At 68.9% G+C, this 56,671-nt stretch carries 46 protein-coding genes, 1 tRNA gene, 1 rRNA gene, 5 pseudogenes and 2 CRISPR repeat arrays (1 of these 55 cut by a window edge); of the genes and pseudogenes, 22 read left to right on the top strand and 31 right to left on the bottom strand.

The genetic code is table 11. From position 1 onward, the window contains the following. The 7 genes from csb2 to cas2 form a co-directional block, all read left to right on the top strand. Window positions 1–1,416, top strand: the 3' portion of a protein-coding gene (gene csb2, locus ABB55_RS22670; RefSeq protein WP_054360848.1) for a type I-G CRISPR-associated protein Csb2. The gene continues 72 nt to the left of window position 1, outside the view; only the last 1,416 of its 1,488 coding nucleotides appear in the window; its start codon lies beyond the left edge, outside the window; the stop codon is at window positions 1,414–1,416. Continuing rightward, window positions 1,413–4,547: a type I-G CRISPR-associated helicase/endonuclease Cas3g gene (cas3g, locus tag ABB55_RS22665; protein WP_054360847.1), complete on the top strand. Its 3,135-nt coding sequence runs from the start codon at window positions 1,413–1,415 to the stop codon at window positions 4,545–4,547. Before csb2 ends, cas3g begins: the two co-directional genes overlap by 4 nt. After that, on the top strand, window positions 4,544–5,554 hold the full coding sequence (locus tag ABB55_RS22660) for a type I-G CRISPR-associated protein, Cas3-extension family (protein ID WP_054360846.1): 1,011 nt from the start codon (window positions 4,544–4,546) through the stop codon (window positions 5,552–5,554). Before cas3g ends, ABB55_RS22660 begins: the two co-directional genes overlap by 4 nt. 464 nt (window positions 5,555–6,018) lie before the next feature. Then, window positions 6,019–6,252: a type II toxin-antitoxin system Phd/YefM family antitoxin gene (locus ABB55_RS22655; protein ID WP_054360845.1), complete on the top strand. Its 234-nt coding sequence runs from the start codon at window positions 6,019–6,021 to the stop codon at window positions 6,250–6,252. Further along, entirely contained in the window at window positions 6,249–6,650 is a 402-nt protein-coding gene (locus ABB55_RS22650) for a type II toxin-antitoxin system VapC family toxin (protein WP_054360844.1), read from the top strand. Before ABB55_RS22655 ends, ABB55_RS22650 begins: the two co-directional genes overlap by 4 nt. A 42-nt stretch (window positions 6,651–6,692) precedes the next feature. Next, entirely contained in the window at window positions 6,693–8,456 is a 1,764-nt protein-coding gene (locus tag ABB55_RS22645; RefSeq protein WP_054360843.1) for a CRISPR-associated endonuclease Cas4/Cas1, read from the top strand. 24 nt (window positions 8,457–8,480) lie between these two features. Then, window positions 8,481–8,789 carry a CRISPR-associated endonuclease Cas2 gene (gene cas2 / locus ABB55_RS22640; protein ID WP_054360842.1) on the top strand — a complete coding sequence of 103 codons (309 nt, stop codon included), beginning with the start codon at window positions 8,481–8,483 and terminating at the stop codon, window positions 8,787–8,789. Between the two features lie 485 nt (window positions 8,790–9,274). Beyond that, window positions 9,275–10,873: a CRISPR direct-repeat array (repeat unit 37 nt; unit sequence ACGACTCCCGGGCCAACAGCCCGGGCCTCATTGAAGC). A gap of 95 nt (window positions 10,874–10,968) precedes the next feature. Beyond that, window positions 10,969–12,572: a CRISPR direct-repeat array (repeat unit 37 nt; unit sequence ACGACTCCCGGGCCAACAGCCCGGGCCTCATTGAAGC). Between the two features lie 30 nt (window positions 12,573–12,602). Here cas2 and ABB55_RS22630 read toward each other — a convergent pair. The 3 genes from ABB55_RS22630 to ABB55_RS22620 form a co-directional block, all read right to left on the bottom strand. Continuing rightward, window positions 12,603–13,922, bottom strand: a complete 1,320-nt coding sequence (locus ABB55_RS22630) for an MFS transporter (protein WP_054360840.1) — start codon at window positions 13,920–13,922, stop codon at window positions 12,603–12,605. Beyond that, window positions 13,919–14,377, bottom strand: coding sequence for a MarR family winged helix-turn-helix transcriptional regulator (locus ABB55_RS22625; RefSeq protein WP_054360839.1), 459 nt, complete (start codon window positions 14,375–14,377; stop codon window positions 13,919–13,921). The genes ABB55_RS22630 and ABB55_RS22625 overlap by 4 nt, the downstream gene beginning before the upstream one ends. 185 nt (window positions 14,378–14,562) lie before the next feature. Beyond that, window positions 14,563–15,111: a TetR/AcrR family transcriptional regulator gene (locus ABB55_RS22620; protein ID WP_054360838.1), complete on the bottom strand. Its 549-nt coding sequence runs from the start codon at window positions 15,109–15,111 to the stop codon at window positions 14,563–14,565. 113 nt (window positions 15,112–15,224) lie between these two features. Between ABB55_RS22620 and ABB55_RS22615 the strand changes: the two genes are divergently transcribed. Together ABB55_RS22615 and ABB55_RS22610 are read left to right on the top strand one after the other, a co-directional pair. After that, window positions 15,225–16,001 carry an SDR family NAD(P)-dependent oxidoreductase gene (locus ABB55_RS22615; protein WP_200912055.1) on the top strand — a complete coding sequence of 259 codons (777 nt, stop codon included), beginning with the start codon at window positions 15,225–15,227 and terminating at the stop codon, window positions 15,999–16,001. Window positions 16,002–16,137: 136 nt separating this feature from the next. Next, entirely contained in the window at window positions 16,138–17,148 is a 1,011-nt protein-coding gene (locus ABB55_RS22610; protein ID WP_054360837.1) for an NADP-dependent oxidoreductase, read from the top strand. A gap of 737 nt (window positions 17,149–17,885) precedes the next feature. Here ABB55_RS22610 and ABB55_RS22605 read toward each other — a convergent pair. From ABB55_RS22605 to ABB55_RS22530, 16 genes and pseudogenes are all read right to left on the bottom strand, one after another. Continuing rightward, a pseudogene (locus ABB55_RS22605) lies at window positions 17,886–18,829 on the bottom strand (sulfonate ABC transporter substrate-binding protein). 37 nt (window positions 18,830–18,866) lie between these two features. Then, entirely contained in the window at window positions 18,867–19,670 is an 804-nt protein-coding gene (locus tag ABB55_RS22600) for a MetQ/NlpA family ABC transporter substrate-binding protein (RefSeq protein ID WP_054360836.1), read from the bottom strand. A gap of 94 nt (window positions 19,671–19,764) precedes the next feature. After that, the gene (locus tag ABB55_RS22595; RefSeq protein ID WP_054360835.1) at window positions 19,765–20,430 is read right to left on the bottom strand and encodes a methionine ABC transporter permease; all 666 of its coding nucleotides are present in this window, start codon (window positions 20,428–20,430) and stop codon (window positions 19,765–19,767) included. Next, a complete protein-coding gene (locus ABB55_RS22590) occupies window positions 20,420–21,460 on the bottom strand; it encodes a methionine ABC transporter ATP-binding protein (protein ID WP_054360834.1) in 1,041 nt (346 codons plus the stop codon). Before ABB55_RS22590 ends, ABB55_RS22595 begins: the two co-directional genes overlap by 11 nt. 236 nt (window positions 21,461–21,696) lie before the next feature. Then, window positions 21,697–23,064 (bottom strand): LLM class flavin-dependent oxidoreductase, encoded by a 1,368-nt coding sequence (locus ABB55_RS22585; RefSeq protein WP_054360833.1) that lies wholly within the window; start codon window positions 23,062–23,064, stop codon window positions 21,697–21,699. A gap of 191 nt (window positions 23,065–23,255) precedes the next feature. After that, the gene (locus ABB55_RS22580) at window positions 23,256–23,861 is read right to left on the bottom strand and encodes an alkylhydroperoxidase domain protein (RefSeq protein ID WP_054360832.1); all 606 of its coding nucleotides are present in this window, start codon (window positions 23,859–23,861) and stop codon (window positions 23,256–23,258) included. Continuing rightward, window positions 23,861–24,568, bottom strand: coding sequence for a CMD domain protein (locus tag ABB55_RS22575; protein ID WP_083463859.1), 708 nt, complete (start codon window positions 24,566–24,568; stop codon window positions 23,861–23,863). The genes ABB55_RS22580 and ABB55_RS22575 overlap by 1 nt, the downstream gene beginning before the upstream one ends. 12 nt (window positions 24,569–24,580) lie before the next feature. Then, window positions 24,581–25,621, bottom strand: coding sequence for a putative FMN-dependent luciferase-like monooxygenase (locus ABB55_RS22570; RefSeq protein ID WP_054360831.1), 1,041 nt, complete (start codon window positions 25,619–25,621; stop codon window positions 24,581–24,583). 111 nt (window positions 25,622–25,732) lie between these two features. Then, window positions 25,733–26,584 (bottom strand): VOC family protein, encoded by an 852-nt coding sequence (locus tag ABB55_RS22565; protein ID WP_054360830.1) that lies wholly within the window; start codon window positions 26,582–26,584, stop codon window positions 25,733–25,735. A gap of 10 nt (window positions 26,585–26,594) precedes the next feature. Further along, a complete protein-coding gene (locus tag ABB55_RS22560) occupies window positions 26,595–27,323 on the bottom strand; it encodes an ABC transporter ATP-binding protein (protein ID WP_054360829.1) in 729 nt (242 codons plus the stop codon). Beyond that, a complete protein-coding gene (locus ABB55_RS22555) occupies window positions 27,320–28,201 on the bottom strand; it encodes an ABC transporter ATP-binding protein (RefSeq protein ID WP_054360828.1) in 882 nt (293 codons plus the stop codon). The genes ABB55_RS22560 and ABB55_RS22555 overlap by 4 nt, the downstream gene beginning before the upstream one ends. After that, window positions 28,185–28,649 carry an OsmC family protein gene (locus ABB55_RS22550; protein WP_244472100.1) on the bottom strand — a complete coding sequence of 155 codons (465 nt, stop codon included), beginning with the start codon at window positions 28,647–28,649 and terminating at the stop codon, window positions 28,185–28,187. Before ABB55_RS22550 ends, ABB55_RS22555 begins: the two co-directional genes overlap by 17 nt. 107 nt (window positions 28,650–28,756) lie before the next feature. Beyond that, window positions 28,757–30,580 (bottom strand): ABC transporter permease, encoded by a 1,824-nt coding sequence (locus ABB55_RS22545; protein ID WP_054360827.1) that lies wholly within the window; start codon window positions 30,578–30,580, stop codon window positions 28,757–28,759. 82 nt (window positions 30,581–30,662) lie between these two features. Continuing rightward, window positions 30,663–31,829 carry an ABC transporter substrate-binding protein gene (locus tag ABB55_RS22540; RefSeq protein WP_054360826.1) on the bottom strand — a complete coding sequence of 389 codons (1,167 nt, stop codon included), beginning with the start codon at window positions 31,827–31,829 and terminating at the stop codon, window positions 30,663–30,665. Window positions 31,830–31,929: 100 nt separating this feature from the next. Beyond that, on the bottom strand, window positions 31,930–32,310 hold the full coding sequence (locus ABB55_RS22535; protein WP_054360825.1) for a 4Fe-4S dicluster domain-containing protein: 381 nt from the start codon (window positions 32,308–32,310) through the stop codon (window positions 31,930–31,932). Then, window positions 32,307–33,890: an FAD-dependent oxidoreductase gene (locus tag ABB55_RS22530; RefSeq protein ID WP_054360824.1), complete on the bottom strand. Its 1,584-nt coding sequence runs from the start codon at window positions 33,888–33,890 to the stop codon at window positions 32,307–32,309. The genes ABB55_RS22535 and ABB55_RS22530 overlap by 4 nt, the downstream gene beginning before the upstream one ends. A gap of 411 nt (window positions 33,891–34,301) precedes the next feature. Here ABB55_RS22530 and ABB55_RS22525 point away from each other — a divergent pair, with 411 nt between their 5' ends. Next, window positions 34,302–35,291 carry an ABC transporter substrate-binding protein gene (locus ABB55_RS22525; protein WP_083463858.1) on the top strand — a complete coding sequence of 330 codons (990 nt, stop codon included), beginning with the start codon at window positions 34,302–34,304 and terminating at the stop codon, window positions 35,289–35,291. Between the two features lie 90 nt (window positions 35,292–35,381). Here ABB55_RS22525 and ABB55_RS22520 read toward each other — a convergent pair whose 3' ends face one another. The 8 genes from ABB55_RS22520 to ABB55_RS22485 form a co-directional block, all read right to left on the bottom strand. After that, window positions 35,382–36,971: a rhodanese-like domain-containing protein gene (locus ABB55_RS22520; protein WP_054360823.1), complete on the bottom strand. Its 1,590-nt coding sequence runs from the start codon at window positions 36,969–36,971 to the stop codon at window positions 35,382–35,384. Window positions 36,972–36,979: 8 nt separating this feature from the next. After that, on the bottom strand, window positions 36,980–37,594 hold the full coding sequence (locus ABB55_RS22515; RefSeq protein ID WP_054360822.1) for a cysteine dioxygenase family protein: 615 nt from the start codon (window positions 37,592–37,594) through the stop codon (window positions 36,980–36,982). 10 nt (window positions 37,595–37,604) lie between these two features. Continuing rightward, window positions 37,605–38,747: an acyl-CoA dehydrogenase family protein gene (locus ABB55_RS22510; protein ID WP_054360821.1), complete on the bottom strand. Its 1,143-nt coding sequence runs from the start codon at window positions 38,745–38,747 to the stop codon at window positions 37,605–37,607. 19 nt (window positions 38,748–38,766) lie between these two features. Beyond that, window positions 38,767–39,576, bottom strand: coding sequence for an ABC transporter ATP-binding protein (locus ABB55_RS22505; protein WP_083463857.1), 810 nt, complete (start codon window positions 39,574–39,576; stop codon window positions 38,767–38,769). Then, window positions 39,570–40,571, bottom strand: coding sequence for an ABC transporter permease (locus tag ABB55_RS22500; protein ID WP_054360820.1), 1,002 nt, complete (start codon window positions 40,569–40,571; stop codon window positions 39,570–39,572). Before ABB55_RS22500 ends, ABB55_RS22505 begins: the two co-directional genes overlap by 7 nt. A 13-nt stretch (window positions 40,572–40,584) precedes the next feature. Beyond that, window positions 40,585–41,691, bottom strand: coding sequence for an ABC transporter substrate-binding protein (locus tag ABB55_RS22495; protein ID WP_054362236.1), 1,107 nt, complete (start codon window positions 41,689–41,691; stop codon window positions 40,585–40,587). A 106-nt stretch (window positions 41,692–41,797) separates the two neighbouring features. After that, the gene (locus ABB55_RS22490; protein WP_054360819.1) at window positions 41,798–42,898 is read right to left on the bottom strand and encodes an LLM class flavin-dependent oxidoreductase; all 1,101 of its coding nucleotides are present in this window, start codon (window positions 42,896–42,898) and stop codon (window positions 41,798–41,800) included. Window positions 42,899–43,208: 310 nt separating this feature from the next. Further along, entirely contained in the window at window positions 43,209–44,639 is a 1,431-nt protein-coding gene (locus ABB55_RS22485) for an MFS transporter (RefSeq protein ID WP_054360818.1), read from the bottom strand. Between the two features lie 424 nt (window positions 44,640–45,063). Here ABB55_RS22485 and ABB55_RS22480 point away from each other — a divergent pair, with 424 nt between their 5' ends. From ABB55_RS22480 to ABB55_RS22445, 8 genes are all read left to right on the top strand, one after another. Next, window positions 45,064–45,651, top strand: a complete 588-nt coding sequence (locus ABB55_RS22480) for a thioredoxin family protein (protein ID WP_054360817.1) — start codon at window positions 45,064–45,066, stop codon at window positions 45,649–45,651. 76 nt (window positions 45,652–45,727) lie between these two features. Then, window positions 45,728–47,356, top strand: coding sequence for an FAD-dependent oxidoreductase (locus ABB55_RS22475; RefSeq protein WP_054360816.1), 1,629 nt, complete (start codon window positions 45,728–45,730; stop codon window positions 47,354–47,356). Next, window positions 47,353–47,682 (top strand): 4Fe-4S dicluster domain-containing protein, encoded by a 330-nt coding sequence (locus tag ABB55_RS22470; protein WP_054360815.1) that lies wholly within the window; start codon window positions 47,353–47,355, stop codon window positions 47,680–47,682. The genes ABB55_RS22475 and ABB55_RS22470 overlap by 4 nt, the downstream gene beginning before the upstream one ends. Before the next feature lie 17 nt (window positions 47,683–47,699). After that, complete coding sequence (locus ABB55_RS22465) at window positions 47,700–48,527, top strand: ABC transporter ATP-binding protein (RefSeq protein ID WP_054360814.1); 828 nt, start codon at window positions 47,700–47,702, stop codon at window positions 48,525–48,527. An 11-nt stretch (window positions 48,528–48,538) separates the two neighbouring features. Further along, window positions 48,539–49,396, top strand: a complete 858-nt coding sequence (locus tag ABB55_RS22460; RefSeq protein WP_054360813.1) for an ABC transporter permease — start codon at window positions 48,539–48,541, stop codon at window positions 49,394–49,396. Window positions 49,397–49,434: 38 nt separating this feature from the next. Beyond that, the gene (locus ABB55_RS22455; protein ID WP_054360812.1) at window positions 49,435–50,454 is read left to right on the top strand and encodes an aliphatic sulfonate ABC transporter substrate-binding protein; all 1,020 of its coding nucleotides are present in this window, start codon (window positions 49,435–49,437) and stop codon (window positions 50,452–50,454) included. Between the two features lie 274 nt (window positions 50,455–50,728). Continuing rightward, window positions 50,729–51,052 (top strand): 4Fe-4S dicluster domain-containing protein, encoded by a 324-nt coding sequence (locus ABB55_RS22450; RefSeq protein WP_054360811.1) that lies wholly within the window; start codon window positions 50,729–50,731, stop codon window positions 51,050–51,052. 11 nt (window positions 51,053–51,063) lie between these two features. Then, the gene (locus ABB55_RS22445) at window positions 51,064–52,716 is read left to right on the top strand and encodes an FAD-dependent oxidoreductase (RefSeq protein WP_054360810.1); all 1,653 of its coding nucleotides are present in this window, start codon (window positions 51,064–51,066) and stop codon (window positions 52,714–52,716) included. A gap of 220 nt (window positions 52,717–52,936) precedes the next feature. On the opposite strand, the pseudogene ABB55_RS29210 reads toward ABB55_RS22445, so the two are convergent. Then, window positions 52,937–53,284, bottom strand: a pseudogene (locus ABB55_RS29210) (transposase family protein); the annotation flags it as partial. A 102-nt stretch (window positions 53,285–53,386) separates the two neighbouring features. Beyond that, a pseudogene (locus tag ABB55_RS30995) lies at window positions 53,387–53,488 on the bottom strand (IS481 family transposase); the annotation flags it as partial. Window positions 53,489–53,693: 205 nt separating this feature from the next. Here ABB55_RS30995 and ABB55_RS30505 point away from each other — a divergent pair. The 4 genes and pseudogenes from ABB55_RS30505 to ABB55_RS31320 form a co-directional block, all read left to right on the top strand. Then, entirely contained in the window at window positions 53,694–54,419 is a 726-nt protein-coding gene (locus tag ABB55_RS30505; RefSeq protein WP_160321295.1) for a hypothetical protein, read from the top strand. A gap of 137 nt (window positions 54,420–54,556) precedes the next feature. After that, window positions 54,557–54,853 (top strand): annotated as a pseudogene (locus ABB55_RS31325) (helix-turn-helix domain-containing protein); the annotation flags it as partial. 188 nt (window positions 54,854–55,041) lie between these two features. Beyond that, window positions 55,042–55,680 carry a hypothetical protein gene (locus ABB55_RS30990; protein WP_054360808.1) on the top strand — a complete coding sequence of 213 codons (639 nt, stop codon included), beginning with the start codon at window positions 55,042–55,044 and terminating at the stop codon, window positions 55,678–55,680. Window positions 55,681–55,682: 2 nt separating this feature from the next. After that, window positions 55,683–55,730 (top strand): annotated as a pseudogene (locus tag ABB55_RS31320) (hypothetical protein); the annotation flags it as partial. 589 nt (window positions 55,731–56,319) lie between these two features. On the opposite strand, the gene ABB55_RS22430 reads toward ABB55_RS31320, so the two are convergent. Then, window positions 56,320–56,396 (bottom strand) — tRNA-Met (locus tag ABB55_RS22430). A gap of 89 nt (window positions 56,397–56,485) precedes the next feature. Then, window positions 56,486–56,600: ribosomal RNA gene (gene rrf, locus ABB55_RS22425) — 5S ribosomal RNA — on the bottom strand. Window positions 56,601–56,671: the final 71 nt, after the last annotated feature.

Here is a 56,671-nt window from a genome sequence, read left to right as displayed (position 1 = left end):
CCAGACTGGCCGCCGCAGCCGGACCGCGTGTTTTCGGCCCTGGTCGCATCCTGGGCCGCGCGCGGCCGGCGCGAAGACGAGCGCCGGGCGCTCGAATGGCTCGAGCGGCAGGATCCGCCGGAAATCGTGGCGTCAGACGCGGTTGCCAGGACCGCTCCAGTGAGCTTCGTTCCGCCCAACGATCCACAAACCCGCAAGTCCGCCGACCGCAGCGTGATGCCGGCCTATCGCCGCCGCCAGCCGCGCCGCTTCCCGGCAGCGCGGCCGACCGACGCCGTCGTCAGGCTCGTCTGGGGCTGCAGCGTGTCGGATGGGGAGCTGCTCTCAGCCCTCGATGCGCTGGCTGCGGCCACAGCCTATATCGGCCACTCCGCAAGTTTGACCCGCTGTCGATTCCGCGACGATGCCGGTTCAACGGATTGCGATCGGCGCACCTCCGCCGCGCGGCGTGTATATCCCGGACGATTGGGCGAACTCGAACGCGCCTTCGCGGACGGGCGACGCCCGAGCCCGGGCGCGCGGATCGGTGCCCGGCCGCAACCCGCCGAGCGCCCGCCGCAAGGGGTCTTCTCCCCCGACTGGCTGGTCCTCGAACATGTCGACGGTCCGATGCCGGACATCCGTGCCGCCGCCATGGTCGCCAAGGCGATCCGCGATGCGCTTCTCGACGGCTACGGCCGGCTCGGCGAACACGGCGATCGGATCCCGTCCGTCGTCAGCGGTCATGCCGCCGACGGCGCACCCAGCCGGGATCCGCATCTCGCGATCGTGCCGCTCGCCTTTGCCGGCTTTCCCCATGCCGACGGGCAGGTGCTCGGCTTCGCCCTGGTGCCGCCGCGTGGCAGCGGCATCCTCGACGATGCCACCTTCCGACGGGCCGTCGGCACGCTGTGCTACGACGACGAGGATTCCGGCCGCCTTGTGCTCGACATCGCCAGCCGCAGCGCCGATCCGGGTCCGTCGGCGACAGGCGCCCCGTTTCGCCTGCGCTTCTCGCCGACCTTCGAGCCCGATCGCCGATCACTGCAATCGTGGCGCTACCGCGGTCCGGCGCAAAACTACGCCAGCGTGACGCCCTTGGTGCTCGACCGGCACACCAAGCAACGTGGCGACGACCTCGTCGCGGAAGTGGCCGCATCGATCGCCGCAGCCTGCCGGAACATCGGACTGCCGGAACCCGTACTCGTGGTTCCCGACAAGCACTCCGCCGTCGACGGCGTCGTGTCGGCATGGCCGTCGGGCCGGGCGCCGTCCTGGACGCGATGGCGGTTGCCGCCGGCGCTGGCGAGCCGGCCGCTCACCCACGCGGTTCTGCATTTCGACGTCCCGGTCGAAGGGCCGTTGATCCTCGGCGCCGGGCGCTTCCTCGGCATGGGCCTGTGCCTGCCGATCGGCTCGAAGGAAATGGTCCGATGAGCGCGGATCTGTCGATCGAGGACTTCGCGGCCTTCTTCACCGAGGTACACGGCGTGACGTCGTTCCCCTGGCAGTCCCGACTCGCCGCCGAGATCGCCGACACGGGTCGCTGGCCGGAGGTCCTCGATCTGCCGACCGGCTCGGGCAAGACGGCCGCGATCGACGTCGCGGTGTTCAATCTGGCCCTGCAGGCGGATCGCGGTCCCGATCGTCGCGCTCCCGTGCGGGTCGCCTTCGTCGTCGACAGGCGTTTGGTGGTCGACGATGCCTTTGTGCGCGCACGGAAACTCGCGCAGACGCTGGCGACCGCGACCGGCGACGGCGCCGCGGCGCGGGTCGCGGCCCGGTTGCGGCGCCTGTCGGCGAGCGATCCCGGATCCGGCGAACGGCCGCCGCTGGTCGTCCGGCGCCTGCGCGGCGGCATCCCGCGCGAGGACGACTGGGCTCGGACGCCGTCGCAGCCGACGGTCCTCTGTTCGACCGTCGATCAGGTCGGCTCGCGTCTGATGTTCCGCGGCTATGGCCTGTCCGATCGCATGAAGCCGATCCATGCCGGCCTCATCGGCTCGGATTGCCTGATCCTGCTCGACGAGGCCCATCTGGCGGAACCGTTCAGGCAGACGCTCGATTGGGTCCGGCACTATCGCGGCGCGGCATGGCGCGACGTGACCTTCGGCGACGGTGGCCCCTGGGGCATGGCCACGCTGACGGCGACGCCGGCCGTTGGCGCCGCGTCCTTTTCTCTCGGCGCGGATGACCGGGCCGATCCCGTGCTCGCCGCCCGGCTGGGTGCGTCAAAGCCGGCACGGCTGGTCGGTCCCGCCAAGGCGCAGGCGACCAGGTCCGAGCTGGCCGAAGGCGAGGAAGAGGCGGACGCGGATGCGTCGACGCGCGACATGGGCGATGCCGACCTGCTGCGGCGGGTCGACGCGATCGTCGCCGAAGTCCATCGCGCTCTGGCCGAACTGCGCCGCCGCGGCATGACCGCGCCGGCCATCGGCGTCGTCGTCAACCGCGTGGCCCGCGCGCGGGCCGTGCACCAGCGCCTTGTCGCGGCGCTCGGCCCGGACGGCATCGCGCCGGTGCTGCTGATCGGCCCGGCCCGGCCGGTCGACCGCGACGCCTTGGCCGGCGCCGAACTTGCGCCGATCCGGACCGGGGCGAACCGTCCGACGGCTCCGTTGATCCTGGTCGCCACGCAGTGCGTCGAGGCCGGCGTCGACATCGATCTCGATGGCCTGGTGACCGAACTCGCGCCGCTCGATGCGCTGCGCCAGCGCTTCGGCCGCCTCAATCGGGCCGGCCGGCCGTTCCTGCCGATCGCCACCATTCTCGCCGCCAAATCCGACCTTTCGCCCAGGGCCGACGATCCGGTCTACGGCAAGACATTGCGGGCGGCCTGGGATCATCTGACGACGATGGCCGTTGGCGCGCCGGATCTGGTGGTCGACTTCGGCATCGATGCCTTCGAAGCCGCCATCGCCGCCGTGCCGATCCCGCCGGACGCCGTATCCCGCAAGGACGACGCACCAGTGCTGATGCCCGCCCATCTCGATCTTTTCGCGCAGACGTCGCCGATACCCTTTCCCGATCCCGAGATCGGCCTCTGGCTGCATGGTCCGAACCGCCAGCCGGCATCCGTCTCGGTGATCTGGCGCGCCGACATCGACCCCGCCATCGGCGACGTCAGGCCGTTGCTGCTCCTGGTTCCGCCGCGCTCGGGCGAGGCGATCGAACTGCCGGTCTGGGCGGTCCGCCGCTGGCTGGAAGGCCGCACGACCGGCGGCGGCGCGCTCGCCGACATCCCGACGCGCGCCCCCGAGGAGGACGGCCGGGAAACGAACAGCGCTTTCGGACGAAAGGTCTTTCGCTGGGCGGGCGACGACGACCGTTCGGACTGGATCGCCCCGGCCGAGATCCGCCCGGGCGACACCATCGTCGCGCCCGCAGGCTACGGCGGCGTCGACCGCTTCGGCTGGAACCCCGGGTCCAGGGACCCCGCGACCGACGTCGCTGACGCCGCCGCCGAACCCTTCGCCGGACGCCGCTTCGCCCTGCGGCTTGCGCCGGGGCTCGTCGACGTGACGACCGCGTCGGGCGACGGCACGGCAACGGTCGAACGCGACGAAACGGCAACCCGCGCCGTCGAGGCGGCACTGGCCGAGGCGCTGTCGGCCGTGCCGATCGCCCGGTGGCCCGCGCTCCGCGACGCTCTCGCCGCCGTGCCTCTGTCGAAAGGCCTCGTCGAGCGGCTCGCCCGGCTGGAGCATGCCCGCGGCGGGGTGGCCGGCCTCCAGGTGCATCTCGACCTCTACGGCTACGGCAACGGCCCGGACGCCGACCGCCCGCGCGGCGTGGTCGTCGTCGCCCCCTTCGGCATCCGGGGCGGCCCGACGGCGGACGAGGCGCACACCGGCGCCACCGAGGACGACCGTGTCGGCTCCATGCCCGGCTTCGCGCTCGGCCTCGGCGAGCACTGCCGCGATGTCGAGGCCTTCGCCCGCGGCTTCGCCCGCGACGCCGGGCTATCCGAAGCGCTGGTCGCGGATCTGGCGCTCGCCGGCTTCCTGCACGACGCGGGCAAGGCCGACCCGCGGTTCCAGTCGCTGCTCGCCTATGGCGCGCCGTTCGGAATGGGCCCGGGCATGCTGCTGGCCAAGTCGGCCCGGCGCGCGCCACCCGATGCCGGCACGCGCCTCGGGCTGACGAAGTCCTGGCGCCACGAGGCTCTGTCCGTCCGACTGGCGCCGCTGCATCCGCGCTTCGCCGAGGCGTCCGATCCCGAATTGGTGCTGTGGCTGATCGGCACCCACCACGGCTGCGGCCGGCCGCTCTATCCGCACGGCGACGCCGAAGCCGATGCATCCGTCAGGCCGCTGCCGCTCGTCGACGCCGCGGCGGTCGATCTTCCGCCCGGCGCCGGCCCCCAGTCGCTCGGCTACGACCGGGACGGGCTCGACTGGCCCGGCCTGTTCGAAAGACTGAAAGCCCGCTACGGCATCTGGGATCTCGCCCGCCTCGAAGCCGTCCTCCGCCTCGCCGACCACGGCGCCTCGGCGGCCGCCGAGGCGCGGGCGATGTCCGGCGAAGGCCGCCCGGCCGTCGCCACGCTCCGCGGAGATGTCGCATGACCGCCGCCCGCAGTCACCGTCTAGACGGTCTCGAACCCGACAACCTGCTGGCGTTCCAGGCACTCCTCGGTCTCCTGCGGGCCCTGGAAGCCGTCGACCGGGCGCGGGACGCCGGCGAAGCGAAGTTGATGCCGCGGGTTGCGTGGGATGTCGAAGGCGCGCCGCTGCGCCCGGTCGTGCATCTCGCCTCCGCACGGACCAGGGGGGCGCTCGCCGCGGAGGCAGCCGCAGGCGTGGAGATCCTGGCCGGCGACAATCGTGCGGCCGGCGATCGCCTCGATCTGAACCACCCGCGCCCGGATGCGCGCGACCGTCTCGCCGCGGCGACCAAGGCCGCATCGGCGCGCGATCGCGGCCGTGTCGACGTGCTCGCCGCGCTGATGACCGACGCGGCGGTCAAGGAGGACAAGGATCCGGCCAAGGCGCCGATCGATCCGACCCCGCTGTGCCTGCTGTTCGGCCAGGGCCACCAGCACTTCCTCGACCGCTTCGCCACCGTCCCGGCCACGCCGGCGCCGCCGACGCGCGGACGCGGCAAGTCCGCCGTCACCATCGATGCCGCGACCTGTCTCGCCGAGGCGCTGTTCGAGCCCTGGCATCGCGCCGATCCGACCTTCTCGTTCCGCTGGGATCCGGACGAGGACGTCCGCTATGCGATGATGGCCGGCGACCCGACCGACGCCGCCTACAAGGGCGGAACCCAGCACGGCGCCAACCGCCTCGCCGCGATCGGCATCGGCGCGCTCTCGGTGGTGCCGCAAGGCCGCCGCGGCCGGGTCAGGGCCGCCATCTTGGGCGGCGACGTCGATTCCGAAGGGACCTTCTCGCTGGCTTGGCCGGTGTGGCGCGCGCCGGCCAGGCTCGCCGCAATCCGCGCGCTGTTGAGCCATCCCCGGCTGCGCCACGCGGGCGAGTTGGATCACCTGGGCGTCGACCATGTCCTGGTCGCCAAGCGCATCTCGGTCGGCAAGTTCATGAACTTCACGCCGGCTCGACCGCTGACATGAGAAACGTCCCGGGAAGAACTTCCCGGGACGTGTGCTTCAGGCCCTCGTCACGCGACGCGTCCGCTCATCGCGATAGCCTTCGCATCCGGGAAGCGCTTGCCCGCGAGGATATCGGTATCCTGGACTCGGATGAGATTCGGGCCTCATTGAAGAATACAATGAAGCCATTAAGCTTCTGATGAAACTAATATTTCCCGGGTCTCATCCTCAATCGCCACACGGGTCAGGACTCAGTTCGGGGTCCGGTTTGCTTAAACTGGCCAACGGCGGGTGTTCGGCAGCGTCCGCAGCCGATCCTCGGCTACTTCGAGATGGTCAGGCAGCGGCCCGCAAGCCGGCCAATCGGTACGACCATCACCGACGCCAGTATCGAAAGCAGCAGGGCACATTTCGGAATCGGTGGCAATTGACATCGCTCTGGACTTGACTTAGCTAAGTCTGGCTAGAACATCCTAGGCGATCCCATGCAGGTATCTATCCACGCGGCCAAGACCAATCTGTCGAAGCTGATCGAGGCCGTCGCGGCCGGCGAAGAGGTTGTGATCGCGCGCGGCAAGACGCCGGTCGCGCGGCTGGTGCCGTTTCAGGAGCGAACTTTCAAGATCGGTCTTCGCGACGACACCCTTGCCCAGCCCCTGCCCGACTTTCTGGAGCCGTCGGGCGAGGACGACCTGACGGCCTGGGAGGGTGGCGCGTGAACCCGGTCCTCCTGGACACCCATGCCTGGGTCTGGGCGACGTTCGAAAGTCGCCGGCTCTCGCCTCTGGCGCGAGCGGCGCTCTCCACGGCGGAAAGCGTCTGTCTCAGTGCGATCAGTTTCTACGAGATCACGCGGAAGGCGGCCCTCGGACAGTGGCCGGAAATGGTCGATCGGCTCGGCGAGTTGCCGGCGCTGCTCGTCGAGCAGCAGGGTCGCGAAATCGCCCTCGATGGCGTGGCCTGCCGGCTGGCCGGGACGCTCGCCTGGGATCATCGCGATCCGTTCGATCGGATCATCGCCGCGGTCGCGCTGACGACGGCGATGCCCCTGGTCTCCGCCGATCCGGCCTTCGACGCGCTCAGGGGACCCTATCCGGCTTTCACGCGGCTCTGGTGAATCCGGCCTGCCTCCTGCACCATAGGGTGCAGGAGGTGCCCCATGTGTCCTTCTGATACGCCGTCTCCGCCCGCGCAGACCGTTCCGGCACAACCATTGCGAAACCGCCAGGGCGAGCTCGACCTTCGGGCGCCCTCGGCCGCCGTCGACGAACTGCTGGTTCCGGCGCGGATGATCAACGAATGGATCTATTGCCCGCGCCTGGCCGTGCTCGAATGGAGCCGCGGCGAATGGGCCGGCAATGCCGACACCGCCGCCGGCCGGCGCGCCCACGCGGCGACCGAGACCGGCCCCGCCCCGGCCCTGCCGCCGCCACAAGCGCTCGCCGACGACCGGACCCTGAAGACCCGACGCCTGCTGCTCGCCTCCGAACGGCTCGGCCTGACCGCCGAACTCGATGTGATCGAGGCGGACGAGGGGGCCGTCGTGCCGGTCGACATCAAGACCGGCAGGCGTCCCCATGTCGCCGAGGGCGCCCATCTGCCCGAGCGGGTGCAGGTCTGCGTCCAGGCCCTCCTGCTGCGCGAGGCCGGCTACCGCTGCGACGAGGGCGCCTTGTGGTTTGCCGACAGCCGCGAGCGCGTGCGCGTCGATCTGACCGACGAACTGATCGCCACGACCCTGCGGGCGGCCTCCGAACTGCGCCTCAGCGTCGCGGCCGGACGCCTGCCGCCGCCGCTCGACCATTCGCCGAAATGCGTGCGCTGCTCGCTGCTGCCGGTCTGCCTGCCCGACGAGGTCAACTGGTTCCGCAAGGGGGCGATCCCGCGCACGCCGCCGCCGGCCGCCTCCCCGGCCCTGCCGCTCTACGTCCAGGCGCCGGGCGCGCGCATCACCAAGAAGGACTTCACCCTCGTCGTCCAGGTCGACGGCGAGGCCGAGCGCAGCATCGCCTTCGACGAGGTTTCCGAACTCGTGATCGCCGGCCCGGTCTCGCTGACCACCCCGGCGATCCACGAATTGCTGCGCCGCGACGTGCCGGTCGCCTGGATGTCGTCCGGCTTCTGGTATCTCGGCTCGACCGGCGGCCAGGGGCCGCGCAGCGCCGCGGTGCGCACCGCGCAGTATGAAGCGGCCGGCGACCCGGCCCGCCGCCTCGCCTTCGCGCGCGAGCTGGTCGCCGCCAAGATCCGCAACGGCCGCACCATGCTGCGCCGCAACTGGCGCGGGTCCGAAGAGGCCCGCGGCCCCGCGCTCGACCGTCTCGCCCTGATCGCCGACCGCGTGCCGCGCGCCGAGACCGCCCCGGCCCTGCTCGGGCTCGAAGGCGAGGCCGCGGCCCTCTATTTCCGCGCCCTGCCGCATCTCTTCACCGAAGCCGTCGCCGCCCTGCCGGCCTTCGCCTTCGACCGCCGCAACCGGAGGCCGCCGGCCGATCCGGTCAATGCCTGCCTGTCGCTCGCCTATGCGCTCCTGACCCGCACCTTCTCGTCCGCGATCGCCATCGCCGGCCTCGATCCGTGGAAGGGCCTCTACCATGTCGAGCGGCCGGGCCGCCCCGCCCTGGCGCTCGATCTGATCGAGCCGTTCCGCCCGGTCCTAGCCGACTCGGCCGTGCTGATGGCGTTGAACAACGGCGAACTGGCCCCCGACGACTTCATCCACGCCGCCGGCGGCTGCAACCTCAAGCCTGCGGCGCGCCGCCGGCTGGTCGCCGCCTACGAGCGCCGCCTGGACCAGGAGACCACGCATCCGGTCTTCGGCTATCAGGTCTCCATGCGCCGGCTGATCCAGATCCAGGCCCGCCTGTTCGCCCGCTGGCTCGGCGGCGAGATCCCCCGCTATCCCCATTACATGCCGCGCTGACCGCGCCTTGCGGAGACCCCGGCCATGGCCGCACGCCGTTCCAATGCCGAACACGCCTATGTCGTCGCCTACGACATTTCCGACCCGAAGCGCTGGCGCGGCGTGTTCAAGACCATGAAGGGCTACGGGCGCTGGCTGCAGCTCTCCGTGTTCCATTGCCGCCTCGACGGCGGCCGGCGCATCGAGATGGCCGCCGCGCTGGACGCGCTGATCGACCGCGACACCGACCACGTCGTCATCCTCGATCTCGGCCCGGCCGAGGATGTCGAGCTCGCCGTGGAAAGCCTCGGCAAGCGCTTCGAGCCGATCGAGCGCCGCGCCGTCGTCATCTGACGGCCATCGCCGGCCGGACACGGCGCCGTCGGCCCCCCTGCCCCTGCCCCTGCCCCTGCGCCTGCCCCTGTTCCTGTTCCTGTTCCCGTCCCCGTTCCTGTCCCAGCGCCTGTTCCTGCCCCTGCCCCTGCCCCTGCCCCTGCCCCTGCTCCTGTTCCTGCTCCCGCGTCTGCCGCTGCTCCCGCGCGCCGCACGCACGCAGCAGGAGGCCCGCACGGCGCAGGAGGCCCGCAGGCTGCGAGCGTGCCGCCGGATGACGCGCCCGCGCGAAATGCGCTACCATCGCCGCCTCGGCGCGAGCGCTGCCGCGCGACAGATCTTCCGCCCAGCGCTCGCAGACCGGCCAACGCCTTGATTCCGGCGGGTTCTTTGTTATCGTGGATGAACCGGAACGTGGGCAAATCCATGCGCACCCGCATGCATCCGCGGACCCCTCGCAAACACCCCTGCAAGGCACTCGCCGGCCAGGGGAAATCCGGGGGGCCACGACTCCCGGGCCAACAGCCCGGGCCTCATTGAAGCTCCTCCCAATCCTCCCAATCCTCCCATAAGAAATAAAACGACTCCCGGGCCAACAGCCCGGGCCTCATTGAAGCGGAGCCTTGGCCGGTTTGGTGGTCGGCTGCATCGCCGCACGACTCCCGGGCCAACAGCCCGGGCCTCATTGAAGCCCTTCTTGGCGTCGCCGACGGTGCCCATCTTGATCTACGACTCCCGGGCCAACAGCCCGGGCCTCATTGAAGCATCCACTGGCGGACGCGGCTCGCCGTCTTGAGCGTGGTACGACTCCCGGGCCAACAGCCCGGGCCTCATTGAAGCATGCACTGCGCGCCGGCACGATCAGCGTCGCCGATGCGACACGACTCCCGGGCCAACAGCCCGGGCCTCATTGAAGCGAATTATTCAGGTTTGAAAAAGCTGCTGCTCTATTTCGTACGACTCCCGGGCCAACAGCCCGGGCCTCATTGAAGCGAACTGCTCTACGCCGTGCCGCAGGGCTACCGCTTGAAACGACTCCCGGGCCAACAGCCCGGGCCTCATTGAAGCGGCTCCTCGACGCGCTGGATCGCCTGATCGAGCACGACGACTCCCGGGCCAACAGCCCGGGCCTCATTGAAGCCGGTCCATACGGCGTGGGACCTTGGCGTCGGCGACGACGACTCCCGGGCCAACAGCCCGGGCCTCATTGAAGCCCCGACATCAGGCCCAGGCCGAAGCCAAGCAGGGCATACGACTCCCGGGCCAACAGCCCGGGCCTCATTGAAGCTACTCTCAGAACGACGGGTCTGTGTAGCGCTCGCGCTCACGACTCCCGGGCCAACAGCCCGGGCCTCATTGAAGCGTCGAAGACCTGCATTCCGCCGGCTCGCTGACGAACCAGACGACTCCCGGGCCAACAGCCCGGGCCTCATTGAAGCGTCAGTTCACGAAGCCGCGCCATGACTTCCGGCGCGAACGACTCCCGGGCCAACAGCCCGGGCCTCATTGAAGCTGAAACGGCGCGTTGCGCGCCCTGCCTGGAGCCCCTGAGAACGACTCCCGGGCCAACAGCCCGGGCCTCATTGAAGCAGTTCGTCGTGGGTCGCCTTGAAGGCCTCGAAGGCTTACGACTCCCGGGCCAACAGCCCGGGCCTCATTGAAGCATGGGTGGCCGGTTTCTCCCGGCGGTCGAAGCCTACACGACTCCCGGGCCAACAGCCCGGGCCTCATTGAAGCCCGTCCGCCCGAAACGCCGCCGCAAGGAAATCCGTGACGACTCCCGGGCCAACAGCCCGGGCCTCATTGAAGCATCGGCGGCAACTGCAATCATGGCGAGTTTGCGCTTGACGACTCCCGGGCCAACAGCCCGGGCCTCATTGAAGCTTTTCAGCTGCGAGCCAATACTGCAGATCACTGCTCACGACCCCCGGGCCAACAGCCCGGGCCTCATTGAAGCAGGCCGGCGATGCCACCGGAATGGTAGCGCGGCGCGCACGACCCCCGGGCCAACAGCCCGGGCCTCATTGAAGCATTCAAGAAATACCGCCCGCATAGTCCCCGGAACCACACGACCCCCGGGCCAACAGCCCGGGCCTCATTGAAGCCTGATATTCGGAATGAGACTTGACTTTTGCAGTCAAACGACTCCCGGGCCTCATTGAAGCTTCAGGTGCTCGATGCGCTTGAGGTGGTCCCGAGGCACGACTCCCGGGCCAACAGCCCGGGCCTCATTGAAGCAGGAGCCGCTTTGCGGTCGACCGAGAGCCCGCCCCGGACGACTCCCGGGCCAACAGCCCGGGCCTCATTGAAGCCCGCCATTAACCCCTTCATGACGGCGCGCTCGTGCTTACGACTCCCGGGCCAACAGCCCGGGCCTCATTGAAGCCGCCGCATCCCGCTCGGACTCGGCCTTCTCGGCGTGACGACTCCCGGGCCAACAGCCCGGGCCTCATTGAAGCTGGTCAGTCATGGGCGGGGTCCTCCGGGTTGGCGGTCACGACTCCCGGGCCAACAGCCCGGGCCTCATTGAAGCGCACGTCGGATCCGAGATTGTGCACCTTCTCGGGCATACGACTCCCCGGGCCAACAGCCCGGGCCTCATTGAAGCGGCTAGATTGAACCCTTCCATAGCGGCCTCACTGCACGGACGACTCCCGGGCCAACAGCCCGGGCCTCATTGAAGCCTGCCCGGCCAGCAGGCCGCCTGATCGCAAGCCTCGTGCGCACGACTCCCGGGCCAACAGCCCGGGCCTCATTGAAGCTCCGATCCCCAACAAGAATATCCTACCGGTTTCCAACTCAGACGACTCCCGGGCCAACAGCCCGGGCCTCATTGAAGCTCGGCATAGGTGCCGCCAACACAGCTTGCGATGTCGAGACGACTCCCGGGCCAACAGCCCGGGCCTCATTGAAGCGCGTCATCGGCGGCCGCACCATCTTTCGCACCACCGACACGACTCCCGGGCCAACAGCCCGGGCCTCATTGAAGCGTCTATGTCGGCGATGTCACCGTCGATGCCGACTGGACGACTCCCGGGCCAACAGCCCGGGCCTCATTGAAGCTCCTTGCTGCAGAGGTGGCAAAAAATGCAGATCGCTAAACGACTCCCGGGCCAACAGCCCGGGCCTCATTGAAGCCCGAAAAGCCATAATCCGGGCCGCGCGCACGACAAGGACGACTCCCGGGCCAACAGCCCGGGCCTCATTGAAGCCGAGCATGGGTAGCTCCGGGGTTCGGGGCGCGGAGTGAACGACTCCCGGGCCAACAGCCCGGGCCTCATTGAAGCTCGTAGAACGTCGCCGCGCGGGTGACCGTCGCAGCGGACGACTCCCGGGCCAACAGCCCGGGCCTCATTGAAGCGTCTTCAGTTCGTCGAACGACCCCAATGCCTCCTGGACGACTCCCGGGCCAACAGCCCGGGCCTCATTGAAGCGTCATTGTCGGGAGGCCAGAGTAGGTGACCGTCATACGACTCCCGGGCCAACAGCCCGGGCCTCATTGAAGCCGCTTGTCGCCGAACACCGCGACGATGTCGAGATCAGGACGACTCCCGGGCCAACAGCCCGGGCCTCATTGAAGCATGGTGACGCCGTGCTCGGCTTCGACATGCCTGCGCTCGACCCCCGGGCCAACAGCCCGGGCCTCATTGAAGCGCGGTAGTTCTGCAGCTGGCTCAGCCAGGCAGCCGGACGACTCCCGGGCCAACAGCCCGGGCCTCATTGAAGCTTGAATCGCATGTTCTCGGCGAGCGCGAGATAGAGCCGGAACGACTCCCAGCCCAACAGCCCGGGCCTCATTGCGACACCGTGCCGTTAGCCCCGTCACGCTCCGGTTCAGGCGGCTGCCCGCGCGCCGCCCGGCGTCGCTCGTCGGCGCAATCCGGACGACCCGATGAAGAGGGCGATGACCAGGGCCGCCGCGAGGCAGAGCAGGCCGGCGGTCAGGAAGGCCGGCAGATAGGTTTCGTAGGCGGTGCGGGTCGCCCCGGCGGACCAGGCGGCTGAGGCCGCGCCGAGCTGGTGGCCGGTGAAGACCCAGCCGAAGACGATGTTCGAGCGTTCGCCGAAATGCTCGGCCGTCAGCTTGACGGTCGGCGGCACGGTGGCCACCCAGTCCAGGCCGTAGAAGACGGCGAAGATCGAGAGCGCATAGAAGCTGAAGTCGCTGAACGGCAGCCAGACCAGCGAGAGGCCGCGCAGGCTGTAGTACCAGAACAGGAGCCAGCGACTGTCATAGCGGTCCGACAGCCAGCCGGAGCCGACGGTGCCGAAGAAGTCGAACACCCCGATCACCGCCAGCATGCCGGCCGCCGTCACCGCCGCCATGCCGTAGTCGCCGCACAATGCGATGAAATGCGTCTGAACGAGACCGTTGGTCGATGCGCCGCAGACGAAGAAGGTTCCGAACAGCAGCCAGAACATCGGCACGCGCACCGCGTCGCGCAGCGTGGTCAGCGGCGAGATCAGCATGGCGCCAAGGCTTTGCCGCGGCGGCTCGGGCACCGGCGTGGCGCTGCCGAACGGCGGCAGCCCCAGGTCGGACGGCCGGTTGCGCATCAGCGCCATGACCAGCGCGGCCGTCAGCATCAGCGTGACCAGCGACAAGGCGAGCGCAGACCGCCAGCCGACGGCTTCGGTCAAGGCCGCCAGCACGGGCAGGAACACCAGCTGGCCCGTCGCCGTGCTGGCGGTCAGAAGGCCGATGACCAGCCCGCGCCGGGCCGCAAACCAGCGCGAGACCACGGTCGCTCCGAGCACCATGGCGGTCAGCCCGGTGCCGATGCCGACGACGACGCCGAGGAGCAGGGTCAGCTGCCACAGCTGGGTCATCGCCATCGCCCCGAAGATCCCCGTCGCGATCAGCAGCTGCGAAGCCAGGATGACCGGCCGCAGGCCGAAGCGGTTCATCAGCGCCGCGGCGAAGGGACCCATCAGTCCGAACAGAACCAGGCGGATCGCGAAGGCTGCGGAAATCTGGCCGTTGGTCCAGCCGAATTCCGCCTCCAGCGGGGCGATCAGCACGCCCGGGATGCCGACCGCCCCGGCGGTGACCAGCATGGTCAGGAAGGTCACGGCCGCGACGACCCACGCATAGTGAATGTTCCGCCGGGCCAGGCGGGCGGCCAGCGGCCGCGACAGCGAAAGCGCGCTCATGGCACGGCCTCCCCGGTGTCGGACATGCCGTCGGAGATGGCGCGGGCCCGGTCCAGCATGCGCAGGAATGTCGGCCAATCCTCGCCGAAGGCCCCGACGAAGGCATCCTGCGTCACGGCCCAGGCCGCCTTCGCGCGGATGCGCAGCGCCTCGCCGGCCTCGGTCAGGGACAGGATCTGCTCGCGCCCCCGGCCGGCCTCGGTGCGGATCAAGCGCCGCCGCTCGAGCACGGCGAGCGCGCGGTAGAGGGCGGTCCGCTCGATCGACAGCCGGTCGGACAGGGCCATCGTGGGGATCCGCCCCGCCCGCGCGACATTGGCGAGGATCGCATACTGCATGGTGTTGAGATCGAACGGCGCCAGGGCGCGGTCATAGAGCCTGCCCGTCGCACGCGCGGCGATCTTGAGATTGGTGCACCCACAGAGGATGCGGGGGCTGTCCGTGTCGGGAGGCATGGAGCGACCTGTTGCCGGAGGAGAGAGGAACGTCAGAGATGCATATGCATCATGTCGGCCACGATGTATATACATCTTATCGCGCGCCGCCGAGGGCTCTAAGCGTTCGCGGTCCGGATTCCCGCGCCGGACGGGCACCCCGTGGGGCCCCCTCCGGCGCGATCGAACCGCGCGGCGATCCGGCGTCAGCCCTTCAGGGACGCCGCAATCCAGCCCCTGGTCCGGTCGAGAATTTCGTCCGACAGCGCCTCGTCCCCGACCGCGCGCGCCAGGATCAGCGCGCCGACCGCCGCAGACCAGCAGCCGATGGCGGCCCCCCGCGCGTCGCCCACACCCTGACTTTCCAGCGCTGCCGCGAGCCGGGCGATCTGCGCCGCAGTCCCGGCAGCCATGGCGGCGCGGGCCTCGGGCGTCTGGCGGCGCGCGTCGGAGGCGAAGGCGGCGGTCGGGCAGCCCGTCGCCGGAGCGTCGCGGTGGGCGGGCGACAGATAGGCCGCCAGGAAGGCCTCGGCGCCGCCCCCGACGTCCTGCCGCGTCAGGGCATGGGCGACCGTCTGCGCGATCAGATCATCCTTCGAGGCGAAATGGCCATAGAAGCCGCCATGGGTCAGTCCGGCCGCCTTCATCACCTCGGCCACCGACACCGCCTCGAACCCCTTGTCGCGGAACAGCCGTGCCGCCTCGGTCAGGATGCGGCTGCGGTTTTCGGCCATTTGCTCGCGCGAGACTTTCATGGACGCACCTCGTGCCCTGGGGGGCTTGACATAATGATGATGGCCATCATATTTGCCCAGCAATGATGATGTCCATCATGAATATATCCCGGACCCCCTCGGAGAACAAGATCATGTCCCCCAAAGTCCTGATCACCGGCGCCTCGTCCGGCATCGGCGCCACCTATGCCGACCGTTTTGCCCGCCGCGGACACGACCTGGTGCTCGTCGCCCGCGATGGCGCCCGCATGGAGGTGCTGGCCGCCAGACTGCGGGCGGAGACCGGCGTGGCGATCGACATCCTGCCGGCCGACCTGACCCATGAGGCGGATGTCGCCAGGGTCGCCGCCCGTCTCCGCGACGACAGCGGGATCGGCATCCTGGTGAACAATGCCGGCGCGGCCTTGAGCGGCGGCATCGCCGACCAGACCGGCGCCGCCATTGCCCGCCTGATCGCGCTGAACACCACCAGCCTGGCCTTGCTGGCCCAAGCCGCCGGCGCCCGCTTCGCGGCCGAAGGGCGGGGGTCGATCATCAACATCGCCTCGGTCGTCGGGCTCATTCCGGAATTCGCCGCGACGATCTACGGGTCGACCAAGGCCTTCGCGATCTTCCTGTCCCAGGGCCTCGCCTTCGAGCTCGGGCCGAAGGGCGTCTATGTGCAGGCCGTGCTGCCCGCCGCCACCCGGACGGAAATCTGGGAGCGGGCCGGCGCCGATCCCGCCACCCTGCCGCCGATGATGGATGTGAACGATCTGGTCGATGCCGCCCTGGCCGGCTTCGACGCGCGCGAGCCGATCACCATCCCGGCGCTGACCGATGCCGCCCTCTGGGATGCCTATCAAGCTGCCCGCCAGGCCATGCTGCCGTCCTTCGGCAACACCGAGCCCGCCGCCCGCTATCGCGGCTGATCCCTGCCGAGAGCATTTCCCGATCGGATGGAGCCATCCAGTCGATCAGGAAATGGCTCAGCGTCAATGGCTTGAGCCGGTCCGCTTCGGTCCTGCCGTTTCGATCGGACCCGGACAGGCTCTGGAGAAACCAGCCGTGAAAGCCTTCATCCTGGACGCCTATGGACGCGGGGCCGGACTGCGCCTCGCGGACCACCCCGATCCGCATCCCGGTCCGCGCGACGTGCTGGTGCGCATTCACGCGGCCGGACTGAACCCGTTGGACAGCAAGATTCGCGACGGCGCGTTCAAGCCGATCCTGCCCTACCGGCCGCCCCTGATCCTCGGCCACGATCTGGCCGGCGTGGTAGAGGCGGTCGGCGCCGACGTTTCGCGGTTCCGCCCGGGCGATGCCGTCTTCGGGCGGCCGAGGGATGGCCGCATCGGCACCCTCGCCGAGCGTCTCGCGGTGGACGAAGACGATCTCGCCCTCATGCCGTCCGGCCTCGCCATGACCGAGGCCGCCGGGCTGCCCCTCGTCGGCCTGACGGCGTGGCAGGCCCTGGTCGAGCGCGCCGATCTGCAGCCCGGGCAGAAGGTGCTGATCCATGCCGGTTCGGGGGGCTTCGGCAGCGTCGCGATCCAGCTGGCCAGGCATCTCGGCGCCACGGTCGCCACCACGGTCGGCGGCGCCCATGCCGACATGGCGCGCCGATTGGGCGCCGACAGGGTCGTCGACTATCGCACGCAGCGGTTCGAGACGGTCCTGTCGGACTATGATCTGGTCGTCTGCGGACAGGACGGCGACACGCTGTCCCGGTCCCTGAAGGTGCTGCGGCCCGGCGGGCTTCTGATCTCGCTCGCCGGTCCGCCGACCGCCGCGTTCGGCAAGGCCCACGGCCTGAACTGGGCGATGCAGCAGGTGCTGCGGCTCCTCAGCCTCGGCATCCGCCGCAAGGCCCGGGCGCGCGGGGTCCGCTATGAATTCCTGTTCATGCGCGCCGACGGCCGCCAGCTGACAAAGATCGCATCCCTGATCGCCGCCCATGCCATCCGCCCGGTGACGGACCGCATCTTTCCGTTCGAAGAGACCAACGAAGCCCTCGCCTATCTCGACTCCGGCCGCGCCAAAGGCAAGGTCGTGGTCGCCCTGCAGCCCGGACCATAGGTCCAAAGCAAGCCGCATGACCGCCCCACCCACTCCGCCCCTTCGGCCGACGCTTGGAACCGTCGATCGCCGCCCGCCGCCGCGATCAAGGATCTCTTCGCCAAACCCGACGGCTTCCCGCGCGACCAAGCCTCCCCGGCCCTGCCGGCCCAGATCGCCGACGCCTCGATGATCCAGCCCCGCACCGGCGCAACGCCGACGACCGCCCGCACACCGATCCGGGCGGCCGAACCCCGAAAACGTTCGCAGCCCGGCCCCGGAGGACCAGCAGCAGAACAGATTCCGGTGATGAGCGCGGGCAGATTGGGGGCAAGATCGAACGACAGCCGACGAGGTCACGTTGAGCCCGAAGCCCGAGGGCGGCTTGAGCGCCATTCCGACGGGCGCACTCGCGACGATCCCGGCGCTTTCGGCCGCGACCGCCCGGACAACGCAAAACGCCCCGTGCATGTATGCACGGGGCGTGGAACGTATTTGGTTGCCGGGGCTCGCAACCGCCATTGTTTGAAGATTTCGATACCTGTGTAGCATCAGATCGACCAAGAGTCTATTTCGGGCCAAACTGATATTTGTAACGCACTCCCTGAAGTGTTAAAGACTATCTGTATATCCTAATAAACGCTCCAACTCAGTCATTTTTGAATGCATGGTGAATTCAAGATGCTATTTTATTATTATAATTTATTTCCAGAATCTTGCGCTTCGGAGCCCTGAGATCTGGGATAGACTGTCGGGCTTCAGATGCTGGGCTTGCGGACGATATCGGCGATCACGACCGGCTTCAGCAGCGGGCCGAGCTTGAAGAAAGCGTCGGCGATCTTCTGCTGCTCAGCCACGACCTCCTCGGAGAGCGGCTTGATGCCGTAGGTCTGGCGCTTCACGGCGACCTTGATGCTGGGAGCCGGTATGCCGATCGAGGGGCCGAGCTGGTCGGCGGCGGCCTGCGGGTTGGCGGCGATCCACTGGTCGATCTCGGCGAGGGCGCCGATGACCGTGTCGACCGCCTTCGGATGGGCGGCCGAGATGGGCTGCGCCGTCAGATAGACTTGGTGATTCGGGACCAGGCCTTCGCCGTCGGTCAAGGTCTTGGCCTGGATAGCCACCTCGGCCGCGGCCTGGAACGGATCCCAGATCGCCCAGGCGTCGATGGCACCGCGCTCGAAGGCCGCACGCGCGTCCGCCGGTGCGAGGAACACCTTCTCGACATCCTCGTAGGCGACGCCGGCCTTCTCCAGGGCGCGGACGAGCAGGTAGTGCACGTTCGAGCCCTTGTTGAGCGCGACCTTCTTGCCCTTGAGATCGCTGACCGACTTCCGTTGGCTGTCCTTCGGCACAAGGATCGCCTCGCCCTTCGGGGCCGGCGGCTCACGGGCAACATATTGCAGCTTGGCGCCGGCGGCCGGCGCGAAGTCGGCGCGGCCTCGCCGGTCGAGCCGAAGTCGATGGCGCCGGCATTGAGCGCTTCGAGCTATTGCGGGCCGGCCGGGAATTCCGACCAGGTCACCGTATAGCCGAGCGGCTTCAGCTTTTCCTCCAGCGAGCCCTTGGCCTTCAGGAGGATCAGCGTGCCGTATTTCTTGAAGCCGATGCGGATCACCTAGTCCTCGGCGCGGGCCGAGGGCGCGGCGAACGGCAACGAGAGAAGCGCGGCGGCGGCGGCAGGGAACGTGCGACGAAACATGTGAACCGCCCCATTGACGTTGAAGTCGATGCCGCGCTCACCAGGCCGGCAACACGGCGCCCTTGAACTTTTCGAGCACGAAAGCCTTCACCTCTGGCGTCTGGTAGGCGGCGACCAATTCCTTGACCCAGGGCTTGTCCTTGTCGGCGGCGCGAACGGCGAGCAGGTTCACGTAGGGGCCCTTCGGATCCTCCTTGAGGATCGGGTCCTTGACCGGATCGAGCCCGGCTTGGGTGGCGTAGTTGGTGTTGATCGCGGCGGCCGCAACATCGTCGAGCGCGCGCGGCGTCTGCGCGGCGTCGATCTCGATGAATTGCAGGCGCTTCGGGTTATCGGCGATGTCGAGCACGGTCGGCTTGTAGCCGACGCCCGGCTTCAGCTTGATCACGCCCTTGTCCTGCAGGAGCAGGAGCGAGCGGCCGCCATTGGTCGGATCGTTCTGGATCGCGATCTTGGCGCCATCCGGCACCTCGGCCCAGCTCTTGTACTTCTTGGAATAGATGCCAAGCGGGAAATTCACGGTCAGGCCGACGGGCACGATCTTGTAGCCGCGATCCTTCACCTGGTTGTCGAGATAGGGCTGGTTCTGGAACGAGTTGGCCTCGATCTCCCCGGCGTCGAGCGCCTGGTTGGGCACGACATAGTCGGAGAACTCGATGATCTTGAGCTCGATCCCCTTCTTGGCGGCGATCGGCTTCACGGCCTCAAGGATCTGCGCATGCGGGCCAGGGGTGACGGCGATGCGGATCACCGTCTGGGCGGAGGCCGGCGCGACGCCGGCGAGGAGGGTGGCGCCGAAGAGGCCGAACGCAGCGCGGCGGGTGAGACGGATCAGGGACATCCGGTTTTCCTTATGTGAGGGGACATGGCGCTGTGGTTCGCGGACTGGGTCCGTCCGCGTCGGGCGAGAGCGTGAAGGGAATCGGCGCGGGGCGTCAGGCCCGGCGAATGCGCTTGTTGACCCGGCGGGCGAGGGCCTCGCCGGCGGATTGGACGACCTGGACGAGCACGATCAGCACCACCACGACGGCGGCCATGACCTCCGGCATGAAGCGCTGGTAGCCGTAGCGGATCCCCAGATCGCCGAGCCCGCCGCCGCCGACCGCGCCGACCATGGCCGAATTTGCGATCAGGCTGACGATTGTGAGCGTCAGCCCAAGGGCGATGCCGGGCAACGCCTCGGGAACGAGCACTTTGCGCACCACCTGCAGGGGCGTGGCCCCCATGGCGAGTGTCGCCTCGATCAGGCCGTGGTCGACCTCGCGGACCGCCGCCTCGACGATGCGGGCGATGAAGGGCGCCGCCGCGATGGTCAGCGGCACGATCGCTGCCGTCGTGCCGATCGAGGTGCCGACGATCAGCCGCGTCAGCGGGATGATTGCCACCAACAGGATGATAAAGGGAGTCGAGCGCGTCGCGTTGACGATCACCCCCAGGATCCGGTTGGCGACCGGGGCGGCAAAGAGTTCGCCCTTGCCGGATGTCGCCAGAAAGATGCCGAGCGGGGCGCCGAAGGCCGTGCCGAGGGCAAAGGCGATCGTCACCATGTAGAGCGTGTCGAGCGCCGAGCGGCCGATCAGGGCGAGGAGGTCAGGCGACATGGCCGAGTTTCTCCGTCTCGATGCCGGCCGAGCGGAGGAAGCCTTCGGCCGCCCCGCTCGCGCCATGCGCGTTGTCGATGGTCACGATCATGGTGCCAAAGGGCCGGCCGGCGATCTCCTCCACGCGCGCACTCAGGATGGCCACGTCGGTATCGAGGTGGCGGGCGAGGCGGGTGATGATCGGATCGTCGGCGAGCGGGCCGGAAAAGGTCAGCCGGAACACGGTCCGGCAGGTGCCGCAAGGGTCCTGCCGCAACCGCGCGACCAGAGAGGGCGACAAGGCGGCGCCGTTCAACTCGGCCAGGAAGCTGCGGGCCGTTTCGGTCCGGGGCCTGGTGGCCACGTCGAAGACCTTGCCCTGCTCGATGATCCGTCCGGCCTCGATCACGCCGACCCGGTCGCAGATCTCCCGCACCACCGCCATCTCGTGGGTGATGAGCACGATCGTGACCCCGAGATCGCGATTGACCTGCTTCAGGAGCGCCAGAATGGAGCGCGTCGTCTCCGGATCGAGCGCCGAGGTCGCCTCGTCAGAGAGCAGCACCTTGGGCCGGGTCGCCAGCGCACGGGCGATGCCGACGCGCTGCTTCTGGCCGCCCGACAATTCGACCGGGAAGCGGTCGCGCTTGTCGGCGAGACCGACGAGATCCAGCATGGGCTCGACGCGGGCGCGGATCTCGGCCGCCGACAGTCCCGCCAGTTCGAGCGGCAGCGCGACGTTCTGATAGGCCGTGCGCGAGGACAGCAGGTTGAAATGCTGGAAGATCATGCCGATGCCCCGGCGGGCCTCGCGCAGGGGACGCGCGGCCAGACGGGTGATCTCGACGCCATCGACAACAACCGATCCGCCGGTCGGGGTTTCAAGCCCGTTGATGGTCCGGATCAACGTCGACTTGCCCGCGCCCGAACGGCCGATGACGCCGAAAATTTCGCCCGTCCCGATGGTCAGATCGACCGCATCCAGCGCCGTCACGGACGCGCTCGTCCGCGTCGCCGGATAGACCTTGGAGACCCCCTTGAGGGCGATCATCGCCGATACCGGGGATACTGGGGTCCCAATCTCGAAGTTTTGCGGCACGAAGCTCATGGCAGTCCCGGTGGTCGCGTGGCCGGCGCCACGTCGTGAGGCTTGATCATGCGGGGAGCTGAGGCCGCGGTCGAGAAATCGCTGCCTGTTTTGGTGGCGCCTCGGCGGATCGGCTTTCCGCTGGAGCGCCGTTTCGGGAATTCCGATTATTCCGGTCGACAATATCGAAAATTGACCCTTCAGGGCAGCGTGCGGAACCCGGCTCCGGTGTGGCGCGCATTGAGCCGCGGGCCGTCACCGAACAGTTTTTCGCGCAAGGTGCCGGGCCGGTACGCCGTCTTGTAGGCACCACGGCGCTGGAGTTCGGGCACGAGGAGGTCGACGATGTCCTCGAAGGTACCGGGATTGACCGCCCAGGCGAGGTTGAAGCCGTCGACATCGGTCTCGGCGATCCAGTGCTGCAGTTGGTCCGCAACGGTCCGGGCCGAGCCGACCAGGACCGGCCCCCGCCCGCCGATGCCGCACCATTGCGCCAGTTCGCGGATGGTCCATTGCCGGTCCGGATCGGCGGTGGTGAAGGATTCCAGCGCCGATTGCCCGGCCTCGGTCTTCACATGGCGCAAGGGTTCGTCGAGCCCGTAGGTGGAGAGGTCGACGCCGGTCCAGCCCGACAGAAGCGCAAGCGCTCCGGTGTGGTCGACGAGGGACCGGTAGTCGGCGGCCTTGTCCTCGGCCTCCGAATCGGTTCGGCCGAGGATGACGGTCTGCATGTTGAGAATCTTGATGTCGTCCGGCCGGCGGGCGGCCTCGACCGCAGCGGCGCGCAGATCGGATACGATGCGCTTCAGGATCAGGATGGTCGGCCCGCCGACGAAGACGCATTCGGCATGGCGCGCGGCGAAGCGGCGGCCGCGGCTCGAGGCTCCGGCTTGGTAGAGCACGGGCGTGCGCTGCGGCGAGGGCTCGCAGAGATGGATGCCCGGCACCTTGAAATTCGGGCCGTCATGCCGGATCGGCCGGACTTTGGCCGGGTCCGCGAAGATACCCGAGGCGCGGTCGCGCAGGACGGCATCGTCGGCCCAGCTGCCCTCCCAAAGCTTGTAGACCACCTCCAGATACTCGTCGGCGACATCGTAGCGGTCGTCGTGGCCGGCCTGCCGGGCCTGGCCGAGATTGCGCGCGCCGCTGTCGAGATAGGAGGTCACGATGTTCCAGCCCACCCGGCCGCCGGTCAGGTGGTCGAGGGTCGACATGCGCCGGGCGAAAGGGAACGGATGTTCGAACGAGACCGAGGCCGTCACGCCGAAGCCGAGATGCTCGGTCGCATAGGCCATGGCGGGAACGAGTTGCAAGGGATCGTTGACCGGCACCTGCACGCCGCCGCGCACCGCCGCATCGACCGACCCGCCATAGACGTCGTAGACGCCGACCACATCGGCGATGAACAGCCCATCGATCAACCCGCGTTCGAGCGTTTTGGCGAGGTCGACCCAGTGGCGGATGTGACGATAGTCGGCGGAGCGGTCGGCGGTATGCCGCCAGAGCCCGGGCGACAGATGGCCGGGCGCGTTCATCGCGAAAGCATTGATGAGGATTTCACGGGTCATGTGACGGCGGCTCGTCCTTGAATGCGGGTACGCAAACCTAGCGCCGGTCCGGACAGATCGAAGCGATCTGTCCGAAAAGGGCTGGCTCAAGCCAATGAATCTAGAGCAGGCTCCGACCCGACGGAATCAAGGAGCCGGTCCGAGCTTCGACCGCCCGAACCGACCCAGTGCGCCCGGACCGCTCAGGCCTTTCACGCGTCGACGGCGACGGGTTCGCCGAGGGACAGCATCAGGCGGTTGGCCCAGTTGAAAAAGGCGGAGCCCAGGATGGTGTCGACGATTTCGGTGTCGTCGAGCCCGGCCTGGCGGAGCGCGGCGATGTCGGTCGCACCGAAGGCGGAGGGGGTCCGGGCCAGGGCCGCCGCGGCCGTTGCGATCGCATTCCAGCGCGGGTCGAGATCGGCACCGACACCCTCGTCCAGAAGCCGGTCGACATCGACGCCGCGCTTTGAATGGGTCGTCGCGAAGCGGGCATGCACGGAGGCGCAATAGATGCAGCCGTTGACCCGGGACGTAGCCGTCGCGGCGATCTCCCGGTCGGCGCGAGGCAGGCCAGAGCTCGTATTGTAGAAGATGTCCTTGTCGGTGCGGGTGCGGGCGCCGAGCACGTCCGGATCGTGGGCGAGCAGCATGAAATAGGGCGACTTCGCCCGGGACGGATCGACCAGACCGGCGCGATGACGATCCGTCAGGTCGGCTTCGGCCAGCGGTTCGAGCCAGGGCAGCCAGCCGAGTTCGGCCCGCACGAAGGCATTGGGTCCGCGATAGTCGGGATGGGTCAGCGCGGTTCCGGGCATCAGGCAGGCTCCTCGACGGTGCGCGCGGCATCGGCCGCCAATGCGGCATCGGCCGCCAATGCGGCATCGGCCGCCAATGCGGCATCGGCCGCCAATGCGGCATCGGCCGCCAATGTGGCGTCTGCCGCCAAGAGAGCGGACAGGCCGGCGACGACGCGGATCTGGAACGACAGGAAGGCGACGAGCTGGGACAGCGTGACGATGCCGGGCGTGGTCCAGCCGGCATCGAGCAGCTTCTGCAGCGACGCCGGCGCCGCATCGCGGGGATGGAAGACGAGCAGATGCGCGTGCTCGAAGGCGGCGGTCAGCCGGCGTCCGAGCGCGGCGCGATGCGGCGAAGGCACCGCGAAGCTCGGGCCGTCCCGATCCTCGACCGAGAGCGGACCTTGCGGGTAGCCACCATAGGGGCCGGTCGTCGCGCCGGCTTCCGCCACGATCGCGACCGTGCGGGCGAGGTCCGGATCGAGCCGCTCCAGCGTTCCCGCATAGAAGAGCCGCGCCGCCGGCTCGCCGCCGAGGGCGGCCACGAAGGCGGCGACGGCGAAGCGCTCGGTGACGCTGACCGGGCCGAAATGGACCGGCTCGAACAGCGCGCGCCAGCTCTCCTGCGACTGCGCGCGGGCGTCCGGCCGTTCGCGCCGGATCCGGTCGAGGCGGGATCCGGGCCTGATGCCGGCCAGAAGGTCGATGACGTCAGCGATGGCCATGGGGGGCTCCAATCAGCGGAAGTTGACGACACGCCGGCCGGCCTCGGGGGCCGCGGCGGGACCCGGCCAGCCCAGCGCGGGGGCGACCTTTTCGGCGGTCAGTTCGATCGACCGCAGGATCAGCGGATGCGGCGGATCGACGGAATGGACCTGGAAGACGAGGTCGGTCGCCCGGGTCAGGATGGTGTCGCCGGACAGGCTCTCGATCACGTCGTCCGGCGTCCCGACATGGACGTCGAAGGTCTCGATCAGATCCTTCAGCGTCGGGCCGCGCAGCTGGTGACCGTTGGCGACGAACTTGTCGACGACGCGCCGCAGGCCCTTTTCGGCGAGGCGCAGGGCTTCGGTCCGATCCTCGGCGACGAAGAGGCTGCGCGAGGCCATGATGCGCGGCGCGGCGCCATCCGGCAGGGCCGCCAGATAGGCGTCGACGATCGGGTTCTGGATGGTGTCCAGCGCCAGCGCGGGTTCGCCGGCGGGGCGCGGCTGGGTGCGCGACAGGAGGAGCCCGTCGCCGGCCCGGCCCGCGCGGATGCCACCGGCAACCGAGAAGGTCGCCTGCCAGACACGGCCGGCGAGCCAGGGCGTGGCTGGATAGAGCCGGTTCTCCGCATCGCCGAGCGGCTCGCCGCGCCAGGCCTTGAGGACCGTTTCGAGATGGCGGGCATAGACCGCGCCGCGATCCTCGAAGGCATGCCCGAAGGCGCGGAAGGAGGCCGGCGTGCCGCCGGTCCCGACGCCCACTTCGAGCCGCCCGCCGGACAGGAGATCGATCACCGCCGCATCCTCGGCGACCCGCACAGGAGCCTCCATCGGCAAGGTGACGACACCCGTTCCGAGCCGGATTCGCGACGTTCGCGCGGCGACGAAGCCGAGGAAGGGAAAGAGCGATGGCAGCCCGCCCTCCCATTCGTGGAAATGGTGCTGGGCGATCCAGGCGCTGTCGTAGCCGGCGCGTTCGGCCGCGATGATCTGCTCGGCGGCGAGCCGGTAGCGTTCGCCGGCCGGCGCGTCGTCAAGAAGCCGGGTGAAGAAGCCGAGACGTTTGGTCATGGTCAGCGGTCCTTAGCTGGGGGACGGATTGCACGGCCGCCCCTCCGGCCGTGGGGAAGCGGGCGGCAGGGTGCGAGCCCGGCTTCGCCCGAACGGGATCAGGCGGCTGCGTCAGGCCACCGCGTCGGTCGGCGGTCGCGCAACGGCCGGGGCCGCGGGATCGTCAACCCACTCGAAGCGCAATCCGTGCGCCGCAAGCCGGTTCGAGCGAGCCCGTTCTCCGGTCCCGGCAGGTCCACCGAAGCCCACCGCATAGGGTCCTTCCCCGCGAGCGGCGACGTGGCGGGCGATGGCCTCTCCGGCCGGTCCGCGTGCATCGGATGTGGAGACGAGAACGATTCTGCTCGCGCCGACCGCGAGCGTGGCAATGACCTGTCCCAGCCCCGCCACGGTGACGATCTCGGCCGGCGGCCCCTCCGTGCCGAGAAGCGCCCGCCAACGCGCGAGGCTGGTCGCCATATCGGCGACCGCGATGGTGACGCTGGCAATGCCGAGCGCGCCGTTCGGATGGATGGTCGCCGCGCCAGCCGGCACCCGCTCCGCACGCGGCGTCACATCGCCGCACAGAAACGGCAGATCGAAGCTGCGCGGCCGCGCGACGGTCCAGGCGAGACGCCCCCCGTCCGGCCGCGTCCGGCCGCCCGGCGTCGGCCCGTCATAGACGAGCCCGCGCGCCGCGGCTTGCCCGACAGCACCGGCGGTGTCGGCCGGCAGCAGAGCCATGTCGACCAGCCCTTCGCCGATCGACTGGCCGACCCGCCACCAGCGTCGGTCGGGCGCGGGCCGGCGGAAGGCGATCAGTTCGAGATAGCTGCCGTCCGCAAAGGCGACGAGGGCGTTGTGGGTGATGCCGTCGGGATGATCGCCGCCGATCTGAACCGTGAAGCCGAGCTTGCGGTAGTCGGCGACGGCCTCGTCGAGATCGAAGACCAGCACCACGAGATGGTCGAGCCGTAACGACATGGACGCCTCCTCAGGCGGCTTCGGCGCCGCCCAGATAGGCGTCGCGGATGCGGGGATCGGTCAGGAGATCGCGGGCGGGCCCGGACAGGACGATGCGGCCGGTCTGCAGCACGTAGCCGCGGTCGGCGATCTGCAGGGCCAGATTGGCATTCTGCTCGACCATAAAGACGGTCGTGCCGCGGTCGCGGATGCCGGCGATCAGGTCGAGCACGCGGTCGACCCAGAGCGGCGAAAGCCCCATGGTCGGCTCGTCCATGCAGATCAGCCGCGGCCGGCCCATCAGGGCGCGCGCCATGGCGACCATCTGCTGCTCGCCGCCCGACAGCGTGCCGGCCTTTTGGGTGAGGCGTTCGCGCACCCGTGGAAAGAGATCGAGGACGGTCTCAAAGTCTTCCGCCACCGCCGACGCGTCGCGGCGCAGATAGGCGCCCATGCGCAGGTTCTCGGCCGCCGTCATGGCGCCGAACAACCGCCGCGCCTCCGGCACCGAGGCGATGCCGCGGCCGATCACCGCCGGGGTCGGCAGGCCGTCGATGCGCCGGCCGTCGAAGGTGACCGTGCCGGCGCTCGGCCGCTGCAGGCCGAGGATGACCTTCATGGTGGTCGACTTGCCCGAGGCGTTGCCGCCGAGCAGGCAGACGATCGCGCCGGGCGGGACCGCGATATCGAGGCCGAAATGGACCTGGATCGGTCCGTAATGGGTGTCGATGCCCGACAGGGTGAGGATGTCGTCTCTCATGCCCGGCCTCCCGCGACCGCTTTCAGGCGCGGCTCCGCGACGGCGCCCGCCGCCCTGTCATCGGCCCCACCGACCGAGCCGTGGCCGAGATAGGCGGCGATCACCTTCGGATCGTGCCGGACGGCGGACGGCGGCCCCTCGGCGATCCGGGCGCCGTCGTCCATGACCACGATCCGGTCGGACAGGCGCATGACCATGTCGAGCTTGTGCTCGATCAGCACGATGGTCAGGCCGGTCGCCTTGAGGCCGCGGACGATCTCCATGATCTCGTTGGTTTCGGTCGGGTTCATGCCGGCCGTCGGTTCGTCCAGGAACAGGATGCGCGGCTTCAGCGCCAGCGCCCGCGCGATCTCGACGCGGCGCCGGTTGGCATAGGACAGGCTGTAGGCCGGCTGATCCTGCCGCGGCAGGAGCCGGTCGCCGAACAGTTTCAGGATCTCGCGCGCTTCGGCCTTGAGGGCGTATTCCTCAACGGCCGGTTCGAACACACCGAAGAGCGCCCGGCCGAGTTCGGCGACGGCGCCGAGGATCGGCCAGCCGGGCCGGGCGACCTTCAGGCGCGTGTGGGCACCGATCAGGACATTGTCCATGACCGTCAGGTTGCCGAAGACGCGGCCGTGCTGGAAGGTGCGCGCGACCCGGCGGCGGGCGAGCGCCTCGGGCGCCAGCCCGGTCACGTCCTCGCCGGCGAGCCGCACCGACCCGTCATCCGGGTGGTCGAGCCCGGTGACGAGGTTGAAGAGCGTCGTCTTGCCGGCCCCGTTCGGCCCGATCACGCTGACCATTTCGCCCTCGGCAACATCGAGGTCGATGCCGTCGACGGCGGTCAGGCCGCCGAAGCGCCGGACGAGGCCACGGACCTCAAGCAGCTTCGGCATCGACGGCGACCGTGGCTTTCCGGGCGATCCGGCCGGTGACGGCCTGGGGATTGCGCAGGAGATTGAGGATCGGGCAGGCCCGGTCGACCGCCGCCTCCAGGCCGGCCAGATCCTCTTCGGAGGCCGGCGAGGCGATCGTGACGGTGTAGCGGATGTTGTGCGGGAAGACCGGGATGCCGTCCTGGCCGAGCAGGTTGCCGCGCGGATCGATTTCGGCGGCGACATCGATCTCGAGACTGTCGAGCGGCACGCCGCGGTCGGCGGCCTGGATCAGCCAGGTATGGGTCAGGCAGGAGCCGAGCACGCCGAGCTGCAGTTCGGGCGAGCCCGGTCCGAGATTGTAGCCGGCGAAGTCGGGCGGGCTGTCGGAGACGAGCTGGAAATCGCGGATGCGGATGCGGCGGACACCGCTGCGGCCCTCGGCCGAGACCTTGGCGCCGAGCGTCACCGGCCCGGCCCCCGGGGGTGGTGAACTTCTTGCGCAGCGCCGCCAGGGCGGCGCGCTTCTGGGCGAGATAGTCGGCGAGCGTGGACATGGATGGCTTTCCTTCGCGGTCACACGGTTCCGAGCAACCCTTGCGGGCGGAACCGGACGAGGAGCAGGAGCGCGATGCCGTAGATCAGGATCCGGTATTCGGCGGTGATCCGGAACAGCTCCGGCAGGCCGATCAGCGCGACCGATCCGACGATGGCGCCGAGCACGTTGCCCATGCCGCCGAGGATCACGATGGTCAGCGCCAGGATCGAGATCTGGGCGTTGAAGGTCTCGTGGTTGATGTAGGAATAGAGATGCGCCGTGATCGCGCCGGAGATGCCGGCCGCGAAGCCGCCGAAGCCGAAGGCGATCGCCTTGTAGCGGGACAGCGCGATGCCGTGCGAGCGGGCCGCGACGTCGTCCTCGCGGATGGCGCGCAGCGTCCGGCCGAGATGGGAGGCGAGCAGTTTCGCCTGCAGCAGCGCCAGCACCACCATGACGGCCAGCGTGAACCAGTAGGTCGCGGCGGCCGAATAGAGCGGGATGCCGGCGATCTCGATCGGCGGGATGCCGGAGACGCCGATCGGCCCGCGCGTCACGCTTTCCCAGTTCAGGATGACGAGGCCGACGATCTCGCCGATCGCCAGGGTGGCGATGGAGACATAGTGGCCGCGCAGCCGGAAGGCGGGCGAGACCAGCACGGTGCCGATCGCCCCGGTGGCGAGGCCGGCAGCCAGGATCGCCAGCATCACCGGCAGGCCCAGATCGACCGCGAGCAGGGCCGAGACATAGCCGCCGATGGCGAGCAGCGCGGCATGGCCGAGCGACACCTGGCCGACCGTCCCGGCGACCAGCGTCAGGCTGAGCCCGAGCATGGCGTAGAGCCAGGCATTGGAGAGCGTCTGCAGGACATAGGGGGTCGTGACGACGAGCGGCAGTGCGAAGGCCGCGACCGTCAGCCCGGCCAGCGCGGAAGCCGGCAGTTTCAGGGGCCGGCTCGGCGCCACGAAGGTGCCGGTCATCGGCTCCGGCGGCAGCTGGCGGTTGGAGGCGAAAAGCCCGTTCGGCTTCAGGACCAGGATCAGCACCAGCAGCACGAAGGCGAACAGGTTGCGGTAGGTGGTGCCGAGCAGCGCGATGCCGTAGCTCTCGGTCAGGCCGAGCAGCAGGCTGCCGACCACGGCGCCGGGCACGTTGCCGACGCCGCCGACCACCTCGGCGACGATGCCCTTCAGCGTCGCCTGGAAGCTCATGGCCGGGCTGATATAGTTGTAGTACATGCCGACCAGCAGGCCGGACAGGCCGCCGAGCGCCGACGCGATGGCGAAGACGGCGCGGTTGACGGCATCCACGTCGACGCCCATCTGGCGGGCGGCGTCGCGGTCCTGGGCGGTGGCACGCACCGCCCAGCCGAGCCGGGTGAAGGTCAGGAAGCCGTAGAGCAGCGCCGCACTGGTGACGCCGATGCCGGCGATGACGAGGTCGAGCGCGCCGACGGTCACGCCGCCGACCGTGAAGCGCCAGTCGGGCACCAGGCTCGGCAGGGCCTGCGGGTCCGGCGAAAAGGTCAGCTGGATCAGCTGGTCGATGACGAAGCTGATGCCGATCGTCGCCAGAAGGGGCGCGATGCGGACCGAATGGGCGAGCGGGCGCAGTCCGACGCGCTCGATCAGGATGCCGAGCGCGCCCGTGCCGACGACCACGGCCAGGATGGTGAGCGGCAACGGCAGTTTGAGATGCGCCACCGCGATCAGCCCGACATAGGCGCCGACCACATAGACGGACCCGTGGGCGAAGTTGATCAGCCGGCTGACGCCGAAGATCAGCGCGAGGCCGACGGCGAGCAGCGCGTAGATGTTGCCGACCACCAGGCCGTTGATCGTATGGTCGAGGAAACTGGTCACGTCGGCTGGCCCACGGTGGGAGGCTTTGCGCCGGCCGGCACCGGAAATGTCGGCACCGGCCGCGGGACTGTGCGGGGGTCGCTCAGTTGGTCTTGGCGCCGTCCCACAGGGTGAAGCGACCGTCCTTGACGACGAGCTTCACGGAGGGCGCACCGGCGATACGGCGCGTCGCGGCGTCGAAGGTCGCCTTCTCGAAGATGACGCTCGGCACGTCCTTGATCTTGGCGAGCCCGTCGCGCACGCCCGTCCGGGTCGGTCCGCCGACCTTCGCGGCGGCGGCGACGAGGTGCAGCGCGTCATACGCATAGGCGTTGAAGGCGTCGGGCTCCTTGCCGTAGCGCGCCTTGAAGGTCTCGACGAACTTCTTGACGTGCGGGCGCGGATCCTCGGGGAAGAAGCGGGCCGGCGTGTAGATGCCGTTGACGAAGTCCCCGCCGAGTTCGAGGAATTTCGGCGAATAGACCGAGCTGACGGCCACCGCCGGCTGCTTCAGGCCGGCGGCTCCGAGCTGGCGGGCGATCAGCGCGCCGTCGGCATAGTAGGAGATCAGGACGATGCCGTCCGGCGCGGCATCGCGCACGCGGACCAGCGTCGAGCGGAAGTCCTTCTCCTCGGGCTGGTACCCTTCCGCGACCACCACGTCGGCGCCGAAATCCTTGGCGGCCTTGACGAAGATGTCCTTCGAGGTCCGGCCCCAATCGGTGTTGAGATAGAGCACTGCGAGCTTCTTCAGGCCGAGCGAGCGGACCGCGAAGTCGGCGACGAGCGGCTGCTCCTCGGCCTGGCTGACCGAGCTCGACCAGGCGAAGTCACCGCCCTTGGTGAAGTCCGGATGCGAGTTGGTGAAGCCGAACTGCAGCAGGCCGGCGCGCTGGTAGATCGGCGTGGCCGCCATCGAGGCCGGGCTGGAGAAGTCGCCCAGTTCGGCGACGATCGTCGGATCGGCGACGAATTTCTGCGCGATGGCGACGGACTGCTTCGGATCGCTCTGGCTGTCCTCGAAGCGGTAGGCGAGCGGCCGACCGCCGATGCCGCCGGCCGCATTGATCTCGTCGAGCGCCAGGTCGAAGCCCTGCTTCCACTGGGCGCCATATTGCGCATTCGGCCCGGTCAGGGGCCCGGAGACGCCGAACAGGACCGGTTCCGCGGCCCGCGCGAGCGGCGCGGTGCCGAGTCCGGCGGCGGCGAGACTGGCGAGCGACAGGGCGGCGGTCAGCCCGGCGACCGCGGCGCGGCGGGTGATTGGCATGGGTAACTCCGATTGTCGAGTTGTCGTATGGCCAATTCAACACGGGGGCTGTCTGTCTGCCGAGGTCTCGGATATCAAAGTCGATCGCATCAGTAGAATATTATTCGACCCGTGCCGGACCCGGCCCGACACCGCCGGGTGCGCGGGCAGCGCGCGCGAAGACGCCTTCCATGCGCCAGTGCTCGTTGGACTTCGAGGGATCGGCTTCCCACTCGTCCCAACCGGAATCGCGGCGATACTGGCCGAGCAAGCCGGAGGCCAGTATCGCCGCCTCGTCGACGGGGACGCGGTTCTCGCAGTCGGGGGCGACATAGAGGGCGTCGGCGAGGCAGTAGAGCTCGCACATGAAGCAGGTCTGGCAATCCTCGACCCGCGCCAGGACCGGGCGGCCGTCCGCCGCGCGGTCGAAGACGCCGGTCGGGCAGACCTCGACGCAGGCCGAGCAGCCGACGCAGCGGCTTTCGACGACGAGTTCGATCATGATGCGATCTCCAGGCGGGCCGTTGCGGCCGCGGGCCGCTCGTAGCGGGTCACGACGCGGTCGAGACCCTCGACCAGTTGGCGGGCGGCGAAGCGGTCGTCCCTGCCGGTCAGGTCCGTGCGATAGTGCATGCCGCGGCTCTCGGTCCGTCCCGCGGCGGCGTGGGTGACCCATCGAGCGGTCGCCACCAGGGCGGCGGCCTCCCGCGCGCGCAGCCGGTCGCTTCCCATCGCGACGAGATGGTCGGCGGTGTCGCGCCACAAGGTCTCCAGCCGGTCGGCCGAGGCAGCGAGCGTCCGGGCCTGGCGGAAGTAGATCTTGTCGAAGGGCAGCACCTCGGCCTGCGCGGCGCGCTCGACCTCGCGCGGATCGAGCCCGCCGGGCCGGGCCAGCGGCCGAAGCCCGGCCTGGCCGATCGGCCGGGCCAGCTCGGCGTCGCGGCGGCCGGCGCGGCGGGCGCGTTCGGCGGCGGCGCGTCCGGCCCATTGGCCCGAGGACAGCGCCCAGGACGAATTGATCGCCCCGCCGCCCGAGACCGCACCGGCGACGAGTTCGCGCGTCGCCGTGTCGCCGGCGGCGAAGAGACCCGGAACATCCGTGCCGCAGTCGGCGTCGGCGATGCGCAGCCCGCCCGAGCCGCGGATGGTGCCCTCCCCGCGCAGCGTCACCTCGAAGCGCTCGGTGAAGGGATCGACGCCTTCGCGCGCGAAGGTCAGGCCGAAATTCGGCTGGATCTGCGGCAGCAGCCGGCGCACGTCCTCCGGCACCCTTTCGAGGCTGCAGAAGAGCGGCCCCTTCAGGAGCGCGGCGGCAATCTCGCGGTTGTTGTCGGGACCGGGCGGGATCGGCACCTCGCAGCCGTCCGTATCGAAGTAGCGGGCGAAGGCGTAGGACATCGAACGGGTCATGGTCGTGCGCGCCGGGGCGATGCAGTGCGCGGTGGAGAATTCCATGCCGGAGATCGAGGCCCCCGCCTCCGCGGCCATCAGATGGCCGTCGCCGGTGTTGTTGGCGGCGCCGAGAAGATGCGACCGGAAGCCGGCTCCGCCGGTGGCGAGCACCGTGGCGCCGGCCCGGATGGTCCAGTCCTCGCCGGTCGCGCGGACGAGGCCGCGGGCGCCGGCGATCGAGCCGTCGCCATGCTGGAGCAGTTCGAGCGCGGGATGATGGTCCAGAATGGTGGCGCCCGCTTCCAGCGCGAGCCGGCGCATGGCGCGCAGATATTCCGGACCGCGCAAGGCGCGATACTGCTTGCGCCCGGCCTCGTCGACGGAGAAACGGTAGTGGCCTTCCAGCGTCGGCAGGCTGGTCCAGGTCAGATCGAGGATGCGGGCCATCCAGTCCGGATCGGCGAGACCGGCGGCGGGCGTCAGCTTGCGGTCGATCGCCGCGCGTCTGAGGTCCGGATCCGGCGGCACCCACCAATGGCCGGGACCGGCCGTCGCGGTCACGCCGCTGGTGCCGCAATAGCCCTTCTCGACCAGGATCACCGCGGCGCCGGCGCGGGCGGCGGCGACCGCTGCCCAACTTCCCGCCAAGCCGCCGCCGATGACCAGCACGTCGGCCGTCAAACTCGTCATGTCTCGCCTCTCCGGGGACCAGCCGTCCTTATGGGGAAGCATGGGTGAGGTAATTTCCTATATAAAGAAACGATAATCTAAATTCACAAAGCCCATTGAAACTGGAATTTTATGCGCGATTCACCGAAATTAGATTATTGTAATGATAGATTTTAGACCACCGCCCATGCGCTGGCTCCGGGAGCGGTCGGATTTCCCCCGCGATCGGCCATCGCCGCAAATCCGGTTCGCTGCCGGCCTGCGAAACGGCGGTCGCTTTGCTTTCCGGTGAAGGGGCGACGGGAGACCCTGGGCAAGGCCGCGATCGACGGCACGCAGCGCCCGCCAAACGCGCCCGCGCCGCCGCGTCCCAGAAAAATCGTTCCCCCGCGCGGCCCGTTCCCGGCACCGCGCCATCGCACAGGATCCGCCATGACCGAACAGACCTTCGACCGCCGCACTCGTCTCGGGCGGCGCGGCTTCCTCGCCGGCTCCGGCCTGACGCTTGCTGGATTGGCGCTCGGCGCCCCGTCGGGAGCGCGCGCGGCCGACACCGCGCTGCGGCTCGGCGACCAGAAGGGCGGCGTGGAGGCGACGCTGGCCGTCGCCAATCTGCTCGACAAGACCCCCTACAAGCTGGAGATCGCCCAGTTCCCGGCCGCAGCGCCGCTGCTGGAGGCGCTCAATGCTGGCGCCGTCGATGTCGCCTGGGCGGGCGATGCTCCGACCACCTTCGCGCTCGCCAATGGCGTGCCGGCCAAGATCATCTCGGCGCATCGCTCCAACGGCGGCAGCGTGGCGCTGCTGGTCAAGGACCAGAGCCCGATCCGCAGCGTCGCCGACCTCGCCGGCCGCACGGTCGGGACCGGCCGCGGCTCGATCGGCCATGCCCTGGTGATCTCCGCACTGAAGCGGGCCGGCGTGCCGGCGGACTCGGTGAAGTTCGCCTTCCTGCAGCCGAGCGACGCCAAGGCGGCCCTGGAGACCAACGCGATCGACGCCTGGTCGACCTGGGGCCTCTATGTCTCGACCGGGCTCCTTGCCGCCAAGTATCGCCTCGTCTTCGACGGCCAGAACGGCATCCTGTCCGGCCTCGGCTATCTGGTTGCGCACGACAAGGCGATCGCGACCAAGCGCGAGGCCTTGGCCGATTTCGTGTCGCGCACCGCGCGGGCGCGCGATTGGGTGACGAACCATGTCGACGACTATGCGCGGCATCTCGCCGGCCTGGTCGGCGCCCCATTCGAGATCGCGCGCGACAGCCATGTCCGCGCTCCGACCGTCGTGGTGCCGATCGATCCGGCGGTGATCGCCGATCAGCAGCGCACCGCCGATCTCTATTCCGACGCCGGCGTCATCGCCAAGCGCTTCGATGTGGCGCGCTTCTTCGACACCAGCTTCAACAGCGCCCTGACCAACTGACAAAAAAATGCGGATCGGTTCCTGCGAGGAACCGATCCGCAAGTCTCCCGGTCCAAGTCCCTGGGAGGAACGGGTCAGCGGAAGATGGCGTCAGCGCACGACGTGGAAGCCGGCGATGCCGTCATTGGCCAGTTGCGCGACCAGCTGCAGTTCCCAGTCGATATAGCCCTGCATGGCAGCGCGCGGATTGTCGGTGCCCTCATAGGGGCGCTTGTAGATGTCGTCCGGCACGCCGAGCCAATGCGCCTCCTGGCTGTCGAGCCGCCCGCCCGCGGCCGCATAGGCGGCCGTGCCGCCGGCCAGGACCCGCACGTCACCCGAAGCGGCAGCACGCGCGACCGCAAGATTGGCGGCGGCCAGTTCGCCGTCCGGAGAGGTCAGCACCAGGGTCCGGCCGGCCGCGAGGCCGCGCGCCTGCTCGCCGGCGACCTGGTCGGCAAGACGCGGGCCCGAGGCGTGCCAGGCGCCGCGGATATGGCCTTTGCGATAGGCCGGGCTGCGGGCAAGATCGAACACGACGAAGCGCGACGGCTCGGCCAGGAGCGTCGCCGGCGCGACGAAATCATCAGGTCCGAGACCGAAATCCCGAACCTTGCGTGGGGCCGGCCGGGCATCCGCCGCCAGCGCGCCGGCCTCGACCACATAGGTCTCCCAGCCAAGCTGGACCAGCCAGGAGGCGGTCATCCGGGCGCGGACGCCGTCGGTATCGTAGAGCACGAGGCGCGCACCGCGCACCGCGACCCATTCGTCCGTCGCCTGCACCAGTTGCCCGCCGGGCGCGGACACGAAGCCTTCGGGATGGCCCGCGGCATGTTCCTCGGGCGTGCGCACGTCGAGGCGATGCAGCGTGCGCCGATCCGAGTCGGCAATCAGGCGGTCGAGCCCGGCGGCATCGATCACCGGCACGCCGACCTTGTCGGCCCAGCGCGCGGCCGCGGCGCGGGCCCGCGCCTTGCCGGCCTCGCTCGGCTCGGGCGCCCGCAGCGTGCGGCCGGTCTCGACCTCCAGGCCGGCCAGCGTCCAGCCGATCGTGCCGTTGCGCAGGGCGACGACGCGGTTCGGGATGCAGGCATTGACCAGCGACTGGGTGCCGATGATCGAGCGCGTCCGACCGGCGCAATTGACGATGACCAGGGTGTCGGGCGACGGCGCCAGATCGTGCACCCGATAGACCAGTTCGCCGCCCGGAACGCTCTGCCCGCGCGGGATGGCCATGGTGGTGAATTCCTCGTAGCGGCGGCTGTCGAGCACCACGACATTGGGCTCGCGCTCGAGGATCGCCTTGATCTCCGGCGCCGGCAGCGAGGGCGTGTGGCGGATCGACTCGACCAGTTCGCCGAAGGCCTTGGACGGCACGTTCACGTCCCGGTAGACCTCGCCGACGCGCGCATAGGCGGCAAGGCCGCCTTCGAGCACCGCGACATCCGCGTAGCCGAGCGCCGCGATGCGGGCCGCGCCGGCTGCCGCGAAGCCCTCGCCGTCGTCATAGACCACGATCGGCGCGGACCGGCGCGGCACCAGCGCCTCGATGCGGACCTCGATCTCGCTCAAGGGCAGCGAGACGGCCCAGAGCGGATGCGCCTCCGCATAGGGCCCCTCCTCGCGCAGGTCGAACAGGGCGACTTCCCGGCCCTCGCGCCAGAAGCGGCGCAGGTTTTCGGCACTGATGAAACGCGGCATCGAACCTCTCACGCGCGCTGCAGACCGGCGCGCACTTCCGCCGAGCGGTCCCAGAGATTGGGCACCGCGGTGTTGGAATAGCCGGAGACGAAGGGCTTCTCGGCCCCGGTCTCCGGATCGTAGACCGCCCGGGCGACGGCGCCGATATTGCCGCCATAGACGTGGATCGAGATGGAGACGCGATCGGCATGGGCGTTGGCGACCTGATGGATGTCGCCGACCGTCGGCGAGACCTTGACCACGTCGCCGCGCTCCAGCCGTTCCTCGCCGGTCGCGACCAGCCGGCCGTCGTCGCGGCGCACGAAGCTGGTGCCGGTCTCCGCCCCTTCGATCACGCCGACCAGGCCCCAGACCCGATGGTCGTGGATCGGCGTCTTCTGCCCCGGCCCCCAGACGAAGCTGACCACCGACCAGCGCTCGAGCGGGTCGGCATGCAGCAGATATTGCTGATAGAACTGAGGATGGGGCTGGCGGTAGGCGTCGGGCAGCCAGCCGTCCGTCCGGATCAGGTCCTTCAGCAGCGGTTCGAGATCGGCGAACAGGGCCGCCTCGTCGGCGCCGTGGCGCTCGACCAGTTCGGTGGCGCGGCGGACGAATTTCTGCAGCGGCGCGATGTCGGTCATGGGAACTCCGTCAGAGGTCCAGGGCGCGGCGGCCGGCGGCGAGCCGGACACTGTCCTCCTGGGGGGTGTGGATGCGGCCGCACAGCACGTCGCGCAGGTGGCGTTCGAGCGGGTTGGCGCGGGCGATGCCGTGATTGCCCGAGAGCTTCAGCGCCTGCTCGACGACCTCGATGGCGTTGCGGGTCACGGTCAGCTTGATCAGGCCGCCCTCGTCCTCGCCGGGCAGCACCCCGGCCTCCACGTCGCGCACGTAGCTGGCGATCAGGCGCTGGTTGACGGCGAGCAGGACCTCGATCTCGCCGAGCGCCTCCTGGGCGCGCGGCAGCGTGGCGAGCGGCTTGCCGAGATTGGACGGGGTGCGGGTCTTCAGGAAGCCGACCAGCCAGTCGCGCGCGGCCCGCGCGATGCCGTCATAAATCGCCGGCACCAGCACGCTGTGCCAGGCATATTGCAGGCGGTTCTGGGTCAGCCAGTCCCCGGCGAGGCGGATGTCGACGGCGTGGTCGAGCGGCACGGCGACATCCTCGAAGACCACGTCGTCGGACCGGGTCGCGCGCATGCCGAGCTGGTCCCAGGTCTCCTCGATGCGGATGCCCGGCAGGGTCGACGGCACCAGGAAGGTGCCGACGCGCGGCGTCGCCTCGTCGGTGCGCGCCCAGACCAGCATCCAGGCGAGCAGCGGCGCGCCGGTCGAATAGATCTTGCGCCCGGAGATGCGCCATTCGTCGCCGTGGCGGCGGGCGATCGTCGCCGGCAGGCCGCCGCGGGCCGGCGAGCCGAGATCGGGCTCGACGCGCAGCGCATTGGCGAGCGCACCGGCCTCCGCGGCGTCGCGACCGACCTGCTCGCGCAGATGTTTCGGCCAGGTGTTCGCCAGCGCGATCGAGGCCTGGGCGATATACTGCATGGCCAGGACCAGCGCGGTGGAGGGTTCGCCGCGCGCGATCCAGCCGACCGTCTCGACCGCCTCGTCCAGCCCGCCGCCGCGGCCGCCGAGGTCGCGCGGCACGGTCAGGGCGAGCAGGTCCTCCTCGTAGAGACGGCGGAAATTGGCGAAGGGAAAGCGGCCGGTCCGGTCGTGTTCGGCCGCGGTGGCGGCGAAATCCGCGGCGAGGTCGCGCAGGATCGGGGTCAGCGGGGCGCGGGCGTCCATGGGTCTGTCTCCCTCACGCTCACCAGGTCGCTTCCAGGCCGAGATGGCCGAGGATCAGCCGCCGCAATTCGCCGAAGCGCAGATCGCCGCGATGGCGCGGGTGCGGCAGGTCGACCCGGACATCCGCAGCGACGCGCGCCGGGCGGTCGGAAAAGACGATGACGCGGTCGGCCATGAACAGGGCCTCCTCGACATCGTGGGTGACCAGCAGGGCCGTGAAGCCGGCGCGCTGCCAGAGCGAGACCAGTTCGGACTGCATCTGCAGGCGGGTCAGGCTGTCGAGCTTGCCGAGCGGTTCGTCGAGCACCAGGAGGCGCGGATCGTTGACGAGGGCCCGGGCCAGCGCCACGCGCTGCGCCATGCCGCCGGAAAGCTGGTGCGGATAGGCCTTGGCGAAGGCGCCGAGCCCGACCAGGTTCAGCGCCGCCTCGACCCGGCCGCGCTCGCGCGACAGGATGCCCTGCGCCTCCAGCCCGAGCGACACGTTCCGCCACACCGTCCGCCAGGGATAGAGCGTCGGGTCCTGGAACACGACGACGCGCGAGGGATGCGGGGCCGTGATGGCTTGTCCGTCGCCCAACACCTCGCCGCGGGTCGGCCGGTCGAGCCCGGCGACGAGGCGCAGGAGGGTAGACTTGCCGCATCCCGAAGGCCCGAGCAGGGCGACGAATTCGCCCGGCGCGGCATCGAGGCTGACATCGTCCAGGACCGGCAGGATACCGCCGTCAAGATCGAACTGGTGGCTGACGCCGCGGATCGACAGCCCGAGCGGGTCGGCCTGCCGCGGTGTCGCGGGCGCCGGTTCGGTGCGGAGCGCGGCCGTCACCATTTGACGATACCCTTCTGCCAGGAGAGGACGCGGTCGCGCAGGCGGAACAGGATGGTCATCAGCGTCGAGCAGAGCACCGTCATGACCAGGAGCGCGGCATACATGTTGGCGTAGGAGGCCCAGCCCTGCGCCCATTGCAGGTACCAGCCGAGGCCGGCCTTGACGCCGAGCAGCTCGGCCACCACCAGCACCGCGAAGGACGAGCCGAGCCCCATGAACAGGCCGACGAAGACATGCGGCAGGGCGGCGGGAATCGCGACCTTGAGCACCAGGAAGCGGCTGTTGGCGCCGAGCGTGCGGGCGATGTCGTAATAGGCGGAGGGCACCGCGGCGATGCCCGACCAGGTCAGCACCGTGGTCGGGAAGGCGGTGGCGAGCGCGATCAGGAAGACGCTGGCGCTGTGCGAGGTCGGGAAGACGAAGAAGGCGATCGGCAGCCAGGCCGTCGCCGGCAGCGGGCCGACGAAGCGCAGGATCGGATGCGCCCAGTAGCCGACCGCCCGCGACCAACCGATCGAAACCCCGAGCAGGAAGCCCGCCACCGCCCCGATGGCGTAGCCGGTCGCATGCAGCTTGACCGAGGCCAGGATCGAGGCGCCGAGTTTGGCGAAATCGTCGGTAAACACCTCGAAGATCGCCTGCGGCGGCGGGAAGAAGGGCTGCGGCAGGATATTGAACTTCGCAGTCGTGATCTCCCACGCCGCGAAGAACAGGCCGAGCGCCAGCGCCCAGGGCGCGCGGTGCGTGACCTTCGCGGCGAGCCCCGCATGCCAGGGCGCCAGCACGGAGGCGAGGAACAGCCCCGCGGCCACGCCCGCCAGGATCAGCGCGAATTCCCGGGTCCGGCCCCAATCGCCGACATCGTCCCAGATCAACGAGAAGGCCGCGGCGGCCGCGAAGGCGGAGGCGGCGAGGATGCCGGTGAAGGACAGGTCCTTCAGCGCCGCGGCGAAATCGGCCTCGCGGCCGGGAGCATCGGCGAGAATGTCGGTCATTCCGGCTGCCCTCCTAGACGCTCAGCACATCGGCGAAGACGCGATTGGCGAACCGCGCCGGATCGGTCGTCCGCTTGAAGACGTTGACGAGCTTGAGCTCGTCCGCGTAGAGCGCGATCTCGCGCTTCAGCGCCGCACCGACCGGATTGTGGTGATGGGTGTGGTAGCGCAGCAGCGCCTCGAGGTCAGCCAGGCTCGCATTCGGCGCATAGGGCAGGAAGATCTTGGCCACCTCGGCCGGGTTCTGCACCGTGTAGTGGGCGGCATCGAGCAGGGCGAGCGTCAGCGCCTTGGCGACGATCGGATCCTCGCGGATCAGCGAGCCGCGCACGCCGAGGATGCAGCAGACCCGGTTGGCGAATTCGCCATGCAGGTTGGAGGAGACCTCGGCGAGCTTGCCGTCCTTCAGCCAGAGATAGGTCTTCGGGTCGCCGTCGACGAGCGCCTGCGCCTCGCCCTTCTCGAGCGCGGCGCGCAGCAGTTCGCCGGGGAACTGGCGCCATTCCACATCCTTGTCCGGATCGAGCCCCTCCTTCTGCAGGAGGATCGAGAAGAAGTTCTTGCCCGGGGCGGCGAGGTCGGCGACCGCGATCGACTTGCCCTTCAGGTCCTTGAGGCTCCGGATCTTGCCGTCGTTGAGCGCCAGGAGCCGCATGCAGCCGCCATGCGTGCCGGCGGTGATCTTCACGTCGAAGCCCTGCTCCATCGGCTTCAGCCAGCGCAGCGCCATGCCGATGCCGGCATCCGACTTGCCGGTCGCGATCGCTTCCAGGAGCTGGTCGGTGGAGCCGCCGAAATTGATCAGGTCGACATCCAGATTGTGGGCGGCGAAGAAGCCCTTCTCGACTGCGACGGCGGCCGGCGCGAGGCAGACCGCGGTCGCGTTCCAGGAGAAGCGCAGCTTGCGCGGCGGTCCGGCGAGGAGCGGCCCGCCGCCCGGCCCGGCCGTCCGGCAGATGATCGATTGCTCCAGGAGCGCGGCGGCCGGGTCGGCGATCTTGCCGGGCGGGGCCGCCCAGGCGGCGACGCGGGCCGCCGGCACGGCGAGCGCGGCCGCCGAGGCCGTGCGCAGGAAGCTGCGCCGCGACGACAGGCGGCGGGCGCCGTCCTCGGTGATCATGGCACTGGACAGCTGTTCGATACCATCGGTCATGGTTGTCCCCTCGGATTGCGCAGGTCGGTCGGCAGGGGCGGCAGCGCCCGAAGCGGCGGCCGCTCCGACAGGCCTACTCGGCGGCCTTGGCGCGGCTCGCAGCGCGCTCGGCGATCAGCCGGCGGGTTTCAGGGATCAATTCGCGGCCGTAGTCGATCGCATCAATGAGCGGATCGAAGCCGCGGATCAGGAAGGTCTCGATGCCGAGGTCGTAATAGTCGACCAGCGTCTCGGCGACCTGGAGCGGCGTGCCGACCAGGGCGGTCGAATTGCCTTTCGCGCCGGTCAATTGGGCGATGCCGGTCCACAACCGCTTGTCGAGGCGCGGACCCTTGGCGGCCGCCTCCAGGAGGCGCCGGGAGCCGACATTGACCGGTTCGGCCGTCTTGCGGAAGCCGGTCCGATCCTGCAGCGCCTTGGCCTTCTCCAGGATGGCGTCGGCCTTGGCCCAGGCCTGGTCTTCGGTGTCGGCGATGATCGGCCGCAGCGACAGCGAGAAGCGCGGCGCCGGGCGGCCATTGCGGGCCGAGGCGGCGCGGACACGGTCGGTCAGCTCGCGGACCTGCTCATAGGTCTCGCCCCACAGCGCGAAAGTGTCGGCATGGCGCCCAGCCACGTCGATGGCCGCATCGGACGCGCCGGCGATGAAGATCGGCACGGCGCCCTTCCAGGACGGCTTGACCTGCGAGAAGGCGCCCTCGACCTGGTAGAAGCGGCCCTTGTAGTCGAAGGGCTTGTCGCTCTCCCATTCGAGCCGGACGATGTCGAGAAACTCGCTCGTGCGCGCATAGCGCTCGTCCTTGTCCTCGACCGTGTTGCCGTCGCGCACGAGTTCGGCGCGGTGGTCGGCGCCGGTGATCACGTTGATGGCGAAGCGGCCGGGATGGAGATTGTCGAGCGTCGCGAACAGCCGGGCGAGCACGGTCGGCGCCACGAAGCCCGGACGATGGGCGACGAAGATGCCGAGCTTGTCGGTGACGCTCGCCGCATGCTGGCCGACCGTCAACGCCTCCGGCGCGTCGGAATGGAAGGCGAGCAGCGCGCGATCGAAGCCGGCCAGTTCGTGCGCCTTGGCGACGGCCTCGATATAGGCTCGGTCGACGATCGGACCCGACCGCGGAATGATCTCGGACGCTTCGTGATTGCCGATGAAACCGATGAATTCGATGGACATCCGTCCCTCCTGGCGGCGGCGCAACCGCCCGCTTTGTGCGGAAGATGGGATGACCCTATCGCCTGCCCGTTCTCACAGGAAGGAATAGAATACTTTTTTTGTGTTTTATAGGAGATGGCCTGTGCGAGCGCCGCACGGGTGTCCCATCGCCTCCCCGCAGCAAGAACCGCGGTCCGGTTGGCGCCGAGGCGGGGCGCCAGAGCCTGTCCCGGCCAGAACGAAACGATCTGACCGAAAAGGACCGGCTCAAGCCATTGACTCCGGAGCATTTCCTTATCGATTGAATGAGTCCATCCAATCGGGAAATGCTCTAGCCGCGGTGGCCGGAGACCTCGCGGCCGGCGTCGTGGTCGAGGGACAGAAACCGCAGCGCGCCGGCGAGACCGATCGCCGCGACGATCAGGAAGGCCGCCCGGAAATCCGCCAGCGTCGCCAGGTCTGCCGCACCCGCCTCGCCGCGCAGCGCCGAGACCAACCGGATGGCCAGCACGGCAACCGCGATGCCGCCGACCATGGCCAGCTGCTGCAGGATCGCCGAAAGCGATGAGGCGGCCGACCGGGCCTGGCCGTCGACATCCGCGAAGGCGAGCGTCGCCAGCGCGGTGAACTGGAGCGAGCGGGTCGCCCCGGCCAGGAATAGAAGGGCCCAGAGGAGCAGCACCGGGGTTGCGGGCGTCACCGCGGCGAAGGCGGCGATGCACAGGGCCGCGGCCGTGCCGTTGACGATCAGGATGTCCCGGAAACCGAAGCGCCGCAGGAGCGGCGTCGTCACGCTCTTCATGGCGAGATTGCCGAGGAAATAGACCAGGATCAGGATCCCGGTCTCGACCGCGGAGAGGCCGAAGCCGACCTGGAGCAGGAGCGGCAGGAGGAACGGCGTCGCATTGACGGCCAGACGGCAGAAGGTGCCGGCGCCGAGCGTCGACAGCGCGAAGGTGCGCACGCGGAGGACGCGGAGATCGATCAGCGGCACCGGGCTTGCCACGAGATGCCGGCAGGCCGCGATCCCGACCACGAGCCCGGCCACGGCGAGGCCGGCCGCCGCGAGGTCCGGCACCTGCCGACCGGCAAAGAGCTCGAGGCCGGCGAGGAGCAGGGTCAGGCTGCCGGCGCTTGCGACGAAGCCGAAAGCGTCGAACGGCACCCGCGGCCCTGGCCGATCGACCGGAACGACGGCGACGACCAAGAGGCAGCCGACCAGCCCGAGCGGCAGATTGACGAAGAAGTTCCATTGCCATCCGGCATGGGTGGTGATCCAGGAGCCGAGCAGCGGGCCGATCACGGGCGCGAACAGCGCCGGCCAGGTGATGGTGGCGATGGCCTGCACGATCTCGGACTTGGTGGCGCTGCGGATGACGATGAGCCGCCCGACCGGCGTCATCAGGGCGGCGCCGAAGCCTTGCAGCGTCCGCGCGGCCAGGAAGGCCGGCAGCGAACCGGCGAGACCGCAGGCCAGCGACGCGAGCGTGAAGATCAGGAGCGAGGCCAGAAAGACCCGCCGCGCGCCGAAACGCTCGGCGAGCCAGCCAGACAGCGGCATGAAGGCGGCGGCGGTCAGCATGTAGACCGTGAAGCCGCTCGACATCGAGACCGCATCGGTGCCGAAGCTCGCGGCCATCTGGGGCAGCGAGGTCGCGATGATCGTGCCGTCCAGGAACTGGATGAAGAAGGCGACCGCTACCGTCGCCGCGACCAGGCGGGTGCGCAGCTTCTCGTCGGCGGTAGCGATCGTCGTGCTCATGCCTGCTCCCTGCCGCCGACGGGCGGGTCCCGCGGGGCCGCCCCTGAACCGGCTGCCATCGGCGAAGGCGACGAGTGTGCAGCGGCGCCGGGCGGCACGCCAGACATCGGGTCGCTCGATCACCCGATAAAACTTATGGATTTTAATTGCAATGGACTTGTGCGTCTTGGATCGGCGGCCCCGCACAAGGTCACCAAGCCCCTCCGACATGCCGGTTCCGGTCTGCCGTTCGACTAGAATGTTGTCTGGAACCGGGCGGCCAATTGGACCCCCTGGGCAGGCGGCGCATCGAAAGAACTTTTCCTGCCGGCCCTCGGCAAGAGAATTCTGTGCTTATAAAATCTACCGATATTATGTATAATTTCTCACGCCTTCGACGCCCCGGTCCTGCCGGGAGCCTTCGCCTGCAACGGGGACACCCACGATGCCCAAGACCGAATCGAACCCGATCAAGCTCGGAACGCCCGCGGCGGACTTCCTGCTCCCCGACGCGGACGGACGGCTGCACAAGCTCGCCGATTTCGGTGCCAAGCCGGCCCTGCTCGTCGCCTTCATCTCCAATCGGTGCCCCTTCGTGCTGCTGATCCGCGAGCGCTTCGCGGCGCTTGCGAAGGAATACGCCGCCCAGGGCCTGCAGGTCGTCGCCATCAACGCGAACGACCCGGTCGATCATCCGGAGGAGACGCTCGCGCGGCTCGGTGAAGAGGCCGCCGCCCAGGGCTACGACTTCCCCTACCTCAAGGATCTGTCCCAGGACGTGGCGAAGGCCTATGGGGCCGCCTGCACGCCGGACTTCTTCCTGTTCGATGCCGAGCGCAAGCTCGCCTATCACGGTCAGTTCGACGATGCGCGGCCCGGTAACGGCAAGGCGGTGACCGGGGCGGACCTTGCCGCCGCCATCGCGACCGTGCTGGCCGGAAAGGGCGTGCCGGACCGGCAGATCCCGTCGATCGGCTGCAACATCAAGTGGACCGCCGGCAACGAGCCGGTCGGCCTGTCCAGCGCAGCCTGAAGCCGACCCGACCGGCGACGCCGCCGCCCGGCGTCGCCCCATCGCCCTCGCAGCGTCTCCATCCGGATCTTCGCGCATGGCCGTCCGTTCCGCATCGACAGGTTCCGATCGCCTCCAGGCCGACGTGCTCGTGATCGGCGGCGGTCCGGCCGGCGCCTGGGCCGCCTTCTCGGCGGCGCAGGCCGGCGCCAAGGTGGTGCTGGCCGACAAGGGCTATTTCGGCACGTCCGGCGCCACCGCCCCGTCCAACACGGGCACCTGGTGCGTGCCGCCCGGCGAGGGGCGGGCCCATGTCGTCGAGCGGCGCTGGCAGCGCACGGGCGGCCTGGCCGAACCGCGCTGGATGACGCGCTGCGTCGATCGCGCCTATGAGAGCCTGCTGCGGCTGGTCGAATGGGGCTACCCGTTCCCGACCGACGACACCGGGCAGCTCTACATCGCCAACCTGCGCGGCCCGGACTACATGCGGTTCATGCGCCGCCAGGTCCAGAAGGCCGGCGTCGTCATCCTGGACCATCACCCGGTCCTGGAACTGCTGTCCGACGGCGAGGCCGTGACCGGGGCGGCCGGCATCGTCCGGGCGACCGGGGCGGATTGGACGATCGATGCCGGCGCGGTCGTCCTGGCGACCGGCGGCGTCGCCTTCTTTGAGCGCATCCTCGGCGGCACGGGCCTGACCGGCGACGGCTACCTGATGGCCGTCGAGGCCGGCGCGTCGCTGTCGGGCATGGAATTCACCGGCAAATACTCGCTCGCGCCGATGAATTCGTCGCTCAACAAGGGTCTGCCCTTCCGCTGGGCCTCCTTCTTCGGCCCGGACGGCCGGCCGCTCCTCGATCGGGACGGCCATCCGCTGCAGAACGGCATCGGCGCGGCCGAAAAGGACGTTGCCCGCGCCCTCATCCGCGGCCCCGTCCTCGCCCGGCTCGATCTCGCCGACGAAGCGCTGCAGGACTGGCTCCTGAAGGGCCAGCCCAACTGCTTCCTGCCCTACCAGCGCGCCGGCATCGATCCGTTCCGCGACCTCTTCGAGGTGACCCTCAAGGCCGAGGGCACGGTGCGCGGCTCCGGCGGCATCCGGCTGGCCACCGACGACTGCGGGGTTGGCGTGCCCGGCCTCTACGCGGCCGGCGACGCGGCGACCCGCGAACTGATGGCCGGCGCGAGTTCGGGCGGCGGCGCCATCAACGCATCCTGGGCGATCGCGAGCGGCTGGTGGTCCGGCCACGGCGCCGCCCAGCATGCCCGCCGTCGCTGCGCCGCAGCCGCCTTCCGCCACCAGTCGAAACCGCTCGGCCGGGCCGGCCTGCGCCCGTCGGCGGCCGCGCGGCCGGTCGACCAGGCCGCGGTCGTCGAGGCTGTCCGCTCCGAGGTGATCCCGCTCGACCGCAACTATTTCCGCAACGGCCCCCATCTGGACGCCGCGCTTGCCCGTCTCGACGGCGTCTGGGACGAGGTCTCCGGCCATCTCGTCGGCGAGGGCCGCGACCGGCTGCGCGCTCGCGAGGTCGCCGCGGTGACGGCGAGCGCCCGCTGGTCCGTCGCCGCTGCCGCAGCCCGCGGCGAATCCCGCGGCATGCATCGCCGCACCGATCGGCCGGAGACCGACCCGGCCTCGGCGCGACGCCTGATCGTCGACGGCCTCGATGTCGTCGCCGTGCGGCCCGAGGCCGAAGCCGTGATCGCCGGGGAGCGCGCATCGTGATCGAGATCGTCTCCGAACAACGCTGCATCCGCTGCGACATCTGCGAACGCGTCTGCCCGGCCTTCGTGTTCGACCGCGACGACGAGGGCCTGCCGGTGATCGCCCGCCAGGACGACTGCCAGACCTGCTACCTCTGCGAGATCTACTGCCCGACGGACGCGCTCTTCGTTGCCGAACGCGCCGACGGCCCGACCGGCATCACGCTGGCAGAAGTCGAGGCGCGCGGGCTGTTCGGAACCTATGCGCGCGCCCTCGGCTGGAGCCGCGGCCGCGCCGGCGGCACCGAAGCCGATCCGACCCACCGCCTGCGCGTCGCCCAGGTCTGACCCCGAGGAGAGCCCCCATGGACCGCATCCGCCTGGAGGATGTCCGCAAGACCTTCACGCTGAAGGCCGGCCAGACGGTTTCGCTCGGTGGCGTGCCGACCAACCGCATCCCGGTTCTCTCCGGCGTCGACCTGACCATTCGCAAGGGCGAGTTCGTCACTCTGGCCGGCCCGAGCGGCTCGGGGAAATCGGTGCTGCTCGACATCATCGGCGGGCTGACCGAGGCCTCGTCCGGAACCGCCTATGTGGGCGCCACCCCGGTGACCCGGCCGGATCCGTCGACAGCCTACGTGTTCCAGCAATATGCCCTGTTTCCCTGGCGGACGGCGCAGCAGAACATCGAGTTCGCGCTGGAGGTTCGCGGCGTGCCAAAGGCGGAGCGGCGCGAGCGGGCGCGCCGCTATCTGGCGCTGTTCGGCCTGCGCGGCTTCGAGGATCGCTATCCCGCCCAGCTCTCCGGCGGCATGCAGCAGCGGGTCGCGATCGCGCGCGCGCTCTCGACCGATCCGGAGGTCCTCCTGATGGACGAGCCCTTCGCCGCGCTCGACGCGCAGACCCGCGACATCCTGCAGGGCGAACTGCTGCGCATCTGGGACGAGATCAAGACCACCATCGTCTTCGTCACCCACTCGATCGACGAGGCGGTCTATCTCGCCGATCGGGTCGTGGTGATGACCGCCCGGCCGGGCACCGTGAAGGAGATCATCGAGATCGACCTGCCACGGCCACGCGACCTCGAAATCCGCAACACCGCCGCCTTCGCGCGCCTTCGCGGGCGCGTCTGGGAGGTGCTGCGCGACGAAGTGACCAAGGCCCAGCGCGACTGGCAGATCGCCGCCCACTGAGGAAAGCCCACATGAGCGTGACCTCCGAGAACCGCACCCACGACGCCGCCGCCTTCTCGCTGTGGCGCCACCGCTTCGCGTTCCCGATCCGCATGGGAAGTGGCCTCGCCACGATCCTGAAGGGCGTGCCGCTGCTGGTCGTCTTCTTCGCCTTCTGGGAGGCGGCGCCGCGGCTTGGGCTGCTCAATCCGATCTTCTTCCCGCCGCTCAGCGTCGTCGTGGAGGCCTGGCTGGAGATGATCCGGACCGGCGTGCTCGGCCGCAACATCGGCATCAGCCTGCAGCGCGCGACCCTCGGCTTCGCGCTGGCGGTCGCCGTCGCCCTGCCGCTCGGGGTGCTGATGGGGCGCTATGCGCGCTTCGAGCAGCTGACCGACCTGATGGTGCAGACGCTGCGCAACACCTCGCAGTTCGCCCTGCTCCCGGTCTTCATCATGCTGCTCGGCATCGGCGAAGCCTCCAAGGTGGCGATCTGCTTCTATGCCTCGGTCTTCTTCCTGCTCGTGAACACCATCTCGGGCGTCAAGTCGGTCGATCCGCTCTTCCTCAAGGCCGCCCGCTCCATGGGGGCCTCCGATCTCGACATCTTCGTCAAGGTGATCCTGCCGGCCAGCATCCCGTCGATCGCCGCCGGGGCGCGTCTCGCCGTCAAGGCCTCGATCGTGGCCGTGATCGGCGCCGAGATGCTAGCGGCGCAATCCGGGCTCGGCTACCTGATCCACCAGTCGCAACTGATGATGGAAACGCCCGACATGTATGCGGGCATCCTCACGCTGACCTTCATCGGTCTCGCCGTGAACTACCTGCTCGTCGCGCTGGAGGCGCGCGCCACCGCCTGGCGCGGCCAGGCCGAGGGCGCCCCGCACTGAAGTCCCGACATCCGTTCGCAAGAACCGAAGGATCCGCCATGTCCACGACCCGCCTCTCCCGCCGCGCGGTTGCCGCCGGCCTCCTCGCCCTTGCCGCCATCCCCGGCCTCGCGGCCGGGGCCGCCCGGGCCGCCGACAAGCCGGAGGTCATCCGGATCGGCTCGACCGCCCCAGGCCATCTGAAGTTCGTCCTGTTCCGCAATCTCGGCCTCCTGACGAAGGCCTTCGAGAAGGACGGCATCAAGGTGGAGTTCCTGACCTTCAACGGCGGCGCGGAAGCCGCCACGGCGGTCGCGACCGGGGCGATCGAATTCATCTACACCGGCAACAACCCGGCGCTGCGCCTCGGCGCCAGCGGTGCCGACGTGAAGGCGATCGGTCTGTCGAGCTGGGTGCCGTCGACCGAGACCATCGTGGTGGTGCGCGCCGATAGCCCGATCAAGTCCCTCGCCGACCTCAAGGGCCGGAAAGTCGCCTATCTGACCGGAACCGTGCGCCACTCGGTCTTCAGCAAGGCCCTGAAGACCGTCGGTCTGGCGACGAGCGATGTCGAGAACCTCAATCTCGGCATCGAATCCTCCGGCCCGGCGCTGGTGCGCGGCGACATCGACGCCATCGTGGAATCCCGCGGGACGGTGCAGAAGCTCGTCGACGCCGGCGGGGCGAAGCTGCTCTACGATGCCTCCGATAAGGCCGAATGGGCCGCGCCCTACATCATCACCGTCAACGGCGCCTTCGCGCGCAACCATCCGGGCCTCGTCACCCGCCTGATCGCCGAAGACATCAAGCTCGCGGGCTGGGTCGACAAGAATCCGGAGGAGACCATCAAGCGCTTCGTCGCCGAGACCAAGAGCTCCGAGAAGGCGGTCCGCGAGACCTACGACAAGGGCCAGTTCTGGCAGAACCCGGAGATCACCGAGGCCGCCGTCAAGGCGCTGAAGGATGAGGAGGCCTTCATGGCCGAAGCCAAGCTCATCAAGGGCAAGGTCGACTATGCCAAATGGATCGACCGCAGCTTCCTCGAAACCGCCCTCAAGGACATCGGCGCCGGCAACTGACCGCGGCTGCGCCCCGGTTCCCGATCGCCGCGGCGCGTGATCGGGACCGGGGCGACCGTAAGGCCCCCGTCACCCGGCTTTCGAGGAAGCGTCGGAGTCTGCCCCGCCGCCGCGGATCTGCAAAGTAACCGCCTCCGTCGATCTTCGCCGGAGGCGCTGTCATTTGGATATACTCATGTCATACCTCTTACTTTGTAAGCATTAAAACCGTCTTTCCCGAACAAAATAGACCGCTATCGTCCTGTTCACGACATCGACGACCAGCGAGGACTTCATGATTGAACTGATCGTTGCCGACCGTTGCACGGGATGCGGCAAATGCATCGAGGTCTGCCCGAACGATGTGTTCGCCGGCTTCGAGGGTGATCAGCCGACGATCGCGCGGCGCGGCGACTGCCACACCTGCTTTCTCTGCGAACTCTATTGTCCGGTCGATGCCATCTATGTCTCGCCGCTGGCCGATCGCGAGCCCGGCCTGACCGAGGCTTCGATCGTCGCCTCGGGGTTCCTCGGCCATTTCGCCCGTGCCAACGGCTGGCGCGCCGGCCGCCCACTGCGCGAACCGGCCCGTCCGGCCGCACCGACCAACGCAGCCTGAGGAGGCTCTCCATGACCGAAGCCGCATTCGCCTCCGATCTGCACACGGACGGCAGCGCCGATCTTGTTCTGGAAGCCGACGTTCTCGTGGTCGGCGGCAGCCTTGCAGGCTGCTGGACGGCCCTCGCCGCCCGTGCCGCGGGCGCGAAGGTCGTCCTGGTCGAAAAGGGTTGGACCGGGACCGCCGGGGTCGTGGCCGCCGCCAATGTCGGCGGCTACTCGGTCGCCCCGGATGCTGCTTCGGCAGAGCGTCGCCGCATCGTGGAGGCCCGCCACGATGCCGCCGAGGGTCTCGACGACCTCGTCCATGTCGAACGCGTCTATGCGGAGGCGCACCGGGCCTATGCGGCCCTGGAGGCGCTCGGCTTCCGCTGGGACGCCAGGGCCAATGCGGGCGCGCGGTTCGGCCGCTTCATCGGCCCCTATACGCTGCATGTCCTGCGTGGTGCGCTCGAACGGGCCGGCGTCCGCCTGCTCGACCATGCGCCGGCCCTCGAACTCCTCGCCCACGACGGCGCCGTCGCAGGCGCGGCCGGGATCGAGCGCAAGACCGGCCGTACCTGGGCCGTCCGAGCCGGTGCGGTGGTCCTGGCGACCGGCGCGACTGCCTTCCTGTCCGGCGCGATGGGCACGCATGGCGTGGTCGGCGACGGCTATCTCCTCGCAGGCGAGGCCGGCGCGACCTTCTCGGGCCTGGAATTCTCCACGCTCTACGGCTTCGCCCCGAAGGGCAGCCCGAGCACCAAGGGCTGGTGGACGAATTCCGCGAGCTGGTTCGACGCGGCCGGACGCCCCCTCGGCGCCGCCTCCGGGCGCGGCGGCATGGCCGAGATCGCGCGCGCCGTCCTGGAGACCGGCGGCATCCAGGCGATCATCGACCGCGGCCCCGACGGCTTTGAGGCTTTCTCGCGTCTCAATCACCCGAACACGTTCCAGTATTTCGACCGGCTCGGCATCGATCCGTTCCGCCAGCGCTTTGCCGTCCAGATGATTTACGAAGGCCATATCCGCGCGGTCGGCGGCGTCGTGGTCGACGACGCCTGCTCGACCGGCATTGCCGGCCTCTATGCGGCCGGCGACCTGACCGACCGCAGCCGGTTGACCGGCGCCGCCATGTGCGGCGCCGGACCGGCCGTCGCCTGGTGCTTCGCCTCCGGCGAATGGGCCGGCCGCGCGGCCGCGCAGCATGCCCGCGCCCGCACCGATCGCCCCGCCCGGCTCGAAGCCCTCGGCCGCGTCGGCCTGCGCTTCGGCACAGGCGGTCGGAACCGGCCGGACGAGGTCCGCACGGCAGTGCGCTCCGAGATCCTGCCCCTCGAAAAGACCTACTTCAAGACGACCACCAGCCTCGAGCGCAGCCGGACCACCCTCGACTCGCTCTGGGACCGCAGCGCTGCCGGCTTCCGCACGCAGACTGCCGACGACGTTCTCAAGGCTCGGGAGGCCGCCGCGCTGGTCGCCGCGGCTCGCCTTCAGACCGTTGCGTCCCTTGTCCGCAAAGAATCGAGAGGACTGCACCGGCTAGAAGATCACCCGGTATCGGAAGGGCGGATGGCTCGGCCGGTGCTCCTATCGGGACTGGACACGATCGCATCCGATTGGTCGCGCGAGCCGCGCATGGCGGTTCAGAACTTCGGAACTCTCTCCAACGCACCGCATCCGTGATTTCCGGATCGCAGAGGCGGTTTCGGTCGATGCGTCGACGATCCAGCCGGACGGCACGGATTGGCAATCTCGCGGCCGAAGACGGCCGCAGGCACGGCGCTTTGAGATGCGCGACCGACGGCAGCGCATCGTATTGCGAACTGCGCAACGCCCCGGGCTGTTTGGCACCTGGAGTGGGCCCCTGTCGCCGGACAGAGATCAGGCGGCAGGGGCCCACTCCACGATCAATGGCCACGTAAAGGTACAGATTGCCCCCGGCGGTCTGCACCTCGGTGATATCGATACGGAAAAGGTCGATCGGGTAGGATTTGAACCGCATCTTCGGCTCCTTGTCTCCACCCACCTTCGACTGTCGGCTGATGCCATGTCGATGAAGACAGCGGTGCAGGGACGAGCGCGTCAGATGCGGGATCGTTGCCTGAAGAGCGTAGAGGCAGTCGTCGAGCGGCCGGAGGGTATGTCGGCGGAAGGCGACAATCACCGCTTCCCCATCGATCGAAAAAACCGTCGATGTTGGCGCCCTCGGGCCAGTTGGCCGATCCGTGGCCGAGGTCCGCTTCTTCCACTTAGAGCATCACCCGATCTGAAGGGATCGGATGATGCTCTGCATGTTTTTGTTTGCGCAAGCTTTTTCCGATCAGAGCGGCCCGCTCTGATCGGACCTTGCTCTAGCGACGGTCTTCTGGTTGATCCCGTGACGCTTCGCCGGCGTCTTCAGGATCTCTTGATTGTGCTGTATTACTCGACGGGCAGTCGGTGTCGTCGTGGCGATCCCATGACAAACGCGGCCCTAACGCATCCTTCCAATTTCGCGAAAAGAGTACTCCCTAATATTCCGATATAAAACACATGTCATTCAAACCTCCGCGCTATTAAAATAAATTATTAAACGCTCTGTTGACCCCAATAGACGTTATATAATTGCTGGACTCATGGCGCTTTAATTTATTTACGTGAATAGCGGCGGGCAATTAACTATGGAGATTCGTTCCGTACCGGAACCGATCGTAGCAGCCATCTCGGCGTTAATCCGGAGTACCGACGCCGAGCTGTTGTCGGAACTGTGCCGAGACTACCTGGACTTGGTTTGGTCTTCGGGTGTGGCGCAGGATGGAAGCGAGGCGGCTCGCTTGTGGCAGGAATTGGCGGCGGAGAAGGAGCCGTCGAGCCGGGCGTCGAAGGACCTCGAGCGGCTGTCGAGAACCGCCGACCCGCTCGATACGACACCCCTGGGAGAGGGCGCGCGGCGCGTGTTCGTTCTGGCCGTGAAGCGCGAACTCGGCAATCGGTCGGGCCGTGCGCGGAACATCGAGAGCCCGGGCGGCCGGTCATGGGCAGACCTCGACGATGCCGAACGAGCCGTCGTCCGTGCCGTGGCGCTGCAGCTCGCCGAGCAGTACCGGCCACGACGCCATCGCGGACGGCCGCGCAAGGATGTTCTGGACACGCTGATCCTGGGATTCGCCGACCTCTTCGCGCGCGCAAGCCGCGACGATCGGCATCTCGAAGAGCTCGGCTACTCAGTGCACGCGCGGTTCGTCCGCTTTGCACATCTGCTTCTGTGTCCGCTGGCCGGCCCCGGGCGTGCATTCGACTTATCCGAAGTGTCCCTGATCGCTGTTTCCAGACGTTGGGAGCGTCTGGCCCTCGCCGATCGCAAGCGCAGACGGGCGATGGACGAGGCGTCGACCGGCAATTCCTGACCTCGATTGATTTTTGGGTCCCTGCACGAGGCGTCCGCCGCCGTCACTGTCTGTCCTGTTGTGACCGGCGAGGACCGGTTCGGGACGAGGCATGGCGAGACGGTCCGAGGAACGAGGAACGACCAGGCGATGGCCCGATGCGCCGGGGGCCATCGATTCTGCCGTTCCGTCTTGTCTCGAAGTTCTGGTCCGACACTTGGCCCGGCTGGTCGCTCGCGACCTGGTCGATCACGCGACCGCCAAGAAGGAAGACCTCTCCGATGACAGCCAAACCCGCGGCGGGTGAACGGCCCCGCCTGCTGACGCTCGTGCAAGCCACCGCCATCCTGAACTGCTCGGTCAAGACGCTCCGCCGTCGGATTGCAGCCGGTGACCTGCCTGTCGTGCGCGACGGACGCCTCCCGCGCATCCACCCGGACGATTTGCGCCGGTATGTTCTCGGCCGCAGGATTCTTGACCAGTCCCGATCACAACAGGACATCAAATTATCTGTTTTCACGTGCCTTCCCGACTATGAACCAATAGTATTGCGGATGTATTTAACTGGATCATCGTCACGATTTGACGTATATGTTCACCAGATTCTTCACGAGAGCACTTGTGTCCAACCGGATCTCCAACGATGGACTTTTATTATACCGCTTCCGGCGCCGATCCGCTTCGCCCCGAAGGCATCCTCACCCTCGATGACATTCGCGCCAAGATCGGCGAAGCCACCCAAGACCCGGCCCGCCGCGATGCGCTGCCGGCTTTTCGAGTGATCGCCGAACGGGCCCACATCGATCTGGCATCGGTGCCGGCAAGCGCTTCCGGCGTGCGCCGGCTGTTCCATGATATCGGCCCTACCGATCTCGGCGTCAGCGGGCGTCGATACGCCAACATCCGGTCTCTCATCGCCGGCGCGGTGGGACAATTCGGAATGCGGCGGCGCCAATTGACCAAGGACGCCCCGATCGGAACGGAATGGATCGCCCTTCTGGACAGCGTCGAGCGTGCTTCCGACCGATGGGCCCTTTCCCGCCTTGCCCGATACGGCACGGCAATGCAGGTCGAACCCGAGGCTGTGGATGCCGAGACGCTCCGCGGCTTTGTCGAAGCCATGGATGCGGAGGCGATGATCAAGGACCCTCGTCGCCATCTCAAACACACGATCGCGATCTGGAACATGTGCGCCAAACGCATTCCTGACTGGCCCACCGTGCGCCTCGCATCCTTCTCTCAGGCAAGCTCCGCTGCGGCTGCTGTGCCGGCCCCTATGTAGTCATCAGCAAGGAGCGGTTCGGCTGCGCCAAGCGGCACCGGCAGGGTACTTGCGAGAACGGCGTGACGATCCGGCGGGAAGAGATCGAAGCGCGCGTCCTGAGCGGCCTGAAGGAGCGCCTGCTCGCGCCGGATCTGCTCGCCGCCTTCGTCGAGGAGGTCCGACGCGAAGTCGAAGCCATGCGAACCAAGGCGCGGGACAGGTCTCGTGATCGCGACCGCCGCCTCGCCGAGACGCGGCGCAAGATCTCCGGTCTGCTCGCCGCGATCGAGGACGGGCTCTACGAGCCCTCATTCAAGCAGCGGTTGGCCGACCTGCGCGCCGAAGAGGTTGAACTTCTTCGCGCCGATACGGACGACGTTGCCGCTTCCCTGTTCACGTTGCTTGGCCACCCGAAGCTCGCGGAGGCTTATCGTCGCAAAGTCGAAGTGTTGGAAGCGGCACTCGACGGGCCGGAGGCCCTGGAAGCACGCGAGCTGATCCGGTCGATGATCGCCGGCATCGAGCTGACGCCACGATCCGGGAACGACCTGGCTGCGGGGCTGACGGGCGAACTCGCGACGACCCTGGCGCTTTCTGCGGAGGCGGCCCGGACAACGCAAAACGCCCCGTGCTTTGGGCACGGGGCGTCGAACGTTTTGGTTGCGGGGGCCAGATTTGAACTGACGACCTTCAGGTTATGAGCCTGACGAGCTACCGGGCTGCTCCACCCCGCGGGATGGGAGGGTTTTGTCCAGCGAGTTTGTGCTGGGTGTTGTGGAGAGAAGGTTTGGGAGAGAGGTTTGGTGTGTTTCGTGCTTTGCAGGCCTGGCAGCGACCGACTCTCCCGCGTCTTGAGACGAAGTACCATGGGCGCTGGGGGGTTTGACGGCCGAGTTCGGAATGGGATCGGGTATGGGCCCCCCGCTGGAACCACCAGGCCAGCGAAGCACGAAAGGGTTTTCTCGGGGTTTGCCTTCGGCAGTGTCGCATGGGCATTGGCGCCGGGAGC

It is taken from the genome of Prosthecodimorpha hirschii (genome assembly GCF_001305515.1).
GTDB classification, from domain to species: Bacteria; Pseudomonadota; Alphaproteobacteria; order Rhizobiales; family Ancalomicrobiaceae; genus Prosthecodimorpha; species Prosthecodimorpha hirschii.
Note: the sequence above shows the minus strand (reverse complement) of the source record. Positions and strands in the feature narration are given on the sequence as shown.

Bases quoted from the DNA above. Each gene is read 5' to 3' on its own strand.
- ABB55_RS30505 (WP_160321295.1), top strand. From the start codon at position 53,694: ATGGAGATTCGTTCCGTACCGGAACCGATCGTAGCAGCCATCTCGGCG.
- ABB55_RS22600 (WP_054360836.1), bottom strand. From the start codon at position 19,670: ATGTCCCTGATCCGTCTCACCCGCCGCGCTGCGTTCGGCCTCTTCGGC.
- ABB55_RS22450 (WP_054360811.1), top strand. From the start codon at position 50,729: ATGATTGAACTGATCGTTGCCGACCGTTGCACGGGATGCGGCAAATGC.
- ABB55_RS22575 (WP_083463859.1), bottom strand. From the start codon at position 24,568: ATGGCCATCGCTGACGTCATCGACCTTCTGGCCGGCATCAGGCCCGGA.
- ABB55_RS22505 (WP_083463857.1), bottom strand. From the start codon at position 39,576: ATGGTGACGGCCGCGCTCCGCACCGAACCGGCGCCCGCGACACCGCGG.
- cas3g (WP_054360847.1), top strand. From the start codon at position 1,413: ATGAGCGCGGATCTGTCGATCGAGGACTTCGCGGCCTTCTTCACCGAG.
- ABB55_RS22590 (WP_054360834.1), bottom strand. From the start codon at position 21,460: ATGATCGCCCTCAAGGGGGTCTCCAAGGTCTATCCGGCGACGCGGACG.
- ABB55_RS22565 (WP_054360830.1), bottom strand. From the start codon at position 26,584: ATGTCGTTACGGCTCGACCATCTCGTGGTGCTGGTCTTCGATCTCGAC.
- ABB55_RS22445 (WP_054360810.1), top strand. From the start codon at position 51,064: ATGACCGAAGCCGCATTCGCCTCCGATCTGCACACGGACGGCAGCGCC.
- ABB55_RS22555 (WP_054360828.1), bottom strand. From the start codon at position 28,201: ATGCCGAAGCTGCTTGAGGTCCGTGGCCTCGTCCGGCGCTTCGGCGGC.
- ABB55_RS22500 (WP_054360820.1), bottom strand. From the start codon at position 40,571: ATGACCGACATTCTCGCCGATGCTCCCGGCCGCGAGGCCGATTTCGCC.
- ABB55_RS22655 (WP_054360845.1), top strand. From the start codon at position 6,019: ATGCAGGTATCTATCCACGCGGCCAAGACCAATCTGTCGAAGCTGATC.
- ABB55_RS22615 (WP_200912055.1), top strand. From the start codon at position 15,225: ATGTCCCCCAAAGTCCTGATCACCGGCGCCTCGTCCGGCATCGGCGCC.
- ABB55_RS22455 (WP_054360812.1), top strand. From the start codon at position 49,435: ATGTCCACGACCCGCCTCTCCCGCCGCGCGGTTGCCGCCGGCCTCCTC.
- ABB55_RS22510 (WP_054360821.1), bottom strand. From the start codon at position 38,747: ATGGACGCCCGCGCCCCGCTGACCCCGATCCTGCGCGACCTCGCCGCG.
- ABB55_RS22475 (WP_054360816.1), top strand. From the start codon at position 45,728: ATGGCCGTCCGTTCCGCATCGACAGGTTCCGATCGCCTCCAGGCCGAC.
- ABB55_RS22625 (WP_054360839.1), bottom strand. From the start codon at position 14,377: ATGCCTCCCGACACGGACAGCCCCCGCATCCTCTGTGGGTGCACCAAT.
- ABB55_RS22540 (WP_054360826.1), bottom strand. From the start codon at position 31,829: ATGCCAATCACCCGCCGCGCCGCGGTCGCCGGGCTGACCGCCGCCCTG.
- ABB55_RS22620 (WP_054360838.1), bottom strand. From the start codon at position 15,111: ATGAAAGTCTCGCGCGAGCAAATGGCCGAAAACCGCAGCCGCATCCTG.
- ABB55_RS22480 (WP_054360817.1), top strand. From the start codon at position 45,064: ATGCCCAAGACCGAATCGAACCCGATCAAGCTCGGAACGCCCGCGGCG.
- ABB55_RS22535 (WP_054360825.1), bottom strand. From the start codon at position 32,310: ATGATCGAACTCGTCGTCGAAAGCCGCTGCGTCGGCTGCTCGGCCTGC.
- ABB55_RS22560 (WP_054360829.1), bottom strand. From the start codon at position 27,323: ATGAGAGACGACATCCTCACCCTGTCGGGCATCGACACCCATTACGGA.
- ABB55_RS22660 (WP_054360846.1), top strand. From the start codon at position 4,544: ATGACCGCCGCCCGCAGTCACCGTCTAGACGGTCTCGAACCCGACAAC.
- ABB55_RS22485 (WP_054360818.1), bottom strand. From the start codon at position 44,639: ATGAGCACGACGATCGCTACCGCCGACGAGAAGCTGCGCACCCGCCTG.
- ABB55_RS22465 (WP_054360814.1), top strand. From the start codon at position 47,700: ATGGACCGCATCCGCCTGGAGGATGTCCGCAAGACCTTCACGCTGAAG.
- ABB55_RS22580 (WP_054360832.1), bottom strand. From the start codon at position 23,861: ATGCCCGGAACCGCGCTGACCCATCCCGACTATCGCGGACCCAATGCC.
- ABB55_RS22460 (WP_054360813.1), top strand. From the start codon at position 48,539: ATGAGCGTGACCTCCGAGAACCGCACCCACGACGCCGCCGCCTTCTCG.
- ABB55_RS30990 (WP_054360808.1), top strand. From the start codon at position 55,042: ATGGACTTTTATTATACCGCTTCCGGCGCCGATCCGCTTCGCCCCGAA.
- ABB55_RS22490 (WP_054360819.1), bottom strand. From the start codon at position 42,898: ATGTCCATCGAATTCATCGGTTTCATCGGCAATCACGAAGCGTCCGAG.
- ABB55_RS22570 (WP_054360831.1), bottom strand. From the start codon at position 25,621: ATGACCAAACGTCTCGGCTTCTTCACCCGGCTTCTTGACGACGCGCCG.
- ABB55_RS22630 (WP_054360840.1), bottom strand. From the start codon at position 13,922: ATGAGCGCGCTTTCGCTGTCGCGGCCGCTGGCCGCCCGCCTGGCCCGG.
- ABB55_RS22520 (WP_054360823.1), bottom strand. From the start codon at position 36,971: ATGCCGCGTTTCATCAGTGCCGAAAACCTGCGCCGCTTCTGGCGCGAG.
- ABB55_RS22495 (WP_054362236.1), bottom strand. From the start codon at position 41,691: ATGATCACCGAGGACGGCGCCCGCCGCCTGTCGTCGCGGCGCAGCTTC.
- ABB55_RS22585 (WP_054360833.1), bottom strand. From the start codon at position 23,064: ATGACCCGTGAAATCCTCATCAATGCTTTCGCGATGAACGCGCCCGGC.
- ABB55_RS22595 (WP_054360835.1), bottom strand. From the start codon at position 20,430: ATGTCGCCTGACCTCCTCGCCCTGATCGGCCGCTCGGCGCTCGACACG.
- ABB55_RS22515 (WP_054360822.1), bottom strand. From the start codon at position 37,594: ATGACCGACATCGCGCCGCTGCAGAAATTCGTCCGCCGCGCCACCGAA.
- cas2 (WP_054360842.1), top strand. From the start codon at position 8,481: ATGGCCGCACGCCGTTCCAATGCCGAACACGCCTATGTCGTCGCCTAC.
- ABB55_RS22530 (WP_054360824.1), bottom strand. From the start codon at position 33,890: ATGACGAGTTTGACGGCCGACGTGCTGGTCATCGGCGGCGGCTTGGCG.
- ABB55_RS22525 (WP_083463858.1), top strand. From the start codon at position 34,302: ATGACCGAACAGACCTTCGACCGCCGCACTCGTCTCGGGCGGCGCGGC.
- ABB55_RS22645 (WP_054360843.1), top strand. From the start codon at position 6,693: ATGTGTCCTTCTGATACGCCGTCTCCGCCCGCGCAGACCGTTCCGGCA.